The organism is Cellulomonas sp. P1_G12_2 (assembly GCF_056405535.1).
In genome coordinates, this window is record NZ_JBFUBX010000011.1 from 1 (window position 1) to 56,572 (window position 56,572).

The 56,572-nt window shown below is 73.3% G+C and carries 55 protein-coding genes; 42 read left to right on the forward strand and 13 right to left on the reverse strand.

From position 1 onward, the window contains the following. Positions 1–16: 16 nt before the first annotated feature. Positions 17–1,216, reverse strand: coding sequence for a phosphoglycerate dehydrogenase (serA, locus tag AC1DXT_RS20145; RefSeq protein WP_477063059.1), 1,200 nt, complete (start codon positions 1,214–1,216; stop codon positions 17–19). Positions 1,217–1,288: 72 nt separating this feature from the next. After that, positions 1,289–3,526 carry a HelD family protein gene (locus AC1DXT_RS20150; RefSeq protein ID WP_477063060.1) on the reverse strand — a complete coding sequence of 746 codons (2,238 nt, stop codon included), beginning with the start codon at positions 3,524–3,526 and terminating at the stop codon, positions 1,289–1,291. A gap of 256 nt (positions 3,527–3,782) precedes the next feature. Between AC1DXT_RS20150 and AC1DXT_RS20155 the strand changes: the two genes are divergently transcribed. The 5 genes from AC1DXT_RS20155 (at position 3,783) to AC1DXT_RS20175 (ending at position 8,463) form a co-directional block, all read left to right on the forward strand. Continuing rightward, positions 3,783–4,964: a PP2C family protein-serine/threonine phosphatase gene (locus tag AC1DXT_RS20155; protein ID WP_477063061.1), complete on the forward strand. Its 1,182-nt coding sequence runs from the start codon at positions 3,783–3,785 to the stop codon at positions 4,962–4,964. Next, complete coding sequence (locus AC1DXT_RS20160) at positions 4,961–6,532, forward strand: sensor histidine kinase (RefSeq protein WP_477063062.1); 1,572 nt, start codon at positions 4,961–4,963, stop codon at positions 6,530–6,532. Before AC1DXT_RS20155 ends, AC1DXT_RS20160 begins: the two co-directional genes overlap by 4 nt. 13 nt (positions 6,533–6,545) lie before the next feature. Continuing rightward, a complete protein-coding gene (locus tag AC1DXT_RS20165; RefSeq protein ID WP_056093373.1) occupies positions 6,546–6,986 on the forward strand; it encodes a response regulator in 441 nt (146 codons plus the stop codon). A 66-nt stretch (positions 6,987–7,052) separates the two neighbouring features. After that, on the forward strand, positions 7,053–7,988 hold the full coding sequence (locus tag AC1DXT_RS20170; RefSeq protein ID WP_477063063.1) for a PAC2 family protein: 936 nt from the start codon (positions 7,053–7,055) through the stop codon (positions 7,986–7,988). A 271-nt stretch (positions 7,989–8,259) separates the two neighbouring features. After that, the gene (locus AC1DXT_RS20175; protein WP_055921997.1) at positions 8,260–8,463 is read left to right on the forward strand and encodes a cold-shock protein; all 204 of its coding nucleotides are present in this window, start codon (positions 8,260–8,262) and stop codon (positions 8,461–8,463) included. 49 nt (positions 8,464–8,512) lie between these two features. Here the strand turns inward: AC1DXT_RS20175 and AC1DXT_RS20180 are convergent, their stop codons facing one another. Then, on the reverse strand, positions 8,513–9,391 hold the full coding sequence (locus tag AC1DXT_RS20180) for a spermidine synthase (protein WP_477063064.1): 879 nt from the start codon (positions 9,389–9,391) through the stop codon (positions 8,513–8,515). An 89-nt stretch (positions 9,392–9,480) separates the two neighbouring features. Here AC1DXT_RS20180 and AC1DXT_RS20185 point away from each other — a divergent pair, with 89 nt between their 5' ends. The 3 genes from AC1DXT_RS20185 to AC1DXT_RS20195 are packed head-to-tail and all read left to right on the forward strand — an operon-like array spanning position 9,481 to position 11,720. After that, positions 9,481–9,954, forward strand: a complete 474-nt coding sequence (locus tag AC1DXT_RS20185; RefSeq protein ID WP_477063065.1) for an SAV_6107 family HEPN domain-containing protein — start codon at positions 9,481–9,483, stop codon at positions 9,952–9,954. Between the two features lie 46 nt (positions 9,955–10,000). Continuing rightward, positions 10,001–11,275, forward strand: a complete 1,275-nt coding sequence (dinB, locus tag AC1DXT_RS20190; protein WP_477063066.1) for a DNA polymerase IV — start codon at positions 10,001–10,003, stop codon at positions 11,273–11,275. A 40-nt stretch (positions 11,276–11,315) separates the two neighbouring features. Beyond that, the gene (locus tag AC1DXT_RS20195; RefSeq protein WP_477063067.1) at positions 11,316–11,720 is read left to right on the forward strand and encodes a DUF3040 domain-containing protein; all 405 of its coding nucleotides are present in this window, start codon (positions 11,316–11,318) and stop codon (positions 11,718–11,720) included. On the opposite strand, the gene AC1DXT_RS20200 is transcribed toward AC1DXT_RS20195, so the two are convergent. Genes AC1DXT_RS20200 through AC1DXT_RS20210 form a run of 3 tightly spaced genes read right to left on the reverse strand, consistent with a single transcriptional unit; the run spans position 11,665 to position 16,189 of the window. Beyond that, the gene (locus AC1DXT_RS20200; protein WP_477063068.1) at positions 11,665–13,944 is read right to left on the reverse strand and encodes a transglutaminase TgpA family protein; all 2,280 of its coding nucleotides are present in this window, start codon (positions 13,942–13,944) and stop codon (positions 11,665–11,667) included. The genes AC1DXT_RS20195 and AC1DXT_RS20200 overlap by 56 nt on opposite strands. Next, positions 13,941–15,188 (reverse strand): DUF58 domain-containing protein, encoded by a 1,248-nt coding sequence (locus AC1DXT_RS20205; protein WP_477063069.1) that lies wholly within the window; start codon positions 15,186–15,188, stop codon positions 13,941–13,943. The genes AC1DXT_RS20200 and AC1DXT_RS20205 overlap by 4 nt, the downstream gene beginning before the upstream one ends. After that, positions 15,188–16,189 (reverse strand): AAA family ATPase, encoded by a 1,002-nt coding sequence (locus AC1DXT_RS20210; RefSeq protein WP_477063070.1) that lies wholly within the window; start codon positions 16,187–16,189, stop codon positions 15,188–15,190. Before AC1DXT_RS20210 ends, AC1DXT_RS20205 begins: the two co-directional genes overlap by 1 nt. Before the next feature lie 369 nt (positions 16,190–16,558). Here AC1DXT_RS20210 and mraZ point away from each other — a divergent pair, with 369 nt between their 5' ends. The 22 genes from mraZ (at position 16,559) to dnaE (ending at position 41,176) form a co-directional block, all read left to right on the forward strand. Then, positions 16,559–17,035, forward strand: a complete 477-nt coding sequence (mraZ, locus tag AC1DXT_RS20215; RefSeq protein ID WP_477063071.1) for a division/cell wall cluster transcriptional repressor MraZ — start codon at positions 16,559–16,561, stop codon at positions 17,033–17,035. Positions 17,036–17,183: 148 nt separating this feature from the next. Next, positions 17,184–18,197 (forward strand): 16S rRNA (cytosine(1402)-N(4))-methyltransferase RsmH, encoded by a 1,014-nt coding sequence (rsmH, locus tag AC1DXT_RS20220; RefSeq protein WP_477063072.1) that lies wholly within the window; start codon positions 17,184–17,186, stop codon positions 18,195–18,197. Beyond that, entirely contained in the window at positions 18,194–18,613 is a 420-nt protein-coding gene (gene ftsL / locus AC1DXT_RS20225) for a cell division protein FtsL (RefSeq protein WP_477063073.1), read from the forward strand. The genes rsmH and ftsL overlap by 4 nt, the downstream gene beginning before the upstream one ends. Then, the gene (locus tag AC1DXT_RS20230; RefSeq protein WP_477063074.1) at positions 18,610–20,517 is read left to right on the forward strand and encodes a peptidoglycan D,D-transpeptidase FtsI family protein; all 1,908 of its coding nucleotides are present in this window, start codon (positions 18,610–18,612) and stop codon (positions 20,515–20,517) included. Before ftsL ends, AC1DXT_RS20230 begins: the two co-directional genes overlap by 4 nt. Before the next feature lie 49 nt (positions 20,518–20,566). Further along, on the forward strand, positions 20,567–22,144 hold the full coding sequence (locus AC1DXT_RS20235; protein ID WP_477063075.1) for a UDP-N-acetylmuramoyl-L-alanyl-D-glutamate--2,6-diaminopimelate ligase: 1,578 nt from the start codon (positions 20,567–20,569) through the stop codon (positions 22,142–22,144). Then, on the forward strand, positions 22,141–23,592 hold the full coding sequence (locus AC1DXT_RS20240) for a UDP-N-acetylmuramoyl-tripeptide--D-alanyl-D-alanine ligase (RefSeq protein WP_477063076.1): 1,452 nt from the start codon (positions 22,141–22,143) through the stop codon (positions 23,590–23,592). Before AC1DXT_RS20235 ends, AC1DXT_RS20240 begins: the two co-directional genes overlap by 4 nt. After that, complete coding sequence (mraY, locus tag AC1DXT_RS20245; RefSeq protein WP_477063077.1) at positions 23,589–24,671, forward strand: phospho-N-acetylmuramoyl-pentapeptide-transferase; 1,083 nt, start codon at positions 23,589–23,591, stop codon at positions 24,669–24,671. Before AC1DXT_RS20240 ends, mraY begins: the two co-directional genes overlap by 4 nt. Further along, complete coding sequence (murD, locus tag AC1DXT_RS20250) at positions 24,672–26,102, forward strand: UDP-N-acetylmuramoyl-L-alanine--D-glutamate ligase (protein WP_477063078.1); 1,431 nt, start codon at positions 24,672–24,674, stop codon at positions 26,100–26,102. Further along, positions 26,099–27,343, forward strand: a complete 1,245-nt coding sequence (gene ftsW / locus AC1DXT_RS20255; RefSeq protein WP_477063079.1) for a putative lipid II flippase FtsW — start codon at positions 26,099–26,101, stop codon at positions 27,341–27,343. Before murD ends, ftsW begins: the two co-directional genes overlap by 4 nt. Further along, the gene (murG, locus tag AC1DXT_RS20260) at positions 27,336–28,472 is read left to right on the forward strand and encodes an undecaprenyldiphospho-muramoylpentapeptide beta-N-acetylglucosaminyltransferase (protein ID WP_477063080.1); all 1,137 of its coding nucleotides are present in this window, start codon (positions 27,336–27,338) and stop codon (positions 28,470–28,472) included. The genes ftsW and murG overlap by 8 nt, the downstream gene beginning before the upstream one ends. Further along, entirely contained in the window at positions 28,469–29,884 is a 1,416-nt protein-coding gene (gene murC / locus AC1DXT_RS20265) for a UDP-N-acetylmuramate--L-alanine ligase (protein WP_477063081.1), read from the forward strand. Before murG ends, murC begins: the two co-directional genes overlap by 4 nt. After that, positions 29,881–30,879: a cell division protein FtsQ/DivIB gene (locus AC1DXT_RS20270; RefSeq protein WP_477063082.1), complete on the forward strand. Its 999-nt coding sequence runs from the start codon at positions 29,881–29,883 to the stop codon at positions 30,877–30,879. The genes murC and AC1DXT_RS20270 overlap by 4 nt, the downstream gene beginning before the upstream one ends. Positions 30,880–31,102: 223 nt before the next feature. After that, positions 31,103–32,359 carry a cell division protein FtsZ gene (gene ftsZ / locus AC1DXT_RS20275; protein WP_056093423.1) on the forward strand — a complete coding sequence of 419 codons (1,257 nt, stop codon included), beginning with the start codon at positions 31,103–31,105 and terminating at the stop codon, positions 32,357–32,359. A 7-nt stretch (positions 32,360–32,366) separates the two neighbouring features. Then, on the forward strand, positions 32,367–33,128 hold the full coding sequence (gene pgeF / locus AC1DXT_RS20280) for a peptidoglycan editing factor PgeF (RefSeq protein WP_477063083.1): 762 nt from the start codon (positions 32,367–32,369) through the stop codon (positions 33,126–33,128). A gap of 146 nt (positions 33,129–33,274) precedes the next feature. After that, a complete protein-coding gene (locus AC1DXT_RS20285; protein WP_477063084.1) occupies positions 33,275–33,769 on the forward strand; it encodes a cell division protein SepF in 495 nt (164 codons plus the stop codon). Between the two features lie 3 nt (positions 33,770–33,772). Continuing rightward, positions 33,773–34,057, forward strand: coding sequence for a YggT family protein (locus tag AC1DXT_RS20290; protein WP_477063085.1), 285 nt, complete (start codon positions 33,773–33,775; stop codon positions 34,055–34,057). Positions 34,058–34,186: 129 nt separating this feature from the next. Further along, positions 34,187–34,870: a DivIVA domain-containing protein gene (locus AC1DXT_RS20295; RefSeq protein ID WP_477063086.1), complete on the forward strand. Its 684-nt coding sequence runs from the start codon at positions 34,187–34,189 to the stop codon at positions 34,868–34,870. Between the two features lie 157 nt (positions 34,871–35,027). Then, a complete protein-coding gene (locus AC1DXT_RS20300) occupies positions 35,028–35,489 on the forward strand; it encodes a TraR/DksA family transcriptional regulator (protein WP_056093434.1) in 462 nt (153 codons plus the stop codon). A 20-nt stretch (positions 35,490–35,509) separates the two neighbouring features. Beyond that, on the forward strand, positions 35,510–36,133 hold the full coding sequence (locus tag AC1DXT_RS20305) for a signal peptidase II (RefSeq protein WP_477063087.1): 624 nt from the start codon (positions 35,510–35,512) through the stop codon (positions 36,131–36,133). Continuing rightward, positions 36,126–37,064: an RluA family pseudouridine synthase gene (locus tag AC1DXT_RS20310; protein ID WP_477063088.1), complete on the forward strand. Its 939-nt coding sequence runs from the start codon at positions 36,126–36,128 to the stop codon at positions 37,062–37,064. Before AC1DXT_RS20305 ends, AC1DXT_RS20310 begins: the two co-directional genes overlap by 8 nt. Continuing rightward, a complete protein-coding gene (locus AC1DXT_RS20315; protein ID WP_477063089.1) occupies positions 37,061–37,543 on the forward strand; it encodes a GNAT family N-acetyltransferase in 483 nt (160 codons plus the stop codon). Before AC1DXT_RS20310 ends, AC1DXT_RS20315 begins: the two co-directional genes overlap by 4 nt. Before the next feature lie 93 nt (positions 37,544–37,636). Next, positions 37,637–41,176 carry a DNA polymerase III subunit alpha gene (dnaE, locus tag AC1DXT_RS20320; RefSeq protein WP_477063090.1) on the forward strand — a complete coding sequence of 1,180 codons (3,540 nt, stop codon included), beginning with the start codon at positions 37,637–37,639 and terminating at the stop codon, positions 41,174–41,176. Here dnaE and AC1DXT_RS20325 read toward each other — a convergent pair. Then, positions 41,157–41,726, reverse strand: a complete 570-nt coding sequence (locus AC1DXT_RS20325; protein ID WP_477063091.1) for a peroxiredoxin — start codon at positions 41,724–41,726, stop codon at positions 41,157–41,159. The two genes, dnaE and AC1DXT_RS20325, sit on opposite strands and share 20 nt — an antisense overlap. Positions 41,727–41,802: 76 nt before the next feature. Here AC1DXT_RS20325 and AC1DXT_RS20330 point away from each other — a divergent pair, with 76 nt between their 5' ends. Beyond that, positions 41,803–42,126, forward strand: a complete 324-nt coding sequence (locus AC1DXT_RS20330) for an ArsR/SmtB family transcription factor (protein ID WP_477063092.1) — start codon at positions 41,803–41,805, stop codon at positions 42,124–42,126. After that, the gene (locus AC1DXT_RS20335; protein ID WP_477063093.1) at positions 42,116–42,613 is read left to right on the forward strand and encodes an SRPBCC family protein; all 498 of its coding nucleotides are present in this window, start codon (positions 42,116–42,118) and stop codon (positions 42,611–42,613) included. The genes AC1DXT_RS20330 and AC1DXT_RS20335 overlap by 11 nt, the downstream gene beginning before the upstream one ends. Positions 42,614–42,620: 7 nt before the next feature. On the opposite strand, the gene AC1DXT_RS20340 is transcribed toward AC1DXT_RS20335, so the two are convergent. Further along, a complete protein-coding gene (locus AC1DXT_RS20340) occupies positions 42,621–42,839 on the reverse strand; it encodes an RNA-binding S4 domain-containing protein (protein WP_477063094.1) in 219 nt (72 codons plus the stop codon). Positions 42,840–42,940: 101 nt separating this feature from the next. On the opposite strand from AC1DXT_RS20340, the gene hisD reads away from it, so the two are divergent. Genes hisD through AC1DXT_RS20375 form a run of 7 tightly spaced genes read left to right on the forward strand, consistent with a single transcriptional unit; the run spans position 42,941 to position 51,103 of the window. Further along, the gene (hisD, locus tag AC1DXT_RS20345) at positions 42,941–44,263 is read left to right on the forward strand and encodes a histidinol dehydrogenase (RefSeq protein ID WP_477063095.1); all 1,323 of its coding nucleotides are present in this window, start codon (positions 42,941–42,943) and stop codon (positions 44,261–44,263) included. Between the two features lie 58 nt (positions 44,264–44,321). Beyond that, positions 44,322–45,344, forward strand: coding sequence for a 3-oxoacyl-ACP synthase III (locus tag AC1DXT_RS20350; protein ID WP_477063096.1), 1,023 nt, complete (start codon positions 44,322–44,324; stop codon positions 45,342–45,344). Next, on the forward strand, positions 45,341–47,893 hold the full coding sequence (locus tag AC1DXT_RS20355) for an alpha/beta fold hydrolase (protein WP_477063097.1): 2,553 nt from the start codon (positions 45,341–45,343) through the stop codon (positions 47,891–47,893). The genes AC1DXT_RS20350 and AC1DXT_RS20355 overlap by 4 nt, the downstream gene beginning before the upstream one ends. Then, positions 47,890–48,885, forward strand: coding sequence for an NAD-dependent epimerase/dehydratase family protein (locus AC1DXT_RS20360; protein ID WP_477063098.1), 996 nt, complete (start codon positions 47,890–47,892; stop codon positions 48,883–48,885). Before AC1DXT_RS20355 ends, AC1DXT_RS20360 begins: the two co-directional genes overlap by 4 nt. A gap of 9 nt (positions 48,886–48,894) precedes the next feature. Continuing rightward, a complete protein-coding gene (locus AC1DXT_RS20365) occupies positions 48,895–50,010 on the forward strand; it encodes a histidinol-phosphate transaminase (protein WP_477063099.1) in 1,116 nt (371 codons plus the stop codon). Further along, positions 50,007–50,621, forward strand: coding sequence for an imidazoleglycerol-phosphate dehydratase HisB (gene hisB, locus AC1DXT_RS20370; RefSeq protein WP_056093465.1), 615 nt, complete (start codon positions 50,007–50,009; stop codon positions 50,619–50,621). The genes AC1DXT_RS20365 and hisB overlap by 4 nt, the downstream gene beginning before the upstream one ends. Continuing rightward, on the forward strand, positions 50,618–51,103 hold the full coding sequence (locus AC1DXT_RS20375) for a hypothetical protein (RefSeq protein WP_056093468.1): 486 nt from the start codon (positions 50,618–50,620) through the stop codon (positions 51,101–51,103). The genes hisB and AC1DXT_RS20375 overlap by 4 nt, the downstream gene beginning before the upstream one ends. A gap of 30 nt (positions 51,104–51,133) precedes the next feature. Here AC1DXT_RS20375 and AC1DXT_RS20380 read toward each other — a convergent pair whose 3' ends face one another. After that, positions 51,134–51,817 (reverse strand): hypothetical protein, encoded by a 684-nt coding sequence (locus AC1DXT_RS20380; protein ID WP_477063100.1) that lies wholly within the window; start codon positions 51,815–51,817, stop codon positions 51,134–51,136. Between the two features lie 132 nt (positions 51,818–51,949). Here AC1DXT_RS20380 and AC1DXT_RS20385 point away from each other — a divergent pair, with 132 nt between their 5' ends. The 3 genes from AC1DXT_RS20385 to AC1DXT_RS20395 are packed head-to-tail and all read left to right on the forward strand — an operon-like array spanning position 51,950 to position 54,085. Then, positions 51,950–52,612: a type 1 glutamine amidotransferase family protein gene (locus tag AC1DXT_RS20385; RefSeq protein WP_477063101.1), complete on the forward strand. Its 663-nt coding sequence runs from the start codon at positions 51,950–51,952 to the stop codon at positions 52,610–52,612. A 4-nt stretch (positions 52,613–52,616) separates the two neighbouring features. Continuing rightward, positions 52,617–53,357 carry a bifunctional 1-(5-phosphoribosyl)-5-((5-phosphoribosylamino)methylideneamino)imidazole-4-carboxamide isomerase/phosphoribosylanthranilate isomerase PriA gene (priA, locus tag AC1DXT_RS20390; protein ID WP_477063102.1) on the forward strand — a complete coding sequence of 247 codons (741 nt, stop codon included), beginning with the start codon at positions 52,617–52,619 and terminating at the stop codon, positions 53,355–53,357. Beyond that, on the forward strand, positions 53,354–54,085 hold the full coding sequence (locus AC1DXT_RS20395; protein WP_477063103.1) for an SseB family protein: 732 nt from the start codon (positions 53,354–53,356) through the stop codon (positions 54,083–54,085). Before priA ends, AC1DXT_RS20395 begins: the two co-directional genes overlap by 4 nt. On the opposite strand, the gene AC1DXT_RS20400 is transcribed toward AC1DXT_RS20395, so the two are convergent. Genes AC1DXT_RS20400 through AC1DXT_RS20415 form a run of 4 tightly spaced genes read right to left on the reverse strand, consistent with a single transcriptional unit; the run spans position 54,082 to position 56,338 of the window. Continuing rightward, entirely contained in the window at positions 54,082–54,480 is a 399-nt protein-coding gene (locus tag AC1DXT_RS20400; protein WP_477063104.1) for a spore germination protein GerW family protein, read from the reverse strand. The two genes, AC1DXT_RS20395 and AC1DXT_RS20400, sit on opposite strands and share 4 nt — an antisense overlap. Before the next feature lie 22 nt (positions 54,481–54,502). After that, positions 54,503–55,237 carry a trypsin-like peptidase domain-containing protein gene (locus tag AC1DXT_RS20405; protein WP_477063105.1) on the reverse strand — a complete coding sequence of 245 codons (735 nt, stop codon included), beginning with the start codon at positions 55,235–55,237 and terminating at the stop codon, positions 54,503–54,505. Then, complete coding sequence (locus AC1DXT_RS20410) at positions 55,234–55,911, reverse strand: hypothetical protein (protein ID WP_477063106.1); 678 nt, start codon at positions 55,909–55,911, stop codon at positions 55,234–55,236. Before AC1DXT_RS20410 ends, AC1DXT_RS20405 begins: the two co-directional genes overlap by 4 nt. Before the next feature lie 40 nt (positions 55,912–55,951). Continuing rightward, positions 55,952–56,338, reverse strand: coding sequence for a DUF1844 domain-containing protein (locus AC1DXT_RS20415; protein ID WP_477063107.1), 387 nt, complete (start codon positions 56,336–56,338; stop codon positions 55,952–55,954). Between the last annotated feature and the right edge of the window lie 234 nt (positions 56,339–56,572).

Here is a 56,572-nt window from a genome sequence, read left to right on the forward strand (position 1 = left end):
CCCCTTCTCTGCGTGGTCAGGACAGGAGGCGCAGGCGCACGGACTCCGGGCGCGACGACAGGGCCTCGATCACGGCGTCCTCGACGCGCGCTCCGGCGTCGGTGACCACGTAGCCCAGCTCGCCGCGGGTGGCGAGGAGCTGGCCCTCGATGTTCACCCCGTGCTCGGCGAGGGTCGCGTTGACCGCGGCCAGCACACCCGGGACGTTGCGGTGCAGGTACGCGAGACGGTGCACGCCGGGCTGCTGCTCGAGCGCGAGGTTCGGCAGGTTGACGCTCAGCGTGGTCGACCCCGTGGCCAGGTAGTCGCGCACCTTGTTGGACACGAACTGGCCGATGGCCTCCTGCGCCTCCTCGGTGGACCCGCCGGTGTGCGGCGTGAGGATGACGTTGGGCAGCCCCCGCAGCTCGGACTCGAAGGGGTCACCCTTGCGCTTGGGCTCCACCGGGAACACGTCGACGGCCGCACCGGCCACGTGTCCCGAGACGATCGCGTCGCGCAGGGCGGCGTAGTCGACGACGAACCCGCGCGAGAGGTTGAGGAACACGGCGCCGGGCCGCATCTGCGCGAGCTGCTTGGCGCCGAACAGCCCCGCGTTACCGCTGCGGCCGTCGACGTGCAGGGTCACGATGTCCGAGGCCTCGAGCAGCTCGTCGAGCGTGTGCATCCGGCGCGCGTTGCCCAGCGCGAGCTTCTCGGCGGTGTCGTAGAACACGACCGACATGCCGAGGTTCTCCGCCAGCACCGACAGCTGCGTGCCGATGTTGCCGTAGCCGATGATGCCGAGCGTGCGGCCGCGGATCTCGTGCGCACCGGTGGCCGACTTGTTCCAGATGCCGTCGTGCATGGCGCGGTCGAGCTCGGTCTGCCGACGGGTCAGCGAGATGATGTCCGCGATCGCGATCTCCACGACGGAACGCGTGTTGGAGAACGGCGCGTTGAACGTCGCGACGCCGCGCGAGGCTGCCTCGGCCAGGTCGATCTGGTTGGTCCCGATGCAGTACGCCCCGATGGCGACCAGCGACGGAGACTGCGCGAGCACCTCCGCGGTGACGTGCGTCTTGGAGCGGATGCCCAGCAGGTGGACGCCGTCGAGCGCCTCGACGAGCTCGGCCTCGTCGAGCGCCCCGGTGCGGGTCGTCACGTCGAAGCCGGCCGTCTCGAGGATCGAGCGAGCCTGGGGGTGGAGGTTCTCGAGCAGCAGGGCCTTCAGCACGCCCCTATGGTGCGCCTCACAGCCGCCGGGGCCCACAGCGGTCCGGCCCTCGGACACGCGTGAGACGGCCGGTCAGCCCTCGGAGACCCAACCGCGGGGGAGCGGCCGGTCGTGCAGCACGTGCAGCGCGCGGGTCGGCCGGGTCATCGCGACGTACAGGTCGCCCGCGCTCGCCTCGATCACCTCGGCCGGCTCGACGAGCACGACGACGTCGAACTCCAGGCCCTTGGCCTCCCGCGGGCTGAGCACGACGAGCGGGGCGTCGAGGTCGGCCGCGCTCGTGCCGGTCCCGAGTGCCGGCCGCAGCCCCGCCGCGCGCAGGGCGTCGCCGATGGCGGCAATACGCCCGTCCACCGCGATCACGGCGATCCGCCCGGCGCCCGAGGAGTCGGTGACCTCGGCGACGAGCTTCTCGGTCCGCTCGGCCACGGCGGCCACGACGTCAGCCGTCCGTTCGACGACCAGGGAGTCGTCGACCTCGCGGGCGGACGTCAGCGCGCTCACGGGCAGGTGTGCCGCGACGGCCACCCGCCGCGCGGTGTCGGCGACCTCCGCCGGGGTCCGGTAGTTGACCGTGAGCTCGTTCATCCGCCACGACGAGCGCAGCACGGGGTCCAGCTGCGCCGCCCAGCTGCGGGCGCCCGCGGTCGCGGTGGTCTGCGCGACGTCACCGACGATGGTCAGCGACCTCGTCGGGACCCGGCGCAGCAGGGACCGCCACGCCATCGCGGAGAGCTCCTGCGCCTCGTCGACCACGACGTGCCCGTAGGTCCACGACCGGTCGGCCGCTGCGCGCTCGGCGGTGGTGAGCGTCGGGCCCGTCGTCGCGAACCTGTCGGCGAGCATCTCCGCGGAGACCATCCCGGCGCTGCCCGTGGACTCCAGCACCTGGCGGGCGTAGGCGAGCTCCGAGGTGCGCCGGTCCGCGGCGGCGCGGGCCTCGGCACGGGCGGCCTGGTCGTCCTCGCCGAGCAGCTCCGCCGCCTCGTCCAGGATCGGCACGTCTGCGGGGGTCCAGGGCGCGTCCGGGTCGCGCACGAGCATCGCGCGCTCGCGCTCGGTGAGCTGGGGGGCCGCGGAGGCGAGCCGATGCGGCTTCGACCAGAGGTCCGAGACGAGCTTCTGGGGGGTGACGGGCATCCAGGCCAGGTTGAGGGCGACCCGGATCTCGCGCGTGGTCCGCAGTTCCTCGACGATCTCGCCTCGCTCGTCGGACGGCACCTCCTGGCCGAGCTGGAGCACGTACTGCTCGGCGAGCCGACCGAGCATGTCGCGCACGAACGAGACGCGCGCCTGGTTGTGCGGCTTGTGGTTGCGCCTGGCGCGCGCCATGGCCGACGCGATCTCGTTCGGCCGGATGACCAGGTCGTGGCCGTCGACGCGGACGTGCACAGGCTGCGCGGGGATCCGCTCCCGGTCACGCACCGCCCGGGCGACGACCTGCGCCCACAGGGCACGGCCCTTCAGCTCGGCGACAGCCTCGTCCTCCGTCGCCGTCGCCTGGATGCCGGGGTACAGCTCCGCGATGGTCGTCGTGACGACACCGGTCTCGCCGAGCGAGGGGAGCACCTGGTCGATGTACCGCAGGAACGTGCGACTGGGCCCGACGAGCAGGACACCCGAGCGCTCGAGCATGCGCCGGTGCGCGTACAGCAGGTAGGCGGCGCGGTGCAGCGCGACGGCTGTCTTGCCCGTGCCCGGCCCACCCTGCACGACGAGCGCGCCACCCAGCTCGGAGCGGATGATCGCGTCCTGCTCGCCCTGGATCGTGGCGACGATGTCACCCATCCGGCCGGTGCGGCCCGCGGCGAGGCCGGCCAGCAGCGCACCCTCCCCGGAGAGCCCGCTCAGGCGCGCCCCGGAGTCGTCCGTCAGCAGGTCCAGGTCGAGGACCTCGTCCTCGACGCTGGTCACGCTGCGCCCGCGGGTGACCACGTGGCGACGGCGGACGACGCCGTCGGGGTGCGCGGCGGTGGCCCGGTAGAAGGCCTGCGCGGCCGGGGCGCGCCAGTCGGTGAGGAGCTGGGTCTGCTCCGTGTCCGTGAGGCCGAGCCGGCCGATGTAGCGGCGGGTGTCGTCGTCGAGGTCGAGCCGACCGAAGACGAGACGCTCCTCCACAGCCTCGAGCTGGGCGATCCGGTCCTCGTAGAGCGTGGCGAACGCGTCCCGCTCGCTGCGGTTCTGCGGGGAGCCCGAGGGGCCCTCCCGGCGCACGTCGGCCAGCCTGGCCCGTGTCTGCGCGCGGAGGTCGTCGAGCCGGCCGTACAGCTGGTCGACGACTCGCTGCTCGACCGCCAGCTCGTTGTCCATGCCTGCCACCTGGGCGATCTCCGTTCCGCCGGGTGCCCCCGGCCGTGCGTACGCGCCGCCCCAGCGAGCGTCGAGGCACGACGCAGGGCACGGAGCGGCCGTCCATTATCCGACGTCCGCAGCCCTCTCGCACACGCCCGACCGGGTGGGCCCCCGTCAGGAGCGGGTGAGATGGCGAGCAGCACCGGGACGCGCACCCTACGCTTCGGGTGACCTGTCGAGAACTGGCGGGTGAACAGTCGGGAGGAGAGGCCCGTTGAGCGACGCACGCACGGCGGCCGACGACACACGTCGCGCCACCGCGGTGGCCCCCGCACCGATCCGCCTGCTGCTGGTGGAGGACGACGAGGGCGACGCGATCCTGGTCCGCGAGCACCTCGCGGACGCGGGACTGGACGTCGCTCTGTCGTGGGTCCGCACCCTGGACCAGGCCATCGACAACCTGCACGTGGACCTCGTGCTCCTGGACCTCGGCCTGCCGGACGCCATGGGCATCGGTGCGCTCGAGCGCCTGCTCGCCGCCGGTGCGCCGGCCGTCGTGGTGCTCACCGGGCTCGCCGGCTCGGACATCGGGCTCCAGGCGGTGGCCGCGGGTGCCCAGGACTACCTGGTCAAGGGCGAGGTCGACGGCGAGCTGCTCGGCCGGTCGTTGCGGTACGCGATCCAGCGGCGCCGGCTCGAGGACACCGACCGCGCCCTGTACCGGAGCCTCGTGCGCGCCGAGGAGGTCAACCGCCTCGAGCGCGCCCTGCTGCCCACCCCGTCCGTGGTCGACCAGCGGCTCGAGGTGCGGGTGGGCTACCGCGCGGGCCGCGACGGTGTGCTCGGAGGCGACTTCTACGACGTGGTCGAGCGCTCGGACGGATCGGTCCTCGCGCTCGTCGGCGACGTCTGCGGGCACGGGCCCGACGAGGCCGCGCTGGGCGCCACGCTGCGGACCGCGTGGCGGACCCTGGTGCTCGCGGAGATCCCCACGGCCGACATCCTCGGCCTGCTCGAACGCGTGCTGATCTCCGAGCGCGCGCGCCCCGAGATCTTCACGACGGTGTCGATGCTGGACGTCTCCGCGGACCGTTCGACGGTGGACCTCTACCTGGCCGGGCACCCCGTGCCCCTGCTGCTGGGCGCCCCCTCGACCCTCCTGCCCACGCACGGCCGCGGTCGCGCGCTCGGCATCCCGGTCTCGGGTGGCTGGGAGCCGGTCAGGCTCGAGCTCGGTCCGTCGTGGCGCATCCTGCTCTACACCGACGGCGTGCTCGAGGCCACGATCGGCGACGGGTCCGACCGCCTCGGCAAGACCGGGCTGCTGCGCGTGGTGGACGTCGCCGTCGCGGCGCAGGGCGACCTCGTCGAGCGCGTGCTGCACGACGTGCGTCAGCTGCACGGCGGCGACCTCGTCGACGATGCCGCGGTCGTGGTGCTCGGGTGGCGTGCGTGACCGCTGCCCCGACGCCCGCGGGGCGTCCCTCGACGCTGCGCCGACGCCTGCGTATCGCGATCATCGCGACCGGGATCGGCCTCGCCGTCGTCCTCGTGGGCACCGTGTTCGTCCTGCTGCGGCTCTTCGACCGCCAGGACGCCGTGACCCAGACGTACTTCACGGCGATCACCCAGGCGGACGGTGCGTTCATCCAGCTGGTCGACGCGGAGACGGCCGTGCGCGGGTTCGCGCTCACCGGTGACCCCATCACGCTCGAGCCGTACGAGCGGGCGACGGCGGACGACCTCTCGTTCCGCACGCTCGCCGAGCGTGAGACGCAGAGCGGCGACGAGCGGCTGGCCGCCGCCGCGCAGGCGGCCGCGGACGCGGGCCGGCGCTGGAACGAGGAGTTCGCCGTCCCGGTGATGGAGGAGGTGCGCACCAACGGGGTCGGGTCGGTCACCACGGACGAGATCGAGCAGGGCCGGGTGCTCTTCGACGACGCGCGCGCCGCCGCGGAGGACTACATCGACCTGCTGCGGGACCGGCGGTCCGACGCGGTCGACGAGCTGGCCTTCTGGACGCTGGTGGGGGCGGGGACCGTGGCGCTGCTCGTCCTGGCGGCGGTGGCCCTCGGCATCGCTCTGTGGGTCACGCTCCGGCGCTGGATCCTCGAGCCGCTGGACTCGTTGGCGGCCGACGCCCGCGCGGTCTCGTCGGGCGACCTGACGCACCCTGTCGCCGGGGTGGGTCCGGGGGAGATCGCCGCGCTCGCGGGAGACATCGAGCGGATGCGCGTCGCGCTGGTGGACCAGGTCCAGGTGCTCGAGTCGTCGCGGTCCGAGATCGCGCTGGCCCACGAGCTGCTCACCGAGCAGGCCGAGGAGCTCCGGCGGTCCAACCGCGACCTCGAGCAGTTCGCCTACGTGGCGTCCCACGACCTGCAGGAGCCGCTGCGCAAGATCGCGAGCTTCACCCAGCTGCTGCAGAAGCGCTACGGCGGGCAGATGGACGAGCGTGCCGACCAGTACATCGGGTTCGCGGTCGACGGCGCCAAGCGCATGCAGCAGCTCATCCAGGACCTGCTGGGCTTCTCGCGCGTCGGGCGCGTCGGGGGAGAGGTCACCGACGTGGACCTGGCCTCCGCGCTCGCGCGCGGGGTCGACAACCTCAGTGAGGCGATCGCGGAGTCGGGCGCCGTGGTGACGCACGACGAGCTCCCAGTCGTCCGCGGCGAGGAGCCGCTGCTGGTCCAGCTGTTCCAGAACCTGGTGGGCAACGCGATCAAGTTCCGCGACCCGCACCGGACTCCCTCGGTCCACGTCAGCGCACGGCGCGTGGCAGACTCCTGGGAGCTCGAGTGTCGAGACAACGGCATCGGCATCGACCAGCAGTACGCGGAACGGGTGTTCGTCATCTTCCAGCGACTGCATGCCAAGGACGTCTACGAGGGCACCGGGATCGGTCTCTCGTTGTGCAAGAAGATCGTCGAGTTCCACGGCGGTCGCATCTGGATCGAGCAGCCCGACGGCGAGGGGACCAGCATCCGCTGGACGCTGCCGGCCGCCGACGACGTGAGCAGCTGAAAGAGAGTTCCGCGTGCCGAACAGCACCAAGATCATCGACGTCCTCCTCGTGGAGGACGACCCGGGCGACGTGCTCATGACCCGGGAGGCGTTCGAGGACAACAAGCTCCGCAACCGCCTCTCGGTCGTCTCCGACGGCGTGAGCGCCCTGCAGTTCCTCCGCAAGGAGGGCGAGCACGCCGACGCCCCGACGCCCGACCTCGTCCTGCTCGACCTCAACCTGCCGAAGATGGACGGGCGCGAGGTCCTGCAGGCCCTGAAGGCCGACGACGCCCTGCGGTCGATCCCGGTCGTCGTGCTCACCACCTCCGAGGCGGAGGAGGACGTGGTCCGCAGCTACTCGCTGCACGCCAACGCCTACGTCACCAAGCCCGTGGACTTCGACCGGTTCATCGAGGTCGTCCGCCAGATCGACGAGTTCTTCGTCGAGGTCGTGCGCCTGCCTGGCCGGTGACGCGGGAAGAACTCACGGCGGGTGCGTGTTGTCCCCGGTAACCCGGACGGAAGTGAGCGCACCCCCATGCTGAACCCGAGCGAGATCTACGACGTCGACCCCGAGGTCGCCGCCCAGGTCGAGGCGCGGTCGGTGAACGGCGCCGGTCCCGTGCTCGTGCACGCCGTGCGCGGGTTCGTCGACGCAGGCAACGCCGGCCAGCTGGCCGCGGAGCACCTGGTCGACGAGCTGCCCACCACGCGACTGGCGACCTTCGACGTCGACCAGCTGCTGGACTACCGGTCGCGGCGGCCGGTCATGACGTTCGACCAGACCACGTGGTCGTCCTACGCGGACCCCGAGCTGGTGGTCGACCTGGTGCAGGACGCCGCCGGCGTCCCGTTCCTGCTCCTGCACGGCGTCGAGCCCGACGTCCAGTGGGAGCGGTACGTCGCCGCCGTGCGGCAGATCGTCGAGCGCTTCGACGTCCCGCTGACGGTCGGTCTGCACGGGATCCCGATGGGCATCCCGCACACCCGGCCGCTGTCCGTCACCGCCCACGCGACGCGTCCTGAGCTCGTGGCCGACCACACCTCGTGGTTCGGCACCGTCCAGGTGCCCGCCAGCGCGAGCGCGCTGCTCGAGCTGCGCCTCGGCCAGTCCGGGCACGACGCCGTCGGCTTCGCCGTGCACGTCCCGCACTACCTCGCGCAGTCCGCGTTCCCGCAGGCCAGCCAGGCGGCGCTGACCAACGTCGAGCGGGCGACGGGCCTGGACCTGCACGTCGCGTCGCTGACCCCGGCGGCGGAGGAGGCCATGCAGGAGATCCAGCGGCAGGTCACCGGGTCGGAGGACGTCGCCGCGGTGGTGCACGCCCTGGAGGAGCAGTACGACTCCTTCACCCGGAACATCGGTCGCACGAGCCTGCTCGCTGGGTCCACCGACCTGCCGACCGCGGACGAGCTCGGTGCCGAGTTCGAGCGCTTCCTGGCCCAGCAGGGCGACGAGAGCGGCCCCGCCTGAGGCGTGGCCTTTACCAGATCGTTGTCAAACCGCGTGAGCCGACGGGGCGAAAGCATGGCGCCGCCGCCAGGCCCGATGTAAGGATGCACACGTTGCAGTGACGTACTCGCTTGACCGGCTTGCTTGACCGGTGTCGTCATCCGGGCTTCGGCCCGGGGTCGGTTCCGACCAGCCGTCCGCGGCTGGGCCACCCGGTGCAGGACGTGAGGCATTGCGGCACGGCGCAGGCAGAAGGCCAGCGCCGTCACCGGTGGGACAGAAGGAAACGAACATGGCACAGGGTGCTGTCAAGTGGTTCAACGCTGAGAAGGGCTTCGGGTTCATCGCCCAGGACGGCGGCGGGGCCGACGTCTTCGTCCACTACTCCGCGATCGACTCCTCGGGCTACCGCAGCCTCGACGAGGGCCAGCGCGTCGAGTTCGAGATCACGCAGGGCGCCAAGGGCCCGCAGGCCGAGAGCGTCCGCCCGATCTGATCGGACGACCGCGCGAAGGGCCGCATCCCGCAGGGGGTGCGGCCCTTCGTCATGCCGGAGGGTCGTCCAGGGGCCTGGCGGTCCCCATGAACGCGGTCACCTCGGTGCCGTGCAGGAGTCGCGCGGGCGCGGGCAGGCTGCGGACGGCGCGGGCCAGCGCCGCCGAGCCGAGCAGGTCCGGGTCGTCGGTCGCGGCGAGCACGACGTTGCCGTAGCCCCGTCCGCGCAGGAGGCCCGGCTCGGCGATCACGGCCACGTCGGCGAACGCCTCGCGCAGGGTCGCGACCTCGGCGCGGGCGCCGGCCAGGGGCGGACGGTCGGCGCAGTTGGCCAGGTACACGCCCCCGGGTCGGAGCACCCGCGTCACCAGCGCCACCATCTCCCGGGTGCGGACGTGCCCAGGGGTGGTGTCGCCGGCGAAGACGTCGCGGACGACGACGTCCGCGGACGCGTCGGCCAGTCGCGCGAGCTCGGCGCGCGCGTCGCCCGCGCGGATCCGCAGGGCGGGGGCGCGGGGGAGGTCGAACCAGCCGCGGACGAGCTCCGGCAGCACGGTGTCGAGCTCGATGGCCAGCTGTCGCGATCCGGGCCGGCTCGCGTCGACCGCCCGCGCGAGCGCGCAGCCTGCGGCACCCAGGTGGACGACGTCGATCGGACCGCCGACGTCGCCGTACCGCTCGATCACCGCCGCCATCTGCTGCATGTACTCGAACACCAGGCGCGTCGGGTCCGCCAGGTCCAGGTAGGAGCTGGGCACGCCGTTGACCAGCACGGTCACGCCGTCGGGATCGTCGAGGTCACGGGTCAGCTCGACGGTTCCGGTGGGGATCGTGACCGGGCCCGTCGGCCAGGGCGCCCGGGCGGCCGAGCGTGTGGGTGGCCGGTGCGAGGCTGTGCTGCGTCGGGCGGAGCGGTCGCGGGCAGCCATGAGGCTCACGCTACGGGGCTCCGACGGGCTTGACGGAATCGAACAGGTGTTCGATGATGGATCCGAGGGCACAGGAAGGGGACGGCGGGATGCAGCAGCAGCTCGAGCAGCACGGTGGTCGGGACGTGACGAGCCCGGCGGTGCCGACTCCCGCCCGCGTGCTGGACCTCCTGGGCCGTGCCGACGCCGAGCTGCTCGCGGCGCAGTTCTCGTCCGAGCCGTGGGAGCAGCTCTCGCACGCGCACCTCGCCGCGCTGCGGGCAGGAGCCGCCGTGGTCGCCCTCCGGGGCACGCCGTCGGGGCGCCGGGCGCCGCGCACGGTGTGGAGCATGCTCGGGGCGGTGGCTCCGGAGCTGGGGTCGTGGACGACCTACTTCGCGGAGGCCGCGCCCTTGCGGTCGGCGGTCGACGCGGGGCGGTTCGAGCTGGTGGGTCCGGAGCGGGCCGAGGAGGCCGTGTGCGCGGCGGAGGACTTCGTCGACGCGGCACGTGAGCTCGTCCACGGTGGCGTCGACGCCGTTGCCGGCCGGACCCTGCGCATGCGTGCCCAGCGGGCGTCATGAGCAGCGCCGATCAGCCAGTCGGCGGGTCCGACGACCTCGTGCAGCCATGAGTCGCGGACCCCGGTCGGCCGAGGCCAGGCGCGACTGGGGTCGCGAGGAGGTCGGCTGCTCGATCCTGCACGTCGACATGGACGCGTTCTTCGCGTCGGTGGAGCTGGCTCGTCGGCCGCAGCTCAGGGGCCTGCCGGTGATCGTCGGTGGCGCGGCGCGCAGCGTGGTCCTGGCGGCGACCTACGAGGCCCGGGCGTTCGGCGTGCACTCGGCGATGCCGATGGCCACCGCGCTGCGCCAGTGCCCGCAGGCGATCGTCGTCCCGCCCGACCACCACGCGTACCACGAGGTCTCCACGGGCGTGATGCAGCTGCTCGGTGACGTCACCGCGCTCGTCGAGCAGGTGAGCATCGACGAGGCCTTCCTCGACGTGGCGGGCGCGCGCCGACGCCTCGGGCCGCCCACCGTCATCGCCCGGCTGATCCGGCGGCAGGTCCAGGAGCAGTTCGGGATCACGTGCTCCGTCGGCATCGGATCGACCAAGTTCGTCGCCAAGCTCGCGTCCGGCCAGGCCAAGCCGGACGGCGTCCTCCTCGTCCCGCGGGCGGCGACGGTGGAGTTCCTGCGGGTGCTGCCGGTCGGGGCACTGTGGGGGGTGGGTGAAAAGACGGAGGCCGCCCTGGCGCGCTTCGGTATCCGGACGGTGGCACAGCTCGCCGACAGCGACGTGTCCACGGTGCAGCACGCGGTCGGCAAGGTCGCGGGCTCGCACCTGTTCGACCTGTCGTGGGGTCGCGATCCGCGGCCGGTCAGCCCGGGCCGCGAGGAGCGCTCGCTGGGCGCCGAGGAGACGTTCCTGACCGACGTCGCCGACCTCGCCGTGGTCCAGGAGAAGGCACGGGACCTCGCCGACCGGTGCGCGGTCCGGCTGCGCAGGAACGGCCTGGTCACGCGGACGATCACGGTGAAGATCCGGACCTCCGACTTCCGGACGCTCACCCGGTCGCGCACGCTGGTCACCCCTACGGACGTCGGGCGCGAGATGTTCCTGGCCGTGCGGGAGCTGCTCGCGGGCGTCGATCTCGGAGGGCTTCCGGTCCGACTCGTCGGGGTGCGCGCCGAGGGTCTGTCCCGTGCGGCGTCGACCATCCGCCAGCCCACCCTCGAGGAGGCGTCGGACGAGCCCGTCCGCGCCCGGCGGGACGCGGAGCTGACCATGGACCGGGTCCGCGAGCGGTTCGGCGGGGCCGCGATCAGGGCCGGGGCTCCTCAGGCTGGAGGAGTATCCTCCGGCTCGACTACCACCTTCGTTCCGGCGGATCTATCCTGAACCGGACGACAGGTCCACATAGCTGACAACGGGGGTCAGGATGCCTCTCTCGGAGTACGAGCAGCGCGTGCTCGAGCAGATGGAACGCCAGTTGACCTCTGACGATCCGCGGCTCGCCAACACGCTGACTCAGCGCGGGCATCGCCCGTTCGGCCGATACGTCATCGCGGGAGTTGGTGCGTCTGTCGGTCTGCTGCTGCTCGTCCTCGGCGCGGCCAACGGCCTCCCGTGGCTCGGCGTCATCGGCTTCGTCGTGATGTTCGCTGCCGTCGCGTTCGCCTTCGCGGCGCCGCAGCGCGCGTCCGGGCACCGTTCCGGTCCGCGAGGCGTGGTCCAGAGCGACGGTCAGGTCAAGCCGGCAACGCCGCCGGCCCGTCGCAAGAGCAGCCTCATGTCCCGTCTCGAGGAGCGCTGGGAGCGGCGCCGCGGCGAGAGCGGTCACTGAGCAGGCTCTCCACCCCGCTCATCAGCTCGTCCACCCACCCGGCGAGGACCTCCGGGTCCACTGAGGGCTGCTCCGGCGCGTAGAGGTCGCGCTCGACCGTCCGCGCCAGCGACTCGAGCGCGTCGACGGACGACCCCGTCAGGGACGACCCGGCGGCCTGCCGCAGCTGCTCCTGCACCGAGACGACGACGGTTCGCGGGGTCTCGGCGTCCGTCCAGGTGACCCCGCGCGCACCGAGCCGGCGCCGGGCGCGGAGCCAGGCACGCTCGGGGGTCAGGTCCGCGCGGAAGCGGGTGCGACGCCGGATGAGGGCGAGCCCGAACGACGCCACGGCCAGCACGATCGCCACGGTGACCGCCACAGGCAGCCAGGCCTGCTCGTCGTCCTCGGCGCCGCCGGAGGACTGCGCGCCGCCGGGCGCGGAGGAGGAGGTCGCGCCGGGCAGGGGGACGGGCACCTGGTCGTCGGGGATCTGGTCCGGGGCGGAGATGCCGACGAACGGGTCGCTCCAGCGCGGCGGGGCGCCGGTCTGCTCTCCTGGGGTCGGCTCGAACCGCACCCAGCCGGAACCCTCGAAGAACAGCTCGGGCCAGGCGTGCGACTTCTGGCCGGACACGACGTAGCCGCCGTTGCGGTCCGACTCACCGGGCAGGAAGCCGACCGCGACCCGGGCGGGGATGTCGAGCGAGCGGGCCATCATCGCCATCGAGGTGGCGAACTGCACGCAGTAGCCGCGGGTGGACTGCAGGAAGTCCCAGACGGCGTCGTCCGACTGGGAGGGTGCGACGCGGGTGTCGTAGGTGAAGTTCGTCGTCGCCCGGAAGTACGTCTGCAGGGCCATCGCCTGCTCGTAGGGCGTGGTGGAGCCCTCGGTGATCTCGCGGGCGAGCGCGGACATGTCGTCGGAGTGCGTGGTCTGCGGCACCTCGAGGGAGGCGCCGTCGTCACCGGGGTCGCCAACCTCCGCGCCGACCAGGTCCTCCTTGGTCAGGGACGGGATCTCGACCTGCATGGCGTAGGTCATGCCGTCGAACGTGCCGCGTCGACCGACGACCTCGTCGCGCCCGGGGTCGTACTCCCACCCGCCGCGCACGTCGACGGTGCGCGGGAAGGTGCTCACCGGGAGGCGGCGCTCGCGCAGGTTGTCCACCTCGATCCGGACGTCGGCGAGGGTCCCGCGGTCCGCGTCGGGGGACGTGCCGAGGATGGTGGGGTCCGACGACAGGAGCGTCGAGGGGTCCCAGCCGGTGAGCTCGAGCGAGTCCGAGCGGTCCCACTCCTGGCCGTCGAACGTGGTGAGCGTGAAGGCGCGCAGGGGGCCGACGTCGTTGGCGGTGACGTTGGTGTCCGCGCTCGGTGAGGGAGCGGGCTCGGCGCCCTCGTCCGTGACCACCGGGGTGACCGTGTACCGCAGGACGACCTGGCCCGACCGGGAGCCCAGGCTCTCGCGCAGGTCGAGGTTGTCGCTCAGCGACATCGGCCCGACCGGACCGGTGCCGAAGCTGGGCATGCGCATGGTCGCCCACCCGGGGAAGGCCGCGACGGCGGGGCCGGCCAGGAGTGTGGCGACGATCAACGAGGCCGAGCTCAGGACCGCGACGGAGGTCCGCCGGGCACGGTCGCTGTGGGCGGTTGGTGGGGCCGCGCTCAGCGCCAGCAGCAGGAGGTAGAAGAAGGCCGTCCAGGCGATCGCCCAGCCGCTGGCCGGGAAGCCCAGGATGATCGCGGGCACCCACAGCCCCGCGAACGCGACACCGGACAGTGCCGGCGCACCCAGCCCGATCGCGACGAGGTCCGCCAGCAGGAAGACCGAGACGGCCCCGACGACCACGAGCAGCTCGGCGGGACGGACCCCGGCCATGGGCACGAGGGACGCGTTGATGACCGCGACGCCCTCGCGCGCGGTCGCGAGCGTCCGGTCGAACGACCCGGAGTCCGGCAGGACCTGCAGCCGCCCCGGGGGAGCCCCGTACCGGACGAGCACGATGGCGGCGGCGACGATCGTCCCGGCGAGCGTGGGCGCCCACCAGGACCGCGTGACGGCACGGACACCGACGACGACCGCTGCGACGACCAGGACGATCAGCCACGTGGCGACGAGCCAGCTGCCGCGCACGATCAGACCGGTGAGCGCGAAGAGGCTGGCGCAGGTCGCGGCCGCGCAGAGGGCCGACCCCAGCGCCGACCGGGGTCCGCGGGGGATGCGGAGCGTGCGCCCGCTCACTGGGCCGACCCCAGCAGACGCAGCCAGCAGTCCACGATCGGCTCGCCCGGTGTCACCTTGCAGGCACGCCAGCCGGCTCGACGCAGGGCCTTCATGGTGTGCTCGGCCTCCGCCTCGTGCGCGGGGGTGTCGGCGCGCACGACGGCCCAGGCCTGAGCGGTGTCGGCGACGTGCGCGAGCGCGGCACGGGCGGACGCGCCGAGCGGGCCGAGGACGGCCAGGACGATCTCCCCGCCGGCGTCGCTGGTGTGCAGCAGGTGGGCGGCCGCGACGAGCTCGGCCTCGCCCTGGGCGGCCGTGCGCGGTGCCTCGAGGTCGATGGTGCGGTCCAGCACCGCGCTGCGGGCACCGGGTCCGGAGCGGTCGTGCACGAAGGCGAGCGGGTACGGGCTGGCGTTGTCGCGCAGGCCGCTGACGAGCCGGACCGGGTGGCCACCGTCGAGCATGGCCAGCGACATGGACGCGGCCAGTGAGATCGACCACTCCAGGCTGGCGACCCGCGCGGGCAGGTCGAGCAGGACCGAGACGGGCCGCATGCCGGCGCGCTCGTCCGAGCGGACCATGAGGGCGCCCTTGCGGGCGCTGCTGCTCCAGTGCACGCGGCGCAGGTCGTCGCCCTCGCGGTAGTCCCGCAGCGAGGCGTCGTCGGTCGAGGGGCTCCGCGCGCCCAGGGCCACCCGGTCCGGCTCGCCCACGAGCACGTCGCTCGGGGTGGGGAGCGGCACCACGGCCGGCCACACCGACACCTCGGCCTGGTCGCCGAGGGTCGCCGACGTGCGCACCACGCCGAACGGGTCGCTGCGGGTGACCACGAGCGGACCCAGCGGCCAGCGGCCGCGTCGCGCGGCCTGCACGGCGTACGTCACGGTCACGCGGCGCGGCGCGCGTGTCACCCGGGCGCGCAGCGGGCGTCCGCCGGACAGCTCGGTGGCGGCCTGCTCGGCGAACTTCAGCCCTGCCAGCCGCACGCGCGCGGCGGGATCGGCGGCCGCGATGACGACCTCGATCTGTGCCTCGTCGCCCGCGTGCACGGGGTTCGGCCGGGCGCGCCGCTGGACGTTGAGCCGGTGCTTGCCGCGACCGGGGTCGAGCACGCCGACGCCGACTGCCGCCGCGACGACGAGCAGGAGCGCGAGCGTGCCGATGCGCACCAGGTCGACCGCCCCGAGCACGACGCCGAGCTGCAGCGCGACGATGCCCGCGCCTGCGAGCGCCCAGCCTCGGGGTGTGGGACGGAGTCGCATCAGCCGGTCGCGCGTCGCGAACGCGCGGTGCCCGCCGTCGACGGGAGCGGGATGCGGTCGAGGATGTCGGCGACGATGTCCGACGTGCTGCGGCCGGACAGGCGCGACTCGGTGCTCGGCAGCAGGCGGTGCGCGAGCACGGGGACGCCCAGCTGCTGCACGTCGTCGGGCAGCACGTGGTCCCGGCCGTCCATGGCGGCGAGGGACTTGGCGGCACGGAGCAGCTGGATGGCGGCGCGCGGGGAGGCGCCGAGCCGCAGGCCCGGGTCCTCGCGGGTGGCGGTGACGAGATCCACGACGTACCGCTTGATGCCGGGCGCGGCGTAGAGCCGGCGCGTGGTCTCGATGAGCGCCTTGACCTGCGCGGCGTCGGTGACGGGCCGCAGGGTGTCCAGCGGGTCCGACGTCTCCTGCAGGTCGAGCATGTCGAGCTCGGACTCGATGCTCGGGTAGCCCACGGTCAGCCGGGCCATGAACCGGTCGCGCTGCGCCTCGGGGAGGGGGTAGGTGCCCTCCATCTCGACGGGGTTCTGGGTGGCGACGACCAGGAACGGCCGCGGCAGCGGGTAGGTGCGGCCGTCGACGGTCGCCTGCGCCTCCTGCATGCACTCCAGCAGTGCGGACTGCGTCTTGGGCGAGGCCCGGTTGATCTCGTCGCCGATCACGACGTGCGCGAAGACGGGACCGGGCCGGAACTCGAACTCGTGGGTCTGCGACCGGAAGATGTTCACGCCGGTGAGGTCCGAGGGCAGCAGGTCCGGCGTGAACTGGATCCGGCCGACGGTGCAGTCGATGGTCTTGGCCAGCGCCTTGGCGAGCGTCGTCTTGCCGACCCCCGGGACGTCCTCGAGCAGCAGGTGCCCTTCGGCGAGCAGCACGGCGACCGTGACGCGCACGAGCTCGGGGCGGCCGGTGACGACCCCCTCCACGGCGGTGCGCATCCTCGTGGTGATGTCGACGACGTCCTCGAGCTCACTCGTGGACGGGACGGCCTGCAGCATGACGCCTCCTTTGGCGGATCTGGGTCCGAGCCTAAAGGTCGGGCGCCCTCAGTTCATCGCCCATCGGCCCCCCACTTCGCTCCACCACCCACCCGGTCGAGCGGCGAAGGCGCCCGGACCGGCGGCGATTCGTCCGATCCCTCCGGAATCGGGCTGGTTGAACGTGCCTCGACACGCCCCGACGATGCTCGGGGGCCGAACCTCCCTCCACTTCGCTCCACGGTTCTGACCTGCGGTTTTGTACTCTCGATCGGGTGAATCATGCGGATCTCCGGTGGCAGGTGGAGTGAAGTGGAGTACCGTGGAGGCACGTGGTGAGGCGGGGAATGTCGCACCACGACATGCAGCGAGGGACCGGGAGGAGGCGGGGTGACGCATGAGTCGTCCGCCGGCGTCTTCGGCTCGTTCGCGCCCTTTCTCGGGACGTACACCCCACGGCTCGACGAGAAGGGCCGGCTCATCCTCCCGGCCAAGTTCCGTGGTCAGCTCGCCCCTGGACTGGTCATGACGCGCGGCCAGGAGCGGTGCCTCTTCCTGCTCCCGATGCAGGAGTTCCAGCGCATGCACGACCAGCTGCGGCAGGCGCCGGTGACCAGCCGGCAGGGCCGCGACTACCTGCGCGTCTTCCTGTCGGGCGCCTCGGACGAGCTGCCCGACAAGCAGGGCCGCATCTCCATCCCGCCCATGCTCCGCAAGTACGCGGGGCTCGAGCGCGACGTCGCCGTCATCGGCACCGGCACCCGGGTCGAGATCTGGGACCTCACCGCGTGGGAGACGTACCTGGCCGAGCAGGAGGCCGGCTACGCCGACACCGCGGAGGAGGTCTTCCCGAACGGTCCCTTCTAGACGCACTGGCCCACGGGCCGCCCGGTGAGACCTCCTCCCGAATCTCTGCCGCACTTCCCCGGTGGCAGAGGGTCGGTGGGGGATCTGGTCGGACGGCGGAGGGGCCGCCCGACCACACCATTCGTGCCACCTGGGGAGGGGAGCAGCGATGACCGAGCACACGTCTGACGACGCGGCCTCCCGGCACACCCCGGTGCTGCTGCAGCGCTGCCTCGACCTGCTGGCCCCGGCCTTCGACGTCGAGAGCCCGGTCATGGTCGACTCGACCCTGGGGATGGGTGGCCACACCGAGGGCATCCTGCAGGCGTTCCCGCACGTGCGGGTGGTCGGCATCGACCGCGACACCCAGGCGCTGGAGCTCGCGGGCAGGCGGCTCGCGCCGTTCGGCGACCGGTTCACCGGCGTGCACGCGGTCTACGACGAGATCAACGACGTCCTGGACTCGCTGGGCATCCCCGCGGTGCAGGGCGTCCTCATGGACCTCGGCGTGTCGTCCCTGCAGCTGGACGAGCGCGAGCGCGGCTTCTCCTACTCGGCCGACGCCCCCCTGGACATGCGGATGGACGCGACCACCGGGCAGACGGCGGCGGACGTGCTCAACACCTACGACGAGCGCGAGCTCGCGCGCATCCTGCGCGTCTACGGCGAGGAGCGGTTCGCACCGCGCATCGCCCGGGCCATCGTCGCGCAGCGCGCCCGGCGTCCTCTGGAGAGCACCGGGGAGCTGGTGAGCATCGTGCGCGCCAACATCCCCGCAGCCACGCGCAAGACCGGCGGCAACCCGGCCAAGCGCACCTTCCAGGCGCTGCGCATCGAGGTGAACGGCGAGATCGAGGTGCTGGAGCGCGCGCTGCCGCAGTCGATCGAGGCGCTCGCCGTGGGCGGCCGGATCGTCGTCGAGTCGTACCACTCGCTCGAGGACCGGGCGGTGAAGCGCGCGCTGGCCGTCGGGGCGACGTCGAGCGCCCCGCCGGACCTGCCGGTCGAGCCGGAGACCCACGCACCGTTCCTGCGCCTCGTGACGCGCGGCGCCGAGGAGGCCGACGAGGCCGAGCTGGCGCACAACCCCCGGTCGCAGTCCGTCCGGCTCCGCGCAGCCGAGCGCACCCGTCCCACCCCTGACCACCTGACGCCACGTCCGACCGGAAGGAGGGCAGCATGAGCGCCCAGTCCGCTGCCCGAGTGAGCACCGCTCGCGCCTACCCGACCCCGGCCCGCCCCAAGGCAGCCCCGGCACCCCGACTTCGCGTCGTCCGCGCGCCGGAGCACGCCAGGACACGTGTGCCGTTCATCCTTGCCTGCATGGCCGTCCTCGCCGGTGCGCTCCTGTCCGCACTGCTGCTCAACACCTCGATGGCGGCGAGCGCGTACGCCAAGTACGACCTGTCCAACGAGCTGGGCCGGCTCAACCAGGACGCGCTGGGCCTGACGGCGGAGCTGGACGCCAAGGCCTCGCCCACGCAGCTCGCCGCCGCGGCCAGCGCACTCGGCATGGTGCCCACCAACGGCACCGGCTGGCTCCGGCTCGCCGACGGCAGCGTGCAGGGCGCCCCCGAGCCGGCCGGAGCCGGCGGATGACGGGTCCCGTCCCCGGCTCGGTACGCCCGCGCGCCCGCACCGAGCAGACCCGTCGACCCGTGCCGGCCAACCGCGCGACCGGGACGACGGTCCCGCGGCAGCGGCCGCCGGCAGGCCCGCGGACGGTCGTCGTCCCGCCCGGCACCCGCGGCGGCAGACCACCGGCCGGGCCCGTGCGGCCGGGCTCGCGCCGTCGCATGGCCTTCCTCACCGTCCTCGTGGTCCTGGCGCTCGCCGTCTTCGGCGGGCGCCTGGTCTACGTCCAGGGGCTGCGTGGGTCCGCCATCGCCGAGGAGGCGCGCAACTCCCGGCTCATCTCGGTGTCGCTCCTGGGCGGGCGCGGCGAGATCACGGACGCCGACGGCAAGCCGCTGGCCACCTCCGTCGAGCGCTACGACATCTCGGTGAACCAGAAGCTCGTCGCCGACTTCCGGGGCACGCTCAACCCGCCCGTCCCGGACGGGCCGGCCGGCGTCGCCGCGATCCTGGCGCCCCTGCTCGACATGAACGCCGCCGAGCTCGGTGGCTCGCTCGTCGGCGACCGTCAGTTCGTCTACATCCGCAAGGGCGTGCTGCCGGAGGTCGCCCGGGAGGTCCGCAAGCTCGGGCTCAGCGGCGTGAACGTGGACCGGGTGGCCGAGCGGGTCTACCCGAACGGCACGCTGGCGGGGAACGTCATCGGGTTCGTCAACTCCAACGGCGTGGGGCTGGCGGGCCTCGAGGCGTCGCTCAACCCGCGCCTGACGGGCACGGCCGGCAGCGAGACGTACGAGAGCGGGCGCAAGGGGCAGGCGATCCCCGGCGGGTACTCGCAGGACACCCCGGCGACGCAGGGCGACTCGCTGCAGCTGACCCTCCTGTCCGACGTGCAGTGGAAGGCGCAGTCGGCGCTCGACGCCCAGGTCGCCGCCACCGGTGCGGACTCCGGGTCGCTGATCGTCATGGACACGAAGACGGGGGAGATCTACGCGCTCGCCGACTCCGGCTCCGTGGACCCCAACCACCCCGGCGAGGCGTCCGGCTCGCTGTCCAGCGCGGTCTCCGACGTGTTCGAGCCCGGCTCGACCGGCAAGGTCATCACGATGGCGGCCATCCTCGACAACAAGATCGCCGACCCGCTCACGCAGTGGGAGGTGCCGTACACGTACTCCCCGGACGGCCACGAGACGTTCAAGGACTCGCACGAGCACGGTCTGCTGCGCCTGACCACCACCGGCGTCCTGGCGGAGTCGTCGAACACGGGCACCGTGATGATCGGCCAGAACCTGCCCGTCCAGACCCGGTTCGACTACCTGTCCAAGTTCGGCTTCGGCGCGAAGACCGGCATCGAGATGCCGGGGGAGTCCAACGGCATCCTGCACCCGGTCGACTCCTGGCAGCGCCGCGACAAGTTCGCCGTGCTGTTCGGGCAGGCGGTCTCGGTCACGGCGGTCCAGGCCACGCAGGTGTTCGCCACGATCGCGAACGGCGGCGTGCGCGTACAGCCGCACATCATCAAGGGCTGGACGTCGCCGGACGGCACCTACACGCCCGCCGAGGCGCCCGCGACGACCCAGGTGGTCTCGCCGGAGACCGCGAAGACCGTGCTCACCATGATGCAGAGCGTCGTCGACGACGGCACCGGCTCGAACGCGGCGATCCCCGGGTACCAGGTGGCAGGCAAGACCGGGACGGCGCAGAACTGGGTCGGCGGTGTCCAGGGCATCACGTCGTCGTTCATCGGCGTCGCCCCGGCCGACAACCCGCGCATCGCGGTCGCCGTGATCCTGCACAACCCTCGGACCTCGGTCTACGGGGGGACGGTCGCGGCGCCGGTGTTCCGGGACGTGGCCGGCTACACGCTCAGCGAGCTCGGTGTCGCCCCCTCGGGGACCACGGGGACGCTCTTCCCGACGACGTGGTGACCGCCCGCTTCCGGGCGTCCTGCGGTGTCACGCGGGGTAGATTCTCCCCATGACGACCCCCGCTCGGATGCGCCCGCTGCATCCCGCGGCCCATCGGGTCGCCGACCTCGTCTCGACGTTCGGCCTGGTCACGCGTGGTGCCCCGGTGCCGGCGGACGCCGAGCTGACCGGCGTGAGCCTCGCCAGCGGTGACGTGGTCGCCGGTGACGTGTTCGTCGCGGTGACGGGCTTCAAGGTGCACGGCGCCACGTACGCGGCCCAGGCGGTCGACGCCGGCGCGGTGGCGGTGCTCACCGACGAGGCCGGGTGGGCGGTCCTGGAGGACTCCGGTCTGGCAACGCGTCTGCCCGTCCTGGTGGCCGACGACCCGCGCGCGATCGCCGGTCCGGTCGCGGCGTGGGCGCACGGGTCGCCGGGCGAGCGCCTGGTCACGGTGGGCGTCACGGGCACCAACGGCAAGACCACGACGACCTACTTCCTGGACGCAGCCCTGCGCGCGGCGCACGCCACGACCGCCGTCCTCGGCACGGTCGAGCTCCGGATCGGCGAGGACGCGGTGGAGAGCCCCCGCACCACCGTCGAGGCGCCGGCGCTGCAGGCGATCCTCGCGCTGGCCGTCGAGCAGGGTGCGACGGCGCTCGCCATGGAGGTCTCGTCGCACGCGCTCGCGCTGGGCCGGGTGGGTGGACTGACGTTCGACGTCGTCGGCTTCACCAACCTGCAGCGCGACCACCTCGACTTCCACGGCGACATGGAGGGCTACTTCCGCGACAAGTCACGCCTCTTCGCTGCCGGTCAGGCGCGGCGCGGGGTCGTCGTGGTCGACGACGAGTGGGGCCGCCGGTTGGCCGCGGAGTCGCCGATCCCCGTCGAGACCGTGGCCACGCACGCGGGCGAGCCCGAGGGTGCCGACGCCGACTGGGCCGTGGTCAAGGCCGACATCGGGCTGGACGGCGTCGGCTCGTCGTTCACGCTCCGGGGGCCGGACGGCGCCGAGCACACGGCCGCGAGCCCCCTGCCGGGCATGGTCAACGTCTCCAACGCGGCCCTGGCCATCGTGCTCGCGCACGCGGCCGGGGTGGAGCTGGACGCCGCCATCGCCGCCGTGGCCGTCGCGCACGAGATCCCCGGCCGGATGGAGCGGGTCATCGAGCGCGGTGACGGCTTCCCGCTGGCCATCGTCGACTACGCCCACACGCCCGACGCGCTCGTCCTCGCGCTCGACGCCGTGCGCCCGATCACGCCGGGCCGGCTGGTGATCGTGTTCGGCTCGGACGGCGACCGCGACCAGGGCAAGCGCCCGATCATGGGCGAGATCGCCGCGCGGCTGGCCGACGTGATCGTCGTCACCGACGAGAATCCCCGTTCCGAGGAGCCGGCGGCCATCCGATCCGCCATCCTCGACGGAGTCCGGTCGCAGCGGCCGGACCTGGTCGACGTGCACGAGGCCACCAGCCGCGCGCAGGCCATCCGCGACGCCCTCGTCCTCGCCTCCGAGCAGGACACCGTGATCATCACGGGCAAGGGCCACGAGCCGACCCAGGAGATCGCCGGCGTGTTCCACCGGTACAACGACCGCGACGTGCTGCTCGCAGCGCGCACCCGCCGGCAGGAGCAGCACGCGTGATCGCCCTGACGGCGGCCGAGATCGCGGCCGCGACCGGGGGAGTGCTGCGCGGCTCGGCTGCGACCGACCCTGCCCTCGTCGTCAGCGGCCCCGTGGTCGTCGACTCGCGCGACGACATCACCGGTGGGCTGTTCGTCGCCCTGCCGGGAGAGAACGTCGACGGCCACGACTACGCCGCCGTGGCGATGGCCGGCGGTGCCGCGCTCATCCTGGCCGCGCGCGACGTGATCGGGGCGGGTGGCGCAGTGCTGCCGAGCGTCGTCGTCGACGATGTCGAGCGTGCCCTGGGCGACCTGGCCCGCGTCGTGCTGGAGCGTCTCCGCGAGGCCGCGCTCGAGCCCGGCGGCAGCGGCCTGCGCGTCGTCGGCATCACGGGCTCGGTCGGCAAGACGACCACCAAGGACCTGCTCGCGCAGCTGTGCGGCAGCGTTGGGCCGACCATCGCGCCGGTGCGCTCGTTCAACAACGAGATCGGGCTGCCGCTGACCGTCCTGCGCGCCGACGAGTCCACGCGGTTCCTCGTGCTCGAGATGGGTGCCAGCGGCCCCGGGCACCTCACCTACCTCACGGACATCGCGCCGCCCGACGTCGCCGTCGTGCTCATCGTCGGCCACGCCCACCTGGGCGGCTTCGGCGGCATCGACGCGGTCGCCGTCGCGAAGTCCGAGATCGTGCAGGGCCTGGTGTCCGACGGCGTCGCGGTGCTCAACGCCGACGACCCCCGCGTGTCCGCGATGGCCGACCTCGCCCCCGGCGAGGTCGTCACGTTCGGCGCCGCGCCGCAGGCCACGGTCGGCGTGCGCGACGTCCGCCTCGACCGCAGCGGCCGCGCGACGTTCACGCTCGTGCGACGCGGCGACGTCGAGAGCACCGCGCAGGTCACGTTGCGGCTCGTCGGTGAGCACCACGTGCACAACGCCCTCGGCGCCGCGGCGGCCGCGCTCGCCGTCGGGCTCGAGCTGGACGAGGTGGCCGCGGGACTGAGCGCGGCCGACGCCCTGAGCCCGCACCGCATGCACGTGGTCGACCGCCCCGACGGCGTCACCATCGTCGACGACTCCTACAACGCGAACCCCGACTCCATGCGTGCGGCGCTCAAGGCGCTGGCCGTGCTCGCCGGCCGGGACCGTCGCTCGATCGCCGTGCTGGGCGAGATGCTCGAGCTCGGACCGGGAGCGCGCGAGGCGCACGACGCCATCGGGCGCCTGTGCGTCCGGCTCAACATCGGCCTGACGATCGTCGTCGGCGACGGCGCCCGCGCCATCCGCGACGGCGCCAACCACGAGGGGTCGTGGGGCGACGAGGTGGTGCTCGCGGACGACCTGGAGGTCGCGACCGCGTTCCTCGAGAGCGAGCTGCGTCCCGGGGACGTCGTGCTGGTCAAGTCGTCGTACGGCGCCGGGCTGTGGAAGCTGGGCGACGTGCTGGTCGAGGGGGCTGCCCGATGAGGGCGGTCCTCATCTCCGGTGGGCTCTCGATGCTCATCGCGCTGCTGGGCACGCCGCTGTTCATCCGGTACCTGGTGCACAAGCAGTACGGCCAGTTCATCCGGCAGGACGGGCCGACCGCGCACTTCACCAAGCGCGGCACGCCGACCATGGGCGGCGTCGTCATCATCGGCGCGACGCTGCTCGGCTGGATCGGAGGTCTGCTCGCGACCGGGACGGTGCCGAGCGCGTCCGCCGTGCTGGTCCTGTTCCTCATGACCGGTCTCGGCGTCGTCGGCTTCCTCGACGACTTCATCAAGATCTCGCGGCAGCGCAGCCTCGGCCTGAGCGCGCGGTGGAAGATCGCCGGACAGGGCATCGTCGGCATCGCGTTCGCGGTGGCGGCCCTGCAGTTCCCCAACGACAGCTTCCGGACGCCGGCCTCCACGCACATCTCGTTCATCCGCGACACCACCCTGGACCTCGCGTTCTGGGGCGTGACGGTCGGGGTGATCCTGTTCGTCGTCTGGGCCAACTTCCTCATCACCGCCTGGTCCAACGCGGTGAACCTCACCGACGGGCTGGACGGGCTGGCCACCGGCGTCTCGCTCATCGTGTTCGGCGCGTACGTCATCGTCTGCGTGTGGCAGTTCAACCAGTCGTGCCAGTTCCTGGCCAGCGCCGGGCCACGCTGCTACGAGACCCGGGACCCGATGGGCCTCGCGGTCGTCGCCGCCGCGATCACCGGCGCGTGCTTCGGGTTCCTCTGGTGGAACGCCAGCCCCGCCAAGATCTTCATGGGGGACACCGGGTCGCTCGCCCTCGGCGGCGCTCTGGCCGGTCTGTCGATCCTGTCCCGCACCGAGATCCTCGCCGCGATCATCGGCGGCCTCTTCGTGGTCATCGTCATGTCGGACGTGATCCAGATCGGCTTCTTCAAGCTGACCGGGAGACGGGTCTTCAAGATGGCACCGCTGCACCACCACTTCGAGCTCTCGGGGTGGGGCGAGGTCACGATCGTCATCCGGTTCTGGATCATCGCCGGGCTGTTCGTCGCGCTGGGTGTCGGCATCTTCTACGCGGAGTGGGTGGCCGGGTAGGTGTCCGATCTCGTGCTGGAGGGCGCCCTGGTGGTCGTCGCCGGGCTCGGGGTCTCCGGACGGGCGGCGGCCGAGGTGCTGGCCTCCCGGGGAGCCCGGGTGGTGCCCGTGGACGACCACGCCGACGACGTCATCGGCTCGGCGGAGCTGCTCGAGGGCTCGGTGCTGGACCGCGCGGACCTCGTCGTCGCGTCGCCGGGGCTCGCGCCGCACCACCCCCTGCTCGCGGCGGCGCTGGAGCGCGGGATCCCCGTGTGGAGCGAGGTCGAGCTGGCGTGGCACGTGCGCGTCGACCGCGCGGCCGGCGGCGGACCGGCGCCGTGGCTGGCCGTCACCGGCACCAACGGCAAGACGACGACCGTGGGCATGCTCGAGTCGATCCTGCGGGCCGCGGGGGAGAACGCGCTCGCCGTCGGCAACGTCGGGACGCCCGTGGTTCTCGCGGCGACCGATCCGACCCTCGACGTCCTCGCGGTCGAGCTGTCCAGCTTCCAGCTCCACTTCACGCACTCGATGTCCGCGCAGGCCGCCGCCGTGCTGAACCTCGCGCCGGACCACCTGGACTGGCACGGCTCGCTGGACGCGTACACCGCCGACAAGGGCCGCATCTTCGAGCGCGCGCAGGTGGCGTGCGTCTACAACCTGACGGACCCGGCGACCGAGGGCCTGGCCCGCGAGGCCGACGTCGTCGACGGCTGCGTCGCCGTCGGGTTCACGCTGGGGACGCCGCTCGTCGGACAGGTCGGCATGGTCGAGGACGTGCTGGTCGACCGCGGGTTCGCCCGGCTCCGGCACACGCACGCGGCCGAGCTCGGCACGCTGGCGGACCTCGTGCAGCTGGCCGGGCCCGACGGCACCGTCCCGCCGCACGTCGTCGCGAACGCCCTCGCGGCTGCTGCGCTCGCCCTCGCGCACGACGTCGACCCGGCGGCGATCCGCGACGGCCTGCGCGCCTACGGACCGGGCGCGCACCGGCTCGCCACGGTCGCGGTCGTCGACGGCGCCGCGTACGTGGACGACTCGAAGGCGACCAACGCGCACGCCGCGTCCGCCGCCCTCGGCGCGTTCCCCGCCGGGAGCGTCGTGTGGATCGCGGGCGGCCTGGCCAAGGGTGCGCAGTTCGACGAGCTCGTCGTCGCGCGGCGGGACCGGCTCCGTTCGGTCGTGCTCATCGGCGTCGACCGCGCTCCCTTGCGCGAGGCGCTCGCCCGACACGCACCTGAGGTCCCCGTGGTCGAGGTCGACGCCGGTGAGACTGGCACGGTGATGACCCGCGCCGTGCAGGAGGCCAGGCGGCTCGCGTCCGCGGGCGCCGGGCCGGTCACGGTGCTGCTCGCCCCCGCCTGCGCCTCGATGGACCAGTTCACGTCGTACGCCGCACGGGGTGATCAGTTCTCCGCAGCCGTGCGTGCGCTCGGCGGGGACGCATGACCGCCACGACCCCGCGCCCGAGCGTGCGCCGCACGGACGATCCCGGTGCCTCGACCAGCTCCCTGCTCGGCCAGTGGAACAGCGCGGTGACCAGCTACTACGTGCTGATCGGTGCGACCGCCCTCCTGCTCGTGATCGGGCTCGTCATGGTCCTGTCGAGCTCGAGCGTGGAGTCCCTCGACGACGGACACTCGCCGTACGCGGTGTTCCTCGACCAGGCCAAGTACGCGCTGATCGGCCTGCCCGTCCTGTTCGGCCTGTCCCGGGCGCCCGTGCGGTTCTTCCAGGCGATCGCGTGGCCCGCGCTGGCGTTCGCCATCGTGTTCCAGCTGACGGTGTTCACGCCGCTGGGCTGCGGAGCGGGCGGCAACCAGAACTGGGTCTGCGTCGGGGGCATCTCCGCGCAGCCGTCCGAGACCATCAAGCTCGCGCTGGCGATCTGGCTGGGCGCGGTGCTCGCGCGCAAGCTGACGCTCCTGCGGCAGTGGAAGCACGCCCTGATACCTGCCGTGCCGGTGGCCGGCGTCGCGATCCTCGTCGTGCTGGCCGGGCACGACCTCGGCACCGCGCTGGTGCTCATCATGCTCGTCGCCGGCGCGATGTTCGTGGCCGGGGTGCCCATGCGGATCTTCGGGTTCGCCGCACTGCTGGCCGGTGGGCTGACTGCGCTGCTGACCCTCACCAGCGGCAACCGCACGGCCCGCATCACCAGCTGGCTGTCCGACGAGTGCGACGCCGCGTCCTCCTGCTACCAGACGCTGCACGGCGGCTGGGGGCTGGCGAGCGGCGGCTGGGGCGGCCTCGGCCTGGGGGAGAGCCGCGAGAAGTGGTCCTACCTGCCGGCCGCGCACAACGACTTCATCTTCGCGATCCTCGGCGAGGAGCTCGGGCTCATCGGCACGCTGCTCGTGCTCGGCCTGTTCGGCCTGCTGGCGTTCGCCATGATCCGCGTCATCCGCCGGCACACCGACCCGTTCGTGCAGATCACCACGGGCGCGATCCTCTGCTGGATCATCGGGCAGGCGCTGGTCAACATCGCCGTCGTCATCGGGCTCGCTCCGGTGATCGGCATCCCGCTGCCGCTGGTGTCCGCGGGCGGCTCGGCGCTGATCATGACCATGGCCGCGCTGGGCGTGCTCATCGCGTTCGCGCGCTCGGAACCGGGTGCCGCCGAGGCGCTGGCCGCCCGGCCGGGCGTCGTGCGGCGCTCGCTCGCCGTCATCGGGCGGTCCCGTGGCTGAGCACCGCCCGGCGCCCTCCGTCCTGCTCGCCGGCGGGGGGACCGCCGGCCACGTGAACCCGCTGCTCGCGGTCGCCGACGAGCTGCTGCGGCGACACCCGAACGCCCGGCTGACGGTCCTCGGGACGGCGGAGGGCCTCGAGTCCCGACTGGTCCCGGAGCACGGTCTGCCGCTCGCGGTCGTCCCGCGCGTCCCGCTGCCGCGCCGCCCGACGCTCGACTGGTTCCGGCTCCCGGCCAGGCTGCGCGACGCCGTCCGGGCGGCGGGCGCGGCGATCGACGAGTCGGGCGCCCAGGTGGTCGTCGGCTTCGGCGGGTACGTCGCCACCCCGGCCTACCTGGCCGCGCGCCGCCGGAAGCTGCCGGTCGTCATCCACGAGCAGAACGCGCGTCCGGGTCTGGCCAACCGGCTCGGTGCCCGCTGGGCCCGCTCGGTGGCCGTGACGTTCCCGGGCACCGCGCTGCGCGGCGCGCAGGTCACCGGCCTGCCCCTCCGGGCGCCGATCGCGCGCCTGATCGAGCAGCGGTCCGTGGACCGGGAGGGCACGCGTGCCGCGGCAGCCGCCGAGCTCGGTCTGGACGCCGCACTGCCCACGCTGCTCGTGTCCGGCGGTTCGCTCGGTGCCGTGAGCGTCAACGCGGCCGTCGCGGGCGCCGCGGCGGACCTGCTCTCCGCGGGGATCCAGGTGCTGCACCTGACGGGGGCGGGCAAGGCCGACGCCGTGCGTTCCGCGCTGGTCGACGTGCCCGGTGCCGAGCGGTACCACGTGCGCGAGTACCTCACCGAGATGCAGCTCGCGCTGGCCGTCGCCGACGTCGTGATCGGTCGCTCCGGCGCCGGCACCGTGTGCGAGCAGGCCGCGCTGGGGATCCCGGCGGTCTACGTGCCGCTCCCCATCGGCAACGGCGAGCAGCGGCTGAACGCGGCCGCCGTGGTCGCGGCCGGGGGCGGTCTGCTGGTGGAGGACGCCGACCTGGACCCGGCGTGGGTCCGCGCGCACCTGCCGGTCCTGCTGGTCGGCGACGCCGCCGCGGAGACGCGGGAGCGCATGGGTCGGGCCGCGGCCTCGGTCGGGGTGCGTGACGCCGCCGCCCGGGTGGCCCGTCTGGTGGAGGCGGAGCTGCCGTGACCGACGTCCTGCGGCCCGCCGACCTCGGCCGCGTCCATCTCGTCGGCGTGGGCGGAGCGGGCATGTCCGCGATCGCCGCCCTGCTCGCCGCCCGCGGCCTGGCCGTCAGCGGGTCCGACGCGGCCGACGGTCCCGCGCTGCCGGCGCTCCGGGAGGCCGGAGTCGGGGTGCACGTCGGCCACGACGCCGCGCTCGTCGACGACGTCGACACCGTGGTGATCTCGTCGGCGGTCCGCGAGTCCAACCCCGAGCTTGCCCGCGCACGCGAGCGAGGCCTGCGCGTGCTGCACCGGTCCGAGGCCCTGGCCGCGCTCATGGTCGACCGCGACGCGGTCGCCGTGGCCGGCGCGCACGGCAAGACGACCACGTCCGCGATGATCGCCACCGCACTGCTGCACGCCGGGGCGGACCCCTCGTTCGCCATCGGTGGCACGGTCTTCTCGGTCGACGGACCGCTCGGTGGCAGCCGCGACGGCGCCGGCCCCGCGTTCGTGGCCGAGGCCGACGAGTCCGACGGCTCCTTCCTCGCGTACGCGCCACTGGTCGCGGTCGTCACCAACGTCGAGCCGGACCACCTGGACCACTACGGCTCCACGGAGGCCTTCGAGGACGCGTTCGTCGCGTTCGCCGGCCGGATCCGGCCGGGCGGCGCGCTGGTGGCCTGCGCGGACGACGCCGGTGCGGTGCGCCTGGTGGAGCAGGTGCGTGATTCGCTCGCGGACCGGAGCATCGCCGTCGTGACGTACGGGACGTCGCCGGACGCGGACGTCCGGGTCGGCGACCTGGCGGCCGACGGCGACCGGTGGGCGTTCGCCCTGTCGACCGCGGACGTGCGCACGACCGTCCGGCTGGCGGTACCCGGCACGCACAACGCCCTGAACGCGGCCGCGGCGTGGGCGGCGGCGCGACGCCTCGGTGTGACCGACGCCGCCGATGGCCTCGGCGCGTTCCGCGGCACGGGCCGCAGGTTCGAGGACCGGGGCACGGCGGACGGCGTACGCGTGGTCGACGACTACGCGCACCATCCGACCGAGGTCGCCGCCCTGCTGCGTGCCGCGCGGTCGGTCGCCGGGGACGGGCGGGTCCTCGCCCTCTTCCAGCCGCACCTCTACTCGCGCACCCGCACGTTCGCCGCCGAGTTCGGCGCGGCGCTCGACCTGGCCGACGTGGTCGTCGTGACCGACGTGTACGCCGCCCGCGAGGACCCGGACCCGTCGGTGACCGGGGCGCTGATCGTGGACCGCGTCCCCACGCCGGGCAGGGCGACGTTCGTGCCGGACCGGCACGACGCGGCACGGGCGATCGCCGCAGCCGCCCGTCCGGGCGACCTGCTGCTCACCGTCGGCGCCGGGGACGTGACCCAGCTGGCGTCGGTCGTGCTCGAGGTGCTCACCGCGCGGGCGGACGGATGAGCCCGTCACGACCGACCGCTCCGCGTGACGCCGCACCGGGTCGACCGACCGCGCCGCGCCGGGCCGCGGCGCGAGCGACGCCCGCCAGGCCGGCGGCCGCCCCGAAGCCCGCGACCGCCCCGAGGCCGACGACCGCCCCGACRCCGGCCCAGCAGGACGGCCAGGCCTTCGGACGCGCGGTCACCACGTACAGCGCCGGTGGTGCCCGCAAGTACGCCGGTCCGGTGGCCCCGCCCGTGGTGTCCACCAGCTCGGTCGCCCGGTTCGCCGAGCGGTCCCGTGCCCGCCGGAACCTCGCCCGTCGGCAGGTGCTGCTGGCGGTCGGGTCGGTGCTCGCGGTCGGCTCGCTCGGCTGGCTCCTGCTCATCTCCCCGGTGCTCGCGCTCGAGCCGGCGCAGGTCGACGTCGAGGGGGCCGGGACCGTGGTCGCCGTCGACCAGGTGCTCGCGGTGGTCGACGCGCACGCGAGCACCCCGCTGCCGCGCCTGGACACGGTGCGGCTGCGCGACGAGGTCCTCGAGGTGCCCGGCGTCCGGGAGGCACGCGTCACCAGGTCGTGGCCGCACGGCCTCGTCGTGGTGCTCGTGGCCCGCGAGCCGGTCGCCGCCGTCCCGGAGGAGTCGAGCGCCGCGACGCACGGTGCACCCGGGTTCGCCCTGCTCGACATGGAAGGCGTCCAGGTCGGCCGCGTCGATGCCGCCCCCGACGGTCTGCCGGTGGTGGACGTGCCGGTGGGGGACAAGCGCACGCTCACCGCGGTGCTCAGCGTGCTCCAGAGGCTGCCGGTCGAGCTGCTCGCGCAGGTGGGTGGCGTGTCGGCACGCACCCAGGACACCGTGACCATGAGCCTGCGCGACGGCGTGCGCGTCGACTGGGGGAGCGCGAGCGAGACCCCGCTGAAGATCGCGGTCCTGTCCGCCCTGCGCGCGTCGCCGGCCGCTGCGGGAGCGACCATCATCGACGTGTCCGCGCCTCGCCTGCCCATCACGAAGTGAAGGGTATGGGCGAGATTCTCAAGCAACTCCCGACACGCGCGGCGCGGTCGTTGCTCGAGGTCCGGACGGCACCTAGCGTCACGCACTGACAGCACACCTGACATAACTATAACCCTCAAGTAGAGGGTGAAGGTTTCACCCCGACCCTGTCCCGCCGTCGAGCGGGCCGCGGACGGACCACGTGGCCCCGGCCGCGACCGGCACAGAACGAGAGGCACCCACCGTGGCAGCTCCGCAGAACTACCTGGCGGTCATCAAGGTCGTCGGCATCGGCGGCGGCGGCGTCAACGCCGTGAACCGCATGATCGAGGTCGGCCTCAAGGGTGTCGAGTTCATCGCCGTCAACACCGACGCCCAGGCGCTGCTGATGTCGGACGCGGACGTCAAGCTCGACGTCGGTCGCGAGCTCACGCGCGGCCTCGGCGCCGGCGCGGACCCCGAGGTCGGCAAGAAGGCCGCCGAGGACCACAAGGACGAGATCGAGGACGTCCTGCGGGGCGCCGACATGGTCTTCGTCACCGCGGGCGAAGGCGGTGGCACCGGCACCGGTGGCGCGCCCGTCGTCGCGCGGATCGCCCGGTCGCTCGGTGCCCTGACCATCGGTGTGGTCACGCGCCCGTTCACCTTCGAGGGCCGTCGTCGTTCCGTGCAGGCCGACTCGGGCATCGAGGCGCTGCGCGCCGAGGTCGACACCCTCATCGTCATCCCCAACGACCGGCTGCTGCAGATCTCCGACCGCTCGGTGTCGGTGCTGGACGCGTTCCACTCGGCCGACCAGGTGCTGCTGTCGGGTGTCCAGGGCATCACGGACCTGATCACCACGCCCGGCCTGATCAACCTCGACTTCGCGGACGTGAAGTCCGTCATGCAGGGTGCCGGCTCGGCGCTCATGGGCATCGGCTTCGCCCGCGGCGACGACCGCGCGGTCCAGGCCGCCGAGATGGCGATCTCCTCGCCCCTGCTCGAGGCCAGCATCGACGGCGCGCACGGCGTGCTGCTGTCCATCCAGGGTGGCTCCGACCTCGGGCTCTTCGAGATCAACGAGGCCGCGCGGCTGGTCCAGGAGGCCGCGCACCCCGAGGCCAACATCATCTTCGGTGCCGTGATCGACGACGCCCTGGGCGACGAGGTCCGCGTCACCGTCATCGCGGCCGGCTTCGACTCCGGCTCGCCGACGATCCGCCGCGACGCCCGCGCGCTCGGTCAGGTCAGCGGCAACTCGGCCCGTCAGGTGCCGGCCGTCGCCTCACAGGTCCCGACGCCGCGCCCGGTGCTCGACCCCGAGGAGCAGCTGGTCCCCGTCGGCTCCTACACGCAGAACCGTGCGGCCGCGCCGGCTCAGCCCGACGTCCCGGCCTTCCTGTCCACCGAGGCGGAGCCGACGCCGATCACGGGAGCGCTGGAGGTGCCCCGGATCTTCAGCGAGGACGCCCCCCGGCGCGACCGCGACGAGCTGGACGTACCGGACTTCCTCAAGTAGCCGGGCCGTGAGCGGAACGCAGCCCGGGAACGACCTCCCGCCCGTCGTGGAGGTCGATCTCGGGCCCGGCGTCCGAGCAGGGTTCAGCACGCGCGGCGGCGGGGTGAGCCGCCCGCCGTACGACGCCCTGAACCTCAGCTACCAGGTGGGCGACGAGCCGTCCGACGTCGCGCGCAACCGGGCACGGCTCGAGCGGTGGGCAGGAGTGCCGGTCGCGTACGCCGCGCAGGTGCATGGGACGGGGATCGTCGTCCTGTCCGAGCCGCCCGCGGCGGGCGCCATCTCGGTCGGCGAGTACGACGCCCTGGTGTCCGTCGACCCGTCGGTCGCGGTCGCGGTGCTCGTGGCCGACTGCGTGCCCGTGCTGCTGGCGGACGCCTCCGCCGGCGTGGTGGCCGCGGTGCACGCCGGTCGGCGCGGGCTGGTGGCCGGAGTCGTCGAGGCGGCGGTCTCCGCGATGGTCACCCAGGGCGCGGACGTCGACCGGATCCGGGCGGCCCTCGGACCGTCGATCGCGGGGGAGTCGTACGAGGTGCCCGCCGCCCTGCGGGACGAGGTCGCGGACGCGGTCCCGGAGACGCGGGCGACGACCGACTGGGGGACCCCTGCCCTCGACCTGCCCGCGGGCGTCGTCGCGGTGCTGCGGCGGGCCGGTGTCGGGCGCGTCACCGTGCAGGCGCGCGACACGTGGACGGACCCCGCGCTGTTCTCCTACCGGCGTTCGCCCCGCACAGGCCGGTTCGCCGGGGTGGTCGGCATGCAGGCGTGACAGCCGCCGAGGTTGTCGGGCGTGTCGCACCGGTGACCGGAACGCGCGCGTTGCTACCGTGACCGGCAGAGGGAGCCCACCGTCGCCGTCAGGACCGGCAGGGGCTCCGGGGTGGTCCGGAGAGATCCGGGGAGGGAGCCAAGGCGATGGCCGGAGCGCTGCGCAAGACGATGCTGTACCTCGGCCTGGCCGACGACCGGTCGGAGCACGAGGAGTACCTCGAGGAGTTCGACGACCAGGAGGTCGCGGTGCCGCAGGAGTACGAGGCCCAGGTCACGCCGTTGCACCGGCCGACGCGCACGTCGCTGCCCACGCAGGCGGCGCAGCACGCTCCCGCACCCGCTGGTGAGCTCCGTCGCATCACCACGATCCACCCCCGCTCGTACAACGACGCGCGCAAGATCGGCGAGGCGTTCCGCGAGGGCACCCCGGTCATCATGAACCTCACGGACATGGACGACGCCGACGCCAAGCGGCTCGTCGACTTCTCCGCGGGTCTGATCTTCGGGCTGCACGGCGCGATCGAGCGGGTGACCAGCAAGGTGTTCCTGCTCTCGCCGGCGCACGTCGAGGTCGCCGGCGAGGCTGCCGGCCCCGTCGCAGAGCCGCCGGCGCGTGCGGGCTTCTACAACCAGAGCTGACGCGTGCAACTCGTCGCCGCACTGCTGTTCTACGTCGTCCTCGCGTTCTTCATCCTGCTCCTGATCCGGCTCGTGCTGGACTGGGTGCAGTTCTTCGCGCGGGACTGGCACCCCTCCGGGATCGCCCTGGTGATCGCGGAGGCGACGTACACCGTCACCGATCCTCCGCTCAAGGCGTTGCGGCGGATCCTGCCCCCGCTCGCCATCGGATCCGTCCGTCTGGACCTCGCCTTCCTGGTCCTCGTGCTGGGATGCTCGATCCTGATGTCCATCCTCAGCCGCATCTGACCTGACGATCCACCTGTCCATGGGCGTGTCGCGGGGACGTGCGCGCACCGCATTCTCCGATACCGTGGCCCGAGGCGGTCGGTGGACTGCCGCCGGCCCGACCGAGCACTACCGACTGAGGTGATGACGATGGCTCTGCTGACTGCAGACGAGGTCTTGAACAAGAAGTTCCAGGCCACGAAGTTCCGCGAGGGCTACGACCAGGACGAGGTCGACGACTTCCTGGACGAGGTCGTCAACACGCTGCGCGACCTGCAGGGTGAGAACGACGACCTGAAGACGAAGCTGGCGGCGGCCGAGCGCCGGATCGCCGAGCTCAGTCGTGCGGGTGCCCAGCAGGCCGCGCCGGCACCCAAGCCGGAGCCCACGCCCGAGCCCATCCCGGCTCCCGCGCCGGTGATCGCCGCCCCCGTCGCCCAGCCCGCCCCGATCGTCGCGCCTGTGCAGAGCGGCGCGCGGACGAGCGAGCCGGAGTCCGCCACGGGCATGCTCGCGCTGGCCCAGAAGCTGCACGACGACTACGTGCGCAGCGGCCAGGAGGAGTCGGACCGCCTCGTCGGTGAGGCCAAGAGCCAGGCCAACCGCATCGTGCGCGAGGCCGAGGAGACGTCGCAGCGCACGCTCGGTCAGCTCGAGCAGGAGCGCTCGCTCCTGGAGCGCAAGATCGACGAGCTGCGGGTGTTCGAGCGCGACTACCGGACCCGCCTCAAGAGCTACCTCGAGAACCTGCTCGGCGACCTGGACAACCGCGGCAACGCCCTGCCGCCGCGGTCGGGTCAGCCGCAGCCGGTCGGAGACGGCCAGAACCTCTGACGTCGTGTCCGGCGACCACCCGCCGGACACCCCGCATCACCACAGGTCAGATCCTCCGTACACGCGCGCCGCGCCGGGTTTCACCCGGCGTGGCGTGTTGTGTCCCTGCCTGTGCCCGCATACAGTCGCGTGACTTCGAGGACAGGGGGGCCCGCTCGTGGCCATCAACGACGCGCTCAGCGCGGTTGACGTCAGCACGGACACCAAGGAGCTGGCCAAGCTGGTCAAGCACTTCCCGGTGCGTGACGGGGAGAAGCCGTGGACGGCGCGGGAGGTCAAGGACGTCGCGGAAGAGCTCACCAGCGACATCGATCGACTGACGAGCGAGCTGGCAGCGGCGGACGCCGAGCTGTCGGACCTGCTGCGCAACTCCGGCGACGGCGCCGGCGACGACCAGGCCGACTCGGGGTCGTCCGCCCTGGAGCGCGAGCAGGAGCTGACGCTCGTGAACAACACGCGGGACCTGCTCGCGCAGACCACCCGCTCCCTGGCGCGCATCGCGGCCGGCACGTTCGCGACGTGCGAGTCCTGCGGCAAGGCGGTCGGCAAGGCCCGGCTTCAGGCGTTCCCGCGGGCGACCCTGTGCGTCGAGTGCAAGCAGCGCGAGGAGCGTCGCTGACGCGCACGTAGACTCCTGCGGTGCCCACCACGACGGACGACCAGCCCGACGCGCCCTCGACCAGCCCGCGCCGACGCGCGCTGCTGATCCTGCTGTTCTCTCTCGCGGCCGTCGTGCTGGTGCTCGACCAGGCGTCGAAGGCGTGGGCGATCGAGGCGCTGGCGGACGGCGAGCGGCGGCAGCTGGTCGGTGACCTCCTCGGGTTCCAGCTCGTCTTCAACCCCGGAGCCGCGCTCTCGATCGCGACCGGGATGACCTGGGTCCTCACGGTCGTCGCGACCGTGGTGATCGTCGTCGTCGTGCGGGCCAGTCGCCGGATCGGGTCGGGCGCGTGGGCCGTCGCGCTGGGTCTCCTGCTCGGGGGTGCGCTGGGCAACCTGGTCGACCGGTGGATCCGGGAGCCCGGCCCGGCCGAGGGGCACGTGGTGGACTTCATCGCCTATGCCGACTGGTTCGTCGGCAACGTCGCCGACATCGCGATCGTCGTGGCCGCCGCGCTCGTGGTCGTCCTGGCCGCGCTCGGTATCCACCTCGACGGCACCCGAGACGTCCGGGAGGCGCGAGAGCCCGCCGAGCCGGAGGACGTGGGCGACGACTCCGCGACCACCACCACCACGACGACGTCGACCGAGCAGAATGCCTGACACGCGGGCGATGCCAGTGCCTGACGGGCTCGTCGGCGAGCGGGTGGATGCGGCGCTGGCCCGGCTGCTCGGGCTCTCTCGCACCCGCGCGGCGGAGATCGCGGAGGCCGGCGGCGTGCACCTCGACGGCAAGGAGCTGGGCAAGTCCGACCGGCTGTCCGCGGGCGGCTGGCTCGAGGTCGCGATCCCGGACGTGGTGCCGGCGTCGACCATCGAGGTCGTCGCCGAGCCGGTGCCCGGCATGCGGATCGTCTACGACGACGACGACCTGGTGGTCATCGACAAGCCCGTCGGCGTCGCCGCGCACCCGTCGCCCGGCTGGACCGGTCCGACCGTCGTCGGCGCCCTCATGGCTGTCGGGTACCGGATCTCGACGTCCGGCGCGGCCGAACGACAGGGGATCGTGCACCGCCTCGACGCCGGCACGTCCGGGCTGATGGTCGTCGCCAAGAGCGAGCACGCGTACACGGTGCTGAAGCGGGCGTTCAAGGACCGCACGGTCGAGAAGGTCTACCACGCGCTCGTGCAGGGACACCCGGAGCCGACGAGCGGCACCATCGACGCCCCGATCGGCCGGCACCCCAGCTCGGACTGGAAGTTCGCCGTGGTGGCGGACGGCAAGCCGTCGATCACGCACTACGAGGTGCTCGAGATGCTCCCCGCGGCGTCCCTGGTGGAGATCCACCTGGAGACCGGCCGCACGCACCAGATCCGCGTGCACTTCTCGGCCACGCGGCACCCCTGCGTCGGCGACCTCACGTACGGCGCGGACCCGTCGCTGGCGGCGCGGGTGGGCCTGACGCGGCAGTGGCTGCACGCCATGCGGCTCGGCTTCCACCACCCGAGCTCGGGCGAGTGGCTGGAGCTGACCAGCGAGTACCCCGAGGACCTTGCCCGTTCCCTGGCCGTGCTGCAGGACGGGTACGCGTGAGCGTGCGCGTCGTCCGGGTGGAGACGCCCGAGCAGCGCGCCGCGATGACGGCGATCAGGATGGCCGTGTTCGTCCAGGAGCAGAAGGTGGCCGCCGAGCGCGAGATGGACGCACTCGACGACGACCCGTCGACCGTCCACGTCCTCGCGATCGGCGACGACGGCTCAGCCCTGGGCACCGCCCGCCTCCTGCCGCCCCACCACGCCGGTGAGCCTGCGCACATCGGGCGGGTCGCAGTGAGCGCCGCCGCCCGCGGGCTGGGGGTCGGGTCGCTGCTCATGTCCGTGCTCGAGATCGTGGCTCTGGAGCGGTTCGGGGACGTGGCGGACGGTGTCCGGAGCGTGTCCGTCGAGCTCAGCGCGCAGGAGCAGGCGCTCGGGTTCTACGACCGGATGGGCTATGTCGCCCGTCCCGAGCGGTACCTGGACGAGGCCATCTGGCACCGCGACGCGGTGAAGGTCGTGACCGCGCCGGCCTAGTCCCGACACGCCCTCCGGGCGACACGCCGTGCACGCTCGGAGAGCCGGGGTGGCTGCCCGGGAGTGTCGGCGGAGCGACGTAGGATCGCCCGCATGGCATCAGCTGGGGGCTCCGACTTCGTCCACCTCCACGTGCACACCGAGTACTCGATGCTCGACGGCGCGGCGCGCCTGGACGACCTGTTCACCGAGGCCACCCGCCTCGGTCAGACCGCGATGGCCATCACGGACCACGGCTACCTGTTCGGTGCGTTCGACTTCTGGCAGAAGGCCAAGAGCCACGGGATCAAGCCGATCATCGGCGTCGAGGCCTACGTCACGCCGGGCACCAGCCGGTTCGACCAGAACCGCGTGCGGTGGGGCGAGGCGCACCAGGCGTCGGACGACGTCTCCGCCCGCGGCGCGTACACGCACATGACGCTCCTGGCCAAGTCCACCAAGGGCATGCACAACCTGTTCCGGATGTCCTCGCTGGCGTCGCTCGAGGGGCAGATGGGCAAGTGGCCCCGCATGGACCGCGAGCTGCTGACCACGTACAGCGACGGGCTGATCGCCACCACGGGCTGCCCGTCGGGCGAGGTGCAGGTGCGCCTCAGGCTGGGCCAGTTCGACGAGGCCGTACGGGCCGCCGGGGAGCTGCAGGACATCTTCGGCCGGGAGAACTTCTACGTCGAGCTCATGGACCACGGGCTCGAGATCGAGACGCGGGTCATCAAGGACCTCCGGCGGCTGGCCGAGTCGATCGGAGCTCCGGTCGTCGCGACCAACGACCTGCACTACACCAAGCACGAGGACAGCCACGCGCACGAGGTGCTGCTGTGCGTGCAGTCCGGCTCGACCCTGGCCGACCCCGACCGGTTCAAGTTCGACACCGACCAGTTCTACGTGAAGTCCGCCGAGGAGATGCGGCGCACCTGGGCTGAGGTTCCGGAGGCGTGCGACAACACGCTCCTCATCGCCGAGCAGTGCGAGGTGGAGTTCAACACCGACGCCAACTTCATGCCGAACTTCCCGGTCCCGTCCGGGGAGAGCGAGGACTCCTGGTTCATCAAGGAGGTCGAGACCGGGCTGCAGCGGCGCTACCACGGGGAGATTCCCGCGGACGTGCGGACGCAGGCGCAGTACGAGACGGGCGTCATCACACAGCTGGGATTCTCCGGCTACTTCCTCGTCGTCGCCGACTTCATCAACTGGGCCAAGGACCAGGGCATCCGCGTCGGTCCGGGCCGTGGGTCCGCCGCCGGCTCGATGGCCTCGTACGCGATGGGCATCACCGAGCTGGACCCGCTGGAGCACGGGCTGATCTTCGAGCGGTTCCTCAACCCCGAGCGCGTGTCCTGGCCCGACGTCGACGTCGACTTCGACGAGCGCCGTCGCGGCGAGGTCATCCGGTACGTCACCGACAAGTACGGCGAGGACCGGGTCGCCCAGATCGTCACGTACGGCACCATCAAGGCCAAGCAGGCCCTCAAGGACGCGTCGCGCGTGCTCGGCTTCCCGTTCGCGATGGGGGAGAAGCTCACCAAGGCGATGCCGCCCGCGGTGATGGGCAAGGACATCACGCTCTCGGGCATCTACAACCCGCAGGACTCCCGGTACGCGGAGGCCGACGAGTTCCGCCAGGTGGTGCAGGCCGACCCCGAGGCGCAGCGCGTGCTGGAGACCGCGAAGGGGCTGGAGAACCTCAAGCGCCAGTGGGGCGTGCACGCGGCCGGCGTGATCATGTCGAGCGAGCCGCTGGTGGACATCGTCCCGATCATGCGGCGCCCGCAGGACGGCGCGATCATCACGCAGTTCGACCAGCCGGGGTCCGAGGCCCTGGGCCTGATCAAGATGGACTTCCTCGGCCTGCGCAACCTCACCATCCTCGACGACGCCCTCGAGAACATCGAGATGAACGGCAAGCCGTCGATCAAGATCGAGGAGGTCCCGCTCGACGACCCGGCGACGTACGAGCTGCTCGGTCGCGGCGACACCCTGGGCGTGTTCCAGCTCGACGGCGGTCCCATGCGCTCGCTGCTGCGCCAGATGCGCCCGGACAACTTCGAGGACATCTCGGCTGTCATCGCCCTGTACCGCCCGGGCCCGATGGGGATGAACTCCCACATCAACTACGCGCTGCGCAAGAACGGCCTGCAGAAGGTGGAGCCCATCCACCCCGAGCTGGAGGCGCCGCTCGAGGAGGTCGTGGGCATCACCCACGGCCTGATCGTCTACCAGGAGCAGGTGCAGCGCGCCGCGCAGAAGCTGGCCGGGTACACGCTCGGCCAGGCCGACCTGCTGCGCCGCGCGATGGGCAAGAAGAAGAAGGAGGTCCTGGACAAGGAGTTCGTCCCGTTCCAGGCCGGCATGCGCGAGCGCGGGTACTCCGACGCCTCCATCCAGGCCGTCTGGGACGTGCTGGTGCCCTTCGCCGGGTACGCCTTCAACAAGGCGCACTCCGCCGCGTACGGGGTCATCTCCTACTGGACCGCCTACCTCAAGGCCAACTACCCGACCGAGTACATGGCCGGGCTGCTCACCAGCGTGCGCGACGACAAGGACAAGTCAGCGCTGTACCTGGGCGAGTGCCGGCACATGGGCATCACCGTGCTCGCGCCCGACGTGAACTCCTCGTCGGCCAACTTCACGGCCGTGGGCAAGGACATCCGGTTCGGTCTGACCGCCATCCGCAACGTCGGCGCCAACGTGGTCGACGCGATCGTGCGGTCGCGCGAGGAGAAGGGCGCGTTCACGTCCTTCACCGACTTCCTGGACAAGGTGCCCGCGGTCGTCTGCAACAAGCGGACCATCGAGTCGCTCATCAAGGCCGGGGCGTTCGACTCGCTCGGGCACGCGCGGCGCGCCCTGCTGCTCGTGCACGAGCAGGCGGTCGACTCGGTCATCGGCGTGAAGCGCAAGGAGGCCGAGGGGCAGTTCGACCTGTTCGCGGACCTGCTGGGCGGCGACGACGCCGGCCAGGGCTTCGCGGTCGTCGTACCGGACCTGCCGGACTGGGACAAGAAGCAACGGCTCGCGTTCGAGCGGGAGATGCTCGGCCTGTACGTGTCCGACCACCCGCTGTCGGGGCTCGAGCACGTGCTCGCCGCCGCGGCGGACGTGTCGATCGCCACGCTGCTGCAGGACGAGCAGAGGCCGGACGGGTCGACGGTCGTCGTCGCCGGGCTCATCACGTCGCTGCAGCGCAAGATGTCGAAGCAGGGCAACCCGTGGGCCGCGGTCACCATCGAGGACATGGAGGCCTCGGTCGAGATCATGTTCTTCGGCGAGACCTACCTGGCGTACTCCACGGCGCTGGCCGAGGACGCGGTCGTGGTGATCCGCGGACGCGTGCGGCGGCGCGACGAGACCATGCAGCTGCAGGCCATGGAGGTGTCGCTGCCGGACGTGTCGCAGGCGGCGGACGCGCCCGTGGTCGTCTCGATGTCGGTGTCCCGGTGCACGCCGCCGGTGGTCGAGCGGCTGCGCGAGGTGCTCTCCACCCATCCGGGCGTCACGGAGGTCCACCTGCGACTCACGAGCCCCGGACGGGCGACCGTCATGCGGCTGGACCACGGGCTGCGCGTCGAGCGGTCGCCGTCCCTGTTCGGGGACCTGAAGGCGCTGCTCGGACCTAGCTGCCTGGCGTCCTGACCAGCCACGCGAGCACCTCGGCCGCGTGGCGGTCGGGCGGGAACACCGGGTAGAACACCTTCTCCACGACCCCGTCGCGCGCGACCATCGTGAGCCGCCGCAGCAGGGTCCTGCCGTCGACCTCGAAGGTGGGCAGCCGGAGGGTGTGCGTGAGCGTGAACGCGTCGTCGCTGAGCATCGCGAACGGCAGGTGCAGCCGCTCGACGGCCTCGCGCTGGTAGTCCGTGTCCTGCGTGGACAGGCCGAACACCGCCGACGCCCCGGCCGCGAGCAGATCGGCGTGGTGGTCCCGGAACGCGCACGCCTCGGCGGTGCAGCCGCGTGCGCCGGGGATCGTGTCCCAGTCGTCGGGCAGCCGCGCGCCGGGTCCGCCGGTCAGCGGGTACGCGTACAGGATCGTGCGACCCGGCCCGAGGCGGTCGACGTGCACGGAGGACCCGTCGGTCGCGACCAGGGCGACCGCGGGCATCGCGATACCCGTGAGGTGGTCCGCGGCTCCGTCGTCCGCAGGCACCGGGAGGTCGTCGGGAAGTCGGGTCAGGTCGATCACGCTGCCACGCTATCCAATCCGCTTATAGCGCTTGCGTTATATAACGGGAAGCGGAAAGATCGGCCGTGTGCAGGTCATGGACGCGTTGGGGGACCCGGTCCGCCGCCGACTGGTGGAGCTCCTCGCCGAGGGCGAGCGCAGCGCGGGCCAGCTGGCGACCGCCGTCGGTGCCGAGTTCGGCATCAGCCAGCCGGCCGCGTCGCGGCACCTGCGGGTGCTGCGCGAGGCGGGCGTCGTCGACTCGGAGCCGCGGGGTGCGGTCCGGCTCTACTCCGTGCGCCCGGAGGCGTTCGACGAGGTCGAGCGCTGGGCGCACGGCATCCGCCGGTTCTGGGACGGGCGCCTGGACGCGCTGGAGACCGAGATCGCCCGCGGGCGGAGGAGACGAGATGACGACTGACGTGTGGGGAGTGCTCCGGCCGTCCGCGACCGGGGTGACGGTCCGCTTCGAGCGGCGGTACGCGACCACGCCCGACGACCTCTGGTCCAGCGTGACGGAGCCGGACCGGCTCGCCCGCTGGCTCGGTCCGGTCTACGGCGACCTCCGGGTGGGCGGTCGGTACGAGCTGCGGATGGGCGACGACGTGGACGGTTCGCCGGAGAACGCGGTCGGCGAGGTCCTCGAGTGCGACCCGCCGCACCGCCTGCTGGTCGGCTGGCGGTTCCCCGGGGAGGACGAGTCGCGCGTGGCGCTCGAGATCCGTGCGGACGGCGACGGCGCGGTCCTCGTGCTCGAGCACCTGGACCTGGCCGAGGCCGCGGCGCGCGGGTACGGCGGCGGCTGGCACGCGTCGCTCGACCAGCTGGACGACTACGCGGCAGGCCGCCCGGTCCGGCCCTGGCAGGAGCTGTTCGACGCCGCGCTGCCGCGCTACCAGCAGGCGTGAGTCGCGGTCAGGCGACCGTAGCCTCCTTGTAGCCCGTCGGCAGGTCCACCTCGACCACGTCGCCGCGCACCAGCTGGCGGCCGCGCCGGGTCTCGTCCTCGCCGTTCACGGTCACGGCACCGTCCTCCAGCAGCGCGCGGGCGTGCGCGCCGGAGTCGGCGAGGTCCGCGAGCTTGAGGAACTGGCCGAGCCGGATCGAGTCGTCGGAGATGGGCACCTGGGTCATGGCAGTAGTCTGCCGTGCTCGGGGGTCCGTGTGGCGCAGCGCACGCCCGCCCAGTGGTCCTGGTCAGGCCCTCGACAGAGGTCCGTCCTATGCTCAGGAACGTGATCACCCGGATCGACCTGCGCGGTCGCACCCTGTCGCGCCGCGAGCTCCTGGAGGAGCTCCCCAGAGCCGAGGTCGACGTCGAGCACGCCGCCGAGGTCGTCGCACCGATCCTGGCGGACGTCCGCAAGCGGGGGGCCGCCGAGCTGCGCGACCTCGCGGAGCGGTTCGACGGCGTGCGCCCGGTGCACCTGCGCGTGCCGGGCGAGGCGATCCAGGCGTCCGTCGGCGTGCTCGACCCCGACGTCCGGGCGGCTCTCGAGGAGACCATCCGTCGTGTCCGCCAGGTGCACGGCGCCCAGCGGCCCGCCGACTTCACGGTCGAGCTGGCGCCCGGCGCCCAGGTCCGTCAGCGCTGGGTCCCGGTCCGCCGGGTCGGGCTCTACGTCCCGGGTGGGCTCGCGGTGTACCCGTCGTCCGTCGTGATGAACGTCGTCGCCGCGCAGGCCGCCGGCGTCGGCTCGCTCGCCGTGGCCTCCCCGCCGCAGAAGGACCAGGACGGCCTGCCCGACCCGGTGGTCCTGGCCACGTGCGCGCTGCTCGGCATCGACGAGGTGTACGCGGTCGGCGGCGCGCAGGCGGTCGCGATGTTCGCCTACGGCGCGGCCGGCACCGACGACGTGGACGGCGACACGCTCTGCGAGCCCGTCGACGTCGTCACCGGACCCGGCAACGTGTACGTCGCCGCGGCCAAGCGTCTGGTCCGGGGGATCGTCGGCATCGACGCCGAGGCCGGTCCCACGGAGATCGCGATCCTGGCCGACGGGACCGCGGACGCCACGCACGTCGCCGCCGACCTCGTCTCGCAGGCGGAGCACGACCCGCTCGCGGCGGCCGTGCTCGTCACTCCCTCGGTCGAGCTCGCCGGCGCGGTCGAGGCCAAGCTGATCGATCGGGTGGACGCCACGCAGCACCGGGAGCGGGTGACCACCGCGCTGCGCGGGGACCAGTCCGCGATCGTGCTCGTCGACGACCTCGAGCAGGGCCTGGAGGTGGTCAACGCGTACGGCGCGGAGCACCTCGAGATCCAGACGGTCGGCGCGGCGGCGCTCGCCGAGCGTGTGACCAGCGCGGGCGCGATCTTCGTCGGCGCGTACTCCCCGGTCTCCCTCGGGGACTACATGGCCGGGTCGAACCACGTGCTCCCCACCGGCGGCTGCGCGCACTTCGCCAGCGGCCTCGGGGTGCACTCGTTCCTGCGCGCCGTGCAGGTGATCGAGTACGACGCCGACGCGCTCGCGGAGGTGGCGGACAAAATCGTCGCGCTCGCCGACGCCGAGGGACTCCCCGCGCACGGTGAGGCGGTGCGAGCCCGATTCTGACCGTCACCGTCGAACACGTGCGCGCCCGCCACCCCAGCCCCCGTCGAGAGGACAGCCTGTGACAGGCAACGCGACGTTCCGCCATCGCGATGTCGCGCTCCTTGCCGTCGTGGGCATCGAGGCGCCGGTCGTCGTGCCCTCGACGGTGTTCGACGAGCGTCTGGCACCCACCCTGAAACGGCTGCGCCTCCCGCAGGGGCTGCTGTCCCGGGTGGCCGGCGTGCACGAGCGCCGCTGGTGGGACGACGAGATGACCTTCGACGACGCCGCGACCGCCGCGGGTGCCAAGGCACTGGCCGAGGCCGGGATCGACGCGGGCGACGTGGGGCTGCTCATCAACACGTCGGTGACCCGGACCTTCCTGGAGCCGTCGGTCGCGTCCCGCATCCACTCGGGGCTGGCGCTGCCGTCGAGCGCCCTCAACTTCGACCTCACCAACGCGTGCCTCGGCTTCGTCAACGGCATGACGCTCGCCGCCCAGCTGATCGACTCGGGGCAGGTGCGGTACGCGGTCATCGTCAACGGCGAGGACCCGCGGCCCACGCAGGAGGCGACGCTCGCCCGGATGACCTCTCCCGAGACCACCCGGGAGTCGTTCCTGGAGGAGTTCGCCACCCTGACGCTCGGTGCGGGCGCGGCCGCCGCGGTGCTGGGTCCCGCGCACCTGCACCCCGGGGCGCACCGGCTGGTCGGCGGCGTCGCACGGTCGGCCACCCAGCACCACGAGCTGTGTGTCGGGGGCGTCGACGGGATGAAGACGGACCCGGGCGGCCTGCTCGCGGGTGGCCTGGAGCTGGTCCTCGACGCCTGGAACGAGGCGCAGCCCGAGTGGGACTGGGCGGACGTCGACCGGATCGTGACGCACCAGGTCTCGTCGGTGCACACCCGCTCGATCGTCGAGGCCCTGGGCCTGGACGTCGACCGGGTGCCGACGACGTTCCCGCGCTGGGGCAACGTCGGACCGGCCGCGCTGCCCATGACCCTGGCCGAGCAGGGCGACTCGCTGCGCACCGGGGACCGCGTGCTGTGCATGGGGGTCGGCTCCGGCCTGCACACCGCCATGGCCGAGATCGTCTGGTGACCGCCGCGTCGACCCCGCCCGCGGACGTCCTCGCGGCCGGGGGGATCGATCCGCGCTGGTCGCGGGTGGTCCAGGTGGGCTCGCGCTCCTGGCATCTGCTCGACAACGGGCCGTCGCTCGGCGCGGAGCCCGTCGGCACGCTGCTGTGCGTGCACGGCAACCCGACGTGGTCGTTCCTCTGGCGACGCCTCGTCGCGGCCGGTGCGCGCTCCGAGCGCCCGTGGCGCGTGATCGCCGTCGACCAGCTGGAGATGGGCTTCTCCGAGCGCACGGGGGAGCAGCACCGGCTGGCCGACCGGGTCACCGAGCTCGGGGCGCTGACCGACGCGCTGGGCCTCGCGGGGCCGGTCGTCACCGTGGGTCACGACTGGGGCGGCGTCGTCAGCCTCGGCTGGGCCCTCGACCACCCGGACCTGCTCGCCGGGCTCGTGCTCACCAACACGGCCGTGCACCAGAGCGCCGAGGACTCGCTGCCCGCCGCGCTGCGGGTGGCCACCGCGCCCGGCGTCCTGCCGGTCGGCACGGTCACCACGCCGGCCTTCCTCGAGACGACGCTCGCGCTGGCGCACCCCCGGCTGGACGCAGCCGTCGCCGACGCCTTCCGAGCGCCCTACCGGACCGCCGAGCGGCGTGCGGGCATCGGCGGGTTCGTCGCCGACATCCCCGCCGGAGCCGACCACCCGAGCAGGCCCGAGCTGGACCGGATCGCCGAGGGTGTGCGCGGCCTCGACGTGCCGGCCCTCCTGCTCTGGGGTCCGCGCGACCCGGTGTTCTCCGCGCGCTACCTGCGGGATCTGCGCGCGCGGCTGCCGCACGCGGACGTGCACCGCTTCGAGGGGGCGGGCCACCTGGTGGTCGAGGACGCGGACGTCGCCGGCGCCGTGCTGCGCTGGCTGGACTCGCGGGATGCCCCGGCACCGACGCCGGAGGAGCACGAGCCGTTCCGCGCGCTCGGCGCGACGCTGGTCGAGCGGGCGGTCGACCAGGGGACCGCGCTGATCGAGCTGGCCGGTCCGCGCTCCCGCCGCGTGACCTGGGCCGCGCTCGCCGCCCGCACCGACCAGCTGGCGCGGGGCCTCGCCGCGAGCGGGGTCCGGCCCGGCGACCGGGTCGCGCTGCTCGTGCCCCCCGGCGCCGACCTCACCGCCGTGCTCTACGCGTGCCTGCGCCTGGGGGCCGTCGTCGTGGTCGCCGACGCGGGCCTCGGGGTCCAGGGCCTCACCCGCGCGGTGCGGGCCGCGGAACCGAGCGTCGTGATCGGGATCGAGCGCGCGCTCGTCGCCGCTCGGTGGCTGCGCTGGGCGCCGACCCTGGTGAGTGCGGGGCCGCTGCGCGCGGGCGTCGCGAAGGCGCTCGGGGTGAGCGCGTCGCTGGACGAGCTCGCCGCTTTCGGCCGCGCGTCCACCGACGACCTTCCCTGGCCGGACGCCGACGCGGACGCCGCGATCCTGTTCACCTCCGGCTCCACCGGGCCCGCCAAGGGTGTGGCCTACACGCACCGCCGGCTGGCAGCGATGCGCGACGTGGTGGCCCGCACGTACGGGATCGGCCCGGGCAGCCCGCTCGTCGCAGCGTTCGCGCCGTTCGTCCTGCTGGGCCCCGCGCTGGGCGCGACGAGCGCGAGCCCGGAGATGGACGTCACGGCGCCGGGCACGCTCACCGCCGGGGCGCTCGCCGAGGCGGTGCGCGCGATCGACGCCTCCGTGGTGTTCGCGTCGCCTGCAGCGCTGCGGTCGGTCGTGCGCACCGCGGACGGGTCCGAGCTCGCCGACCTGGCCGGTGTGCGGCTGTTCCTGTCGGCCGGCGCCCCGGTCGGCCTCGACCTCCTCGAGGCTGCGTCGGCGCTCATGCCCGGTGCCGAGGCGCACACGCCCTACGGCATGACGGAGGCGCTCGTCGTCGCCGACGTCTCTCTCGACGAGCTCCGCACGGTCGGTGCCGGCGACGGGGTGTGCGTCGGCAGGCCGGTGCCGGGCGTCCGCGTGGCGGTCAGCGCGCTCGACGCCGACGGCGAGCCCACCGGTGCGCCAGGGGAGGTCGCGGGGGTGACCGGCGAGGTGCTGGTGAGCGGCGCGCACGTCAAGGAGCGGTACGACGGGCTCTGGCTCACGCAGCAGGAGTCCGCACGGGACGCGGGGTGGCACCGCACGGGCGACGTCGGGCACCTCGACGTCGACGGCCGGCTGTGGATCGAGGGTCGGCTCGCGCACGTGCTGGTGACCGCAGGCGGCGTCCGGACCCCGGTCGGGCTCGAACAGCGGGTGCAGGGCGTCGCAGGCGTGGTCTCCGCGGCGGTCGTCGGCGTGGGGCCGCGGGGGGCGCAGCAGGTGGTCGTCGTGGTGCAGCCCGAGGTGTTCTCGCACGGCCCCCTCGTCGCGGAGCCGGAGCTGGCTGCGGCTGTACGCGGAGCGCTCGTCGGCACGGACGTCGCCGCGGTGCTCGTGGTGGAGCAGCTGCCGACCGACGTCCGGCACAACTCGAAGATCGACCGGTCCCGCGTGGCCGGCTGGGCCGGGCGCGTGCTGTCGGGGGAGCGGGCGCGGCTGTGACCCGCATCCTGGTCACCGGCGCCAGCGGCATGCTCGGTCGCACGCTGGCGGAGCGTCTGGTCGCGGACGGTCACGACGTCCGCACGCTCCAGCGCAGCCCGTCCCACGTGCCCGGTGCGCACGACGTCACGGGGTCGATCACCGACCCGGGCGCGGTGCGGTCCGCCGTGCGCGACCGGGAGGCGGTCGTGCACCTGGCGGCCAAGGTGGACATCACCGGGCCGCTCGCCGAGTTCGCGGCGGTGAACGTCGAGGGCACACGGTTGCTGCTCGACGAGGCCCGGGCCGCGGGTGTCGTCCGGTTCGTCCACGTCTCGTCGCCGTCGGTGGCCCACCTCGGACGGTCGCTCGCGGGCGCGGGCGCCGGCCCGGCCGATCCCGAGCGCGCCCGCGGGCCGTACGCGCGGACGAAGGCCACGGCGGAGCTGCTCGCGCTCGCGGCCGACGACCCCGGCGGGCTCCGGGTGGTCGCCGTCCGCCCGCACGTGGTGTGGGGCCCGGGGGACACCCAGCTCGTCGGCCGGGTGGTCGACCGGGCACGGGCCGGCCGGCTGCCGGTGCTCGGTCAGGGAGCGGCGCTCATTGACACCACCTACGTCGACAACGCGGTCGATGCGCTCGTGGCCGCGCTGCACGCCGACGCGAGCGCGTGCGGTGGGGCCTATGTCGTCACCAACGGCGAGCCGCGCCCGGTCGTCGAGCTGCTGGCCGGGATCTGCGCCGCGACCGGTGTCCCGGTGCCGCGGCGGCACGTCCCGGCGGCGCTGGCGCGTGGTGCGGGGTCGGTGCTCGACGCCGCGTGGCGCACGCTCCCGCTGCCCGGCGAGCCGCCGCTGACCCGATTCGTCGCCGAGCAGCTGTCCACCGCGCACTGGTTCGACCAGCGCCGCACGCGCGAGGCGCTGGGGTGGGTGCCCCGGGTGAGCCTCGACGAGGGGTTGGCGCGGCTGGCGGGATGGACGGCACGGCAGGCCGCGGCGACTGCTCCCTAGACTCGGCACGTGACTGCTGATCTCGCCCGCGGAGCGCTCCCGCTGCGCCCCGACCTCGTCGGCCTCGAGCCGTACGGCGCCCCCCAGCTGGACGTGCCGCACCTGCTCAACGTCAACGAGAACCCGTACGCGCCCGCCCCGGACGTCGTGGCGGACATCGCCGCGGCCGTCGCCGAGGCCGCGTCCGGGCTGAACCGGTACCCGGACCGCGACTTCGAGGCGCTCCGTGCCGATCTGGCGGCCTACCTGCGCGTGGAGTCCGGCGTGGAGCTGGCCACCGAGCAGGTGTGGGCGGCCAACGGGTCGAACGAGATCATGCTGCACGTCCTGCAGGCGTTCGGCGGACCGGGCCGGACCGTGCTCTCGTTCGCGCCCACGTACTCGATGTACCCCGAGTACGCCCGGGACACGTTCACGGGCTGGGTCGCCGGGCGACGTGAGGCGGACTTCGGCCTGGACGCCGACGTCGCGCGCGCCGCGATCGCCGAGCACGCCCCCTCGGTCGTCCTGCTGGCCAGCCCCAACAACCCCACGGGGACGGCGCTGCCCGCCGAGACTGTCCTGGCGGTGCTCGACGCCGCGGCCGCGGTGCCGGGCGGGTGCGTCGTCGTCGTCGACGAGGCCTACGGCGAGTTCCGCCGGACGGGCACGCCGTCGGCGCTCGAGCTGCTGGCCGACCACCCGCACCTGGCGGTCAGCCGGACGATGTCCAAGGCGTTCGGGCTGGCCGGTGCGCGCGTCGGCTACCTCGCCGCGGCGCCGGCGCTCGTGGACGCGCTGCGCGTGGTGCGCCTGCCGTACCACCTGTCCGCGGTGACCCAGGCGGTGGCCCGGGCGGCGCTCCGGCACGCGCCCGCCCTGATGGCCCAGGTGGGGTCGCTGCGCGACGAGCGCGACGCCCTGGTGGTCTGGCTGCGCGAGCGCGGGCTGACCGTCGCGGACTCCGACGCGAACTTCGTCCTGTTCGGCCTGTTCGACGACCGGCACGCGATCTGGCAGGGTCTGCTCGACCGTGGGGTCCTGATCCGCGAGGTCGGGCCCGACGGGTGGCTGCGGGTGTCGGTCGGCACACCGCAGGACATGGTGGCGTTCCAGGACGCATTGAGCGAGGTGGCAGGACTGTGAGCCCCAAGAGTGGCGGCCGTACCGCGCGCATCGAGCGCGCCACGAGCGAGTCGAGCGTGCTGGTCGAGCTGGACCTGGACGGCACCGGCCGCACCGACATCTCGACGACCGTGCCGTTCTACGACCACATGCTCACCGCGCTGGGCAAGCACTCGCTCATCGACCTCACGGTGAAGGCCACGGGCGACACCCACATCGACGCGCACCACACGGTCGAGGACGTCGCGATCACGATCGGCGAGGCGCTGCGGCAGGCCCTGGGCGACAAGCGCGGGATCTCGCGGTTCGGCGACGCCACCGTGCCCCTCGACGAGGCGCTCGCGCAGGCGGTCGTCGACGTGTCCGGCCGCCCGTACCTGGTGCACACCGGCGAGCCCCCCGGACAGGAGTACCACCTGATCGGCGGCCACTTCACGGGGTCGCTCACCCGGCACGTGCTCGAGTCCATCGCGCACCACGCCGCGTTCAGCATCCACGTCCGCGTGCTCGCGGGCCGCGACCCGCACCACATCGTCGAGGCGCAGTTCAAGGCCCTCGCCCGTGCGTTGCGGTTCGCCGTGGCGCTCGATCCCCGCGTGGAGGGCATCCCGTCGACGAAGGGTGCGCTGTGACCGACCTCCCCGACGACTTCGAGGTCCCCGACGACCTCTCCGGGCTGCTCGACGGCGCGGACGAGGACCCGTCGGTCGTCCTGGTGATCACGCAGGTCGCTGCCCCGGCCCCGCTCGCCGCGGCGTGCGCGATCGCCAAGGTGGAGGTCGACGTCGTGCCGACGCCCATCGGGGCGATCGCGTCCCTGCGCGACCCGAAGGCCGCCTCGGACGGTGCCGCGGCGATCTCCAAGCTGCTGCGGACGATCCCGGTGATCCTGCTGGAGCGGCGCGAGGGGCAGATCACCGCCTCGCGCTGGACGGCGGGCGAGCGTGGCGACGACCTGCCCGCCGGGCTGGTGCTCTCGGACGCGCCGCCGGTACTTGAGGACCTGCTGCTCGGCTCGGTGCAGGCCGGCGACGTCGAGGGAGTCGTCACCAGCGTGGGGATGTCGCGCTGGCAGGCGATGCGGACCATCGCGAGCTCGGCCAAGCGCCGCTAGGCGGTCAGCGCTCAGCGGCGGCTGCCGTCCTCAACCCGTCGACGTCCCGGAGCACGGCTGGCCGCTCAGGTCGTCCAGCGCGTCGCTGAGCTCACGATTCCGGGCGGCCAGCTCGGCGCCCGCCGGCGTGCCGATCATGGCCTGGATCTCGTCCTGGGTGATCTGCTCGCCGTACGTCATCACGGTCGGGACCAGCGCGTCGAGCGCCGCAGCCGTGGTCGTCGCCGACTGGACGACTGCCTGCTGCTGCGTCGCCAGCCGTGCGGGCGGCGGCGTATCAGCGAGCCGTCGGCCCTGGTCGGCGATGGTGGTGGCCTGCCCGTCGAGGTAGGCGAGGTAGACGGCCTGGTCGTAGGCGGGGCCAGACGTGCTCGCGTCCAGGTTCGGTATCGGCGGCGTGGCGCTCGCGACGATGCGTTCGCACACACTCCTGGCGAGCGCGCGATACTCCTGCTCCGCCCGTGTGACGTCTGCCGACCGGGTCCACTGCCACCAGATGATGGCGAGGACGACGGCCAGCACCACGCCGCCCCCGATGACGAACGTCTTCGAGCGGGCCGAGTTGTCCACGGTGTTGTGGATGGTGCGCGCGCGAACATTCTCCTGAGCGATGCGCGTGTCGTTGCGCGACGACTTCGCGCGTGCGCGCGCGTCGACGTGTTCGGTGATCTTCGGTGTGGGGAGCCCGTCGTCGGGCGCCGTCGGTGTGCCCATGCTCCGGAGGAGCGCGGACCGTGGTGCCAGATACGGCAGAGGGTCGCCCGACGACCGACGTCGACGGACGGCCCTCGTCTCGCGGACCGGCGTCCGTCCGTCTCGGTCCGGCGCCGCGGGTACCGTGGTCCGGTGCCTGCCCAGCCCCTCGTCGTCGTGCTCGACCACGGCGCCGACGACCTCTCCACGCTGGCCGAGGCGCTCACCGGCGCCGGTGCCCGCGTGGTGGTCACCGCCGAGAAGCGGGCCGCGCTCGTGGCCGACGGGCTCGTGATCGCCGGCCGTGCACGGGCCGCGGACGTGATGCCGGCGTTGCGCGCGATCGGCGCGGACCAGGTGGTCGACCGTCGGCTCGCCGGCGGCCGCGCGGTCCTCGCGGTCGGCGTGGGCATGCACGTGATGTTCACCGAGGTCGTCCAGGACGACACCGCCACGGAGGGTCTGGGGGAGTGGGCGGGTGTCGTCGACGCCGTCGGTGCTCCCGCGGGTCCGGCCGAGGTCGAGGTGCCCGAGGGGTCGGCGCTGTTCGCCGGTCTCGAGGACGCCCGCTTCCACGTCGCCCTCGAGCACGCCGCCCGCGCGTTCCCCCTGCTCGACGACTGGCCGGCGGACACCCGCCTGGTCGTCCCGCTCGTCACCTGGTCGCGCGGCGACGAGCGGTTCGTCGTCGCCGTCGAGAACGGCCCGCTCGTCGGCCTGCAGGTGCACCCGGAGTCCTCCGGCGAGCCCGGCGCGCAGGTGCTCGCCCGCTGGGTCTCGTCCTTGCCCGCCACCGCCCCCGATCTCCCGGAGTGACCGCATGACCGACCGCCTCGAGCTGCTGCCCGCCGTCGACGTCGCCGACGGGCAGGCCGTCCGGCTGACCCAGGGCGCCGCCGGCACCGAGACCGGCTACGGCGACCCGCTGTCGGCCGCGCTGGACTGGTACGCCGGCGGGGCGGAGTGGATCCACCTCGTGGACCTCGACGCGGCCTTCGGGCGGGGCTCGAACGCGGCCCTGCTCGCCGAGGTGACCGCGGAGCTCGTCGCCAAGGGCGTCAAGGTCGAGCTGTCGGGGGGCATCCGGGACGACGCCTCCGTCGAGCGCGCGCTCGGCACCGGCGCGACGCGCATCAACCTCGGCACGGCCGCGCTGGAGAACCCCGAGTGGACCGCGCGCGTGATCGGCTCGTTCGGCGAGCAGATCGCGGTCGGCCTCGACGTGCGCGGCACCACGCTCGCCGCCCGTGGGTGGACGCAGGAGGGCGGCGACCTCTGGGAGGTCCTGGCCCGCCTGGAGGATGCCGGCTGCGCCCGGTACGTGGTGACGGACGTGCACAAGGACGGCATGCTCAACGGCCCGAACGTCGAGCTGCTGCAGCAGATGTGCGCCCGCACGGATGCCCCGGTGATCGCGTCGGGCGGGGTCTCCAGCCTGGAGGACCTGCGCGTGCTGCGGACGCTGGTGCCGCTGGGCGTCGAGGGCGCGATCGTCGGCAAGGCCCTCTACGCGGGGGCGTTCACGCTGCCCGAGGCGCTGGACGTCGCCGGGCGCCCGTGACGGGACGCGAGCTGCCGCCGTCGTCGCCGTTCGCGGGGGACGACGGCACGGCCGACCCCGCCGTCGCGGCCGCGCTCGCCGCGCTGGGCACCGGCGGCGGCACGGTCGCGGACCTGGTCGGCGCGCTCGCTGGCACCCGCGTGCTCGTCCCGGTGCTCGCCGAGCTCGAGGTCGAGGACACAGTCGTGCACGACGGCCACGCGCACATGGTCGACAAGGAGGCGTCGGCGGGCATCGTCGCCCTGCGCGCCCCGGACGGCCGCACGGCGCTGCCGGTGTTCACCTCGGTCGCGACCATGGCCGCGTGGCGCCCGGACGCCCGCCCGGTCCCGTCGGACGTGGCGCGTGCGGCGCTCTCCGCGGTGACCGAGGGGTGGGAGGTGCTCGTCGTCGATCCGGGTGGCCCGACGACGGTCCTCGTCCCGCGCCCGGCCGTGTGGGCGCTCGCGCAGCAGGAGCGGTGGCGTCCGGCAGTGACCGCCGGCGTCGTCGACCCGGAGGTCCGTGCCGCGATCGCGGCCGCGGTCACGCCCGTCGCCGGCGTGGTGGCCGTCGATGCCGTCCCGGGCGCCCGCGCCGAGGTGGCGGTGGTGATCGAGCTCGTCGCCGGGCTCGACCGCGCGGGGCTCGACGCGGTGCTGACGCAGGTCAACGCCGCGCTGGCGGGCGTGGAGCTGGTCGCGACGCGAGTCGACTCGCTCGAGCTGCGTCCGCGCGCAGCCGGCTAGCGACGCTTGACCGCCCAGGCGAGCGCGAGCGCGGTGACCACGACGGCACCCACCAGCTGACCGCCGAGGATCACGCGGTTGAGGTCGAGCGTCGGCTGCCAGTGCGCGCCCGTCCCGTCCACGACGAAGACGCCTACGGCCTTGACGTGCACGCCGTACCCGCCGCCCCCGCCGTGTCCCTCCTGGTGGCCCGCCGGCGCCTCCTCGCCCTCGGCCCTGGACGGCGCACCTGCCTCGCCGGAGCCGGCCCCGGAGCCCGTGGCCCCCCAGACGCGTGCGACGGGGATGACGAGGGTGCCCTCGCGTTCGTACGCCTCACCGAACACGCGGCGCACGGTCAGGGTGTCGTTCACGGCCCGCGTGACGTCGGCGGGGTCGAAGTGCGGTAGCGCCATGGGGTTCCTCCCGGGGAACTGGTCAGCCGGTGCAAGGGGCGGTCGGTGTGAACGACGCCTCGTCCTCGAGCATGGACCGGAGCGTGCTCACGGGTACGACAAAACTGTGCCCCTTCGAGTCCTTCGCGTACACCACCCCGACCACCCGGCCGTCGCTGTCGAGCACCGCCGACCCGGAGCTGCCGGGCTCCACCGCCGCATCGGTGACCAGCACCTCCCCGAGGTTGGCGTTGAGGGGGTCGGTCTGGCTGCCGACCACCTGCCCCGTGGTGACGGTCAGAGCGCGCCCGAGCGGGTAGCCGACCACGGTCACCGTGTCTCCGACCGCCGGGTCGGCGGCGGCGAGCTCGGGCGCCGCGGGCAGGGCGTCCTCGGTGCGGACGATCGCCAGGTCGGCCAGCGCCGCGGTGCTGGCGGCGGCGGCGGTGAGGTCGCGCCCGTCGTACGTGCTCAGCTGCAGCGTGGAGGAGTCCGTGACCACGTGCCGGTTGGTCACCAGCGTGTGGTCGTCGAGCGCGAACCCGGAGCCGGTGGACAGGGTGCCGCAGCCGATGTTGCGGATCCGCACGGCCATCCGCTGCGCCGAGTCGAACCCGTCGGGGGACAGGTTGCCGCTCGACGACGGGGTCTGCTGCGGCAGGTCGCTCGGGACCACGCTCGTGGGTACGGGCGCAGGCATCGCCGGCAGCATGCTGCAGCCGCCGGTCAGGGCGAGGAGCGAGACGACGCTGCCGACGAGCGCGGCGCGTCGGCTCATCGCTCGAGCTCGCGCTGCAGCGCCGCGTTGGCGTCCGTGGCCCGGGCGCACACGGTCTGCACGTCGGTGGTGAACCGTGCGAGGTCGTCGGGGTCGTACTGGGACGAGTTCTGCAGGTAGCCGATGAGGCGCTGCTGGCCGTCCACGCAGCTGGCCAGCGCGGTGGCCACCTGCCCGGCCGCCTGCGACACCCGGGACTGGTAGTCGGCGAGCTGCTGCTGCGACGCGCTGGCGTCCCCGAGCTGCGCCTTCTCGTCCGCCAGCTGGGTGATCCGCTCCTGGGCCGTGGCCAGCTGCGCGCTGATCGCATCGAGCTCGGCCTGCGTCGCCTCGAGGTCGGCCTGCGACGTCGCGAGCTGCTCGCCCGTCGAGCGTGCGAGCGTCTCCCACTCCTGCGTCGACGCCTGCCACGCCTCGTTCGTCGAGAACATCCGTGAGAGCACCAACCCGGCGCCGACCAGGGTGGCGACGAGCAGCACGGCGAGGACCACGGTGGCAGCACGCGGTCCGCGGCGGCGGGCGGGCTCCGGGTCGGCCATCGGCACGGGTGCGGCGGGGAACCAGGACCCGGGAGCAGGGGCGGGTGCCGGCGCGCTCACGCGGAGGACCTCCGTGACCGGTGGCTCGGCCCCGGGGTGCACGTCGTCGCGCGGGCGAGGGTCGTCGGGCTGCATCGGCCCAGGATAGGAGGCGTGCCGCGCACACCGGCGGGTGTCAGACGACGGAGCCCGTGAACTTCTCGCCGGGGCCCTCGCCGGGGGCGTCGGGGAAGGGCGAGGCCTCGCGGAACGCCAGCTGGAGCGAGCGCAGGCCGTCGCGCAGCGAGCGGGCGTGCTGGTTGCCGATGTCCGGTGCCGAGGCGGTGACCAGCGCGGCGAGGGCGGTGATGAGCTTGCGCGCCTCGTCCAGGTCGAGGTAGTCGCGGCCCTGGGCCTCGTCGGTGTCGGGGCTCAGCCCACACTTGACCGCCGCCGCGCTCATCAGGTGCACCGCGGCGGTCGTGATGACCTCGACCGCGGCGACGTCAGCGATGTCGCGCACCGCCTCCGCCTCGGACGTGCGGAGGGCGTCGGGAGTCGTGCTCGCGGTGTGCTCGGCCATGCGCCGATCCTCTCATCGCAGCCCGGTCGGTGCGTCGGGCGACCAGGAGGCCCGGTCCGGCCTGAGCGCGTGTGCGTGCTATTCTGGTGAACGACCAGCCGCGTCCTGCTGCCCCCATCCGGGCGGAAGGACGCGGTGTACAAGTGGAGCTGATCCCACCCGAGCATCAACTGTTCGTCACCTGCGCACGCGGGGGACGACGACAGAGGCCGGGTTCGGTCCGAGGATGTGTCG

Excerpts from the sequence above, each read along its gene's own strand:
- AC1DXT_RS20150 (WP_477063060.1), bottom strand. The coding sequence starts at position 3,526 with ATGGACAACGAGCTGGCGGTCGAGCAGCGAGTCGTCGACCAGCTGTAC.
- AC1DXT_RS20170 (WP_477063063.1), top strand. The coding sequence starts at position 7,053 with ATGCTGAACCCGAGCGAGATCTACGACGTCGACCCCGAGGTCGCCGCC.
- AC1DXT_RS20175 (WP_055921997.1), top strand. The coding sequence starts at position 8,260 with ATGGCACAGGGTGCTGTCAAGTGGTTCAACGCTGAGAAGGGCTTCGGG.
- AC1DXT_RS20180 (WP_477063064.1), bottom strand. The coding sequence starts at position 9,391 with ATGGCTGCCCGCGACCGCTCCGCCCGACGCAGCACAGCCTCGCACCGG.
- AC1DXT_RS20185 (WP_477063065.1), top strand. The coding sequence starts at position 9,481 with ATGCAGCAGCAGCTCGAGCAGCACGGTGGTCGGGACGTGACGAGCCCG.
- dinB (WP_477063066.1), top strand. The coding sequence starts at position 10,001 with ATGAGTCGCGGACCCCGGTCGGCCGAGGCCAGGCGCGACTGGGGTCGC.
- AC1DXT_RS20195 (WP_477063067.1), top strand. The coding sequence starts at position 11,316 with ATGCCTCTCTCGGAGTACGAGCAGCGCGTGCTCGAGCAGATGGAACGC.
- AC1DXT_RS20205 (WP_477063069.1), bottom strand. The coding sequence starts at position 15,188 with ATGCGACTCCGTCCCACACCCCGAGGCTGGGCGCTCGCAGGCGCGGGC.
- AC1DXT_RS20210 (WP_477063070.1), bottom strand. The coding sequence starts at position 16,189 with ATGCTGCAGGCCGTCCCGTCCACGAGTGAGCTCGAGGACGTCGTCGAC.
- rsmH (WP_477063072.1), top strand. The coding sequence starts at position 17,184 with ATGACCGAGCACACGTCTGACGACGCGGCCTCCCGGCACACCCCGGTG.
- ftsL (WP_477063073.1), top strand. The coding sequence starts at position 18,194 with ATGAGCGCCCAGTCCGCTGCCCGAGTGAGCACCGCTCGCGCCTACCCG.
- AC1DXT_RS20230 (WP_477063074.1), top strand. The coding sequence starts at position 18,610 with ATGACGGGTCCCGTCCCCGGCTCGGTACGCCCGCGCGCCCGCACCGAG.
- AC1DXT_RS20235 (WP_477063075.1), top strand. The coding sequence starts at position 20,567 with ATGACGACCCCCGCTCGGATGCGCCCGCTGCATCCCGCGGCCCATCGG.
- mraY (WP_477063077.1), top strand. The coding sequence starts at position 23,589 with ATGAGGGCGGTCCTCATCTCCGGTGGGCTCTCGATGCTCATCGCGCTG.
- ftsW (WP_477063079.1), top strand. The coding sequence starts at position 26,099 with ATGACCGCCACGACCCCGCGCCCGAGCGTGCGCCGCACGGACGATCCC.
- AC1DXT_RS20285 (WP_477063084.1), top strand. The coding sequence starts at position 33,275 with ATGGCCGGAGCGCTGCGCAAGACGATGCTGTACCTCGGCCTGGCCGAC.
- AC1DXT_RS20295 (WP_477063086.1), top strand. The coding sequence starts at position 34,187 with ATGGCTCTGCTGACTGCAGACGAGGTCTTGAACAAGAAGTTCCAGGCC.
- AC1DXT_RS20310 (WP_477063088.1), top strand. The coding sequence starts at position 36,126 with ATGCCTGACACGCGGGCGATGCCAGTGCCTGACGGGCTCGTCGGCGAG.
- dnaE (WP_477063090.1), top strand. The coding sequence starts at position 37,637 with ATGGCATCAGCTGGGGGCTCCGACTTCGTCCACCTCCACGTGCACACC.
- AC1DXT_RS20330 (WP_477063092.1), top strand. The coding sequence starts at position 41,803 with ATGGACGCGTTGGGGGACCCGGTCCGCCGCCGACTGGTGGAGCTCCTC.
- AC1DXT_RS20335 (WP_477063093.1), top strand. The coding sequence starts at position 42,116 with ATGACGACTGACGTGTGGGGAGTGCTCCGGCCGTCCGCGACCGGGGTG.
- AC1DXT_RS20340 (WP_477063094.1), bottom strand. The coding sequence starts at position 42,839 with ATGACCCAGGTGCCCATCTCCGACGACTCGATCCGGCTCGGCCAGTTC.
- AC1DXT_RS20380 (WP_477063100.1), bottom strand. The coding sequence starts at position 51,817 with ATGGGCACACCGACGGCGCCCGACGACGGGCTCCCCACACCGAAGATC.
- priA (WP_477063102.1), top strand. The coding sequence starts at position 52,617 with ATGACCGACCGCCTCGAGCTGCTGCCCGCCGTCGACGTCGCCGACGGG.
- AC1DXT_RS20400 (WP_477063104.1), bottom strand. The coding sequence starts at position 54,480 with ATGGCGCTACCGCACTTCGACCCCGCCGACGTCACGCGGGCCGTGAAC.
- AC1DXT_RS20405 (WP_477063105.1), bottom strand. The coding sequence starts at position 55,237 with ATGAGCCGACGCGCCGCGCTCGTCGGCAGCGTCGTCTCGCTCCTCGCC.
- AC1DXT_RS20410 (WP_477063106.1), bottom strand. The coding sequence starts at position 55,911 with ATGCAGCCCGACGACCCTCGCCCGCGCGACGACGTGCACCCCGGGGCC.
- AC1DXT_RS20415 (WP_477063107.1), bottom strand. The coding sequence starts at position 56,338 with ATGGCCGAGCACACCGCGAGCACGACTCCCGACGCCCTCCGCACGTCC.